The organism is Saccharibacillus sp. CPCC 101409 (assembly GCF_030518235.1).
Lineage (GTDB): Bacteria > Bacillota > Bacilli > Paenibacillales > Paenibacillaceae > Saccharibacillus.
Genome location: NZ_JAULSA010000001.1, coordinates 749,729 through 807,399 on the forward strand (window position 1 = coordinate 749,729; position 57,671 = coordinate 807,399).

Annotated in this window: 46 protein-coding genes, 1 pseudogene and 1 riboswitch (2 of these 48 running past the window's edge); of the genes and pseudogenes, 37 read left to right on the forward strand and 10 right to left on the reverse strand. The window is 58.6% G+C overall.

All coding sequences use genetic code 11. The features are described 5' to 3' along the window. From abc-f to QWJ34_RS03260, 18 genes are all read left to right on the forward strand, one after another. Positions 1-461: the end of a ribosomal protection-like ABC-F family protein gene (abc-f, locus tag QWJ34_RS03175; RefSeq protein ID WP_302725588.1), read on the forward strand. It extends 1,435 nt beyond the left edge of the window; the window shows 461 of its 1,896 coding nt (coding positions 1,436-1,896); the start codon falls outside the window, past its left edge; it ends in the stop codon at positions 459-461. A gap of 512 nt (positions 462-973) precedes the next feature. Next, entirely contained in the window at positions 974-1,990 is a 1,017-nt protein-coding gene (gene pheS, locus QWJ34_RS03180) for a phenylalanine--tRNA ligase subunit alpha (RefSeq protein ID WP_302725589.1), read from the forward strand. A gap of 70 nt (positions 1,991-2,060) precedes the next feature. After that, on the forward strand, positions 2,061-4,490 hold the full coding sequence (gene pheT, locus QWJ34_RS03185; protein ID WP_302725590.1) for a phenylalanine--tRNA ligase subunit beta: 2,430 nt from the start codon (positions 2,061-2,063) through the stop codon (positions 4,488-4,490). Positions 4,491-4,805: 315 nt separating this feature from the next. After that, positions 4,806-9,047 (forward strand): cell division protein ZapA, encoded by a 4,242-nt coding sequence (zapA, locus tag QWJ34_RS03190; protein ID WP_302725591.1) that lies wholly within the window; start codon positions 4,806-4,808, stop codon positions 9,045-9,047. A 285-nt stretch (positions 9,048-9,332) separates the two neighbouring features. Further along, complete coding sequence (locus QWJ34_RS03195) at positions 9,333-11,696, forward strand: endonuclease MutS2 (RefSeq protein WP_302725592.1); 2,364 nt, start codon at positions 9,333-9,335, stop codon at positions 11,694-11,696. Between the two features lie 39 nt (positions 11,697-11,735). Then, a complete protein-coding gene (locus QWJ34_RS03200) occupies positions 11,736-12,155 on the forward strand; it encodes a DUF350 domain-containing protein (protein WP_302725593.1) in 420 nt (139 codons plus the stop codon). Between the two features lie 275 nt (positions 12,156-12,430). Next, positions 12,431-12,946 (forward strand): Lrp/AsnC family transcriptional regulator, encoded by a 516-nt coding sequence (locus QWJ34_RS03205; protein WP_483314235.1) that lies wholly within the window; start codon positions 12,431-12,433, stop codon positions 12,944-12,946. A gap of 13 nt (positions 12,947-12,959) precedes the next feature. Further along, positions 12,960-14,201 (forward strand): aminotransferase class I/II-fold pyridoxal phosphate-dependent enzyme, encoded by a 1,242-nt coding sequence (locus tag QWJ34_RS03210; protein ID WP_483314236.1) that lies wholly within the window; start codon positions 12,960-12,962, stop codon positions 14,199-14,201. Positions 14,202-14,381: 180 nt separating this feature from the next. Beyond that, positions 14,382-14,579: a Spo0E family sporulation regulatory protein-aspartic acid phosphatase gene (locus QWJ34_RS03215; protein WP_483314240.1), complete on the forward strand. Its 198-nt coding sequence runs from the start codon at positions 14,382-14,384 to the stop codon at positions 14,577-14,579. Between the two features lie 371 nt (positions 14,580-14,950). Beyond that, positions 14,951-15,496, forward strand: coding sequence for a type 2 periplasmic-binding domain-containing protein (locus QWJ34_RS03220; RefSeq protein WP_302725596.1), 546 nt, complete (start codon positions 14,951-14,953; stop codon positions 15,494-15,496). Between the two features lie 75 nt (positions 15,497-15,571). Further along, on the forward strand, positions 15,572-16,171 hold the full coding sequence (locus QWJ34_RS03225) for a cob(I)yrinic acid a,c-diamide adenosyltransferase (protein ID WP_302725597.1): 600 nt from the start codon (positions 15,572-15,574) through the stop codon (positions 16,169-16,171). 56 nt (positions 16,172-16,227) lie between these two features. After that, a complete protein-coding gene (locus tag QWJ34_RS03230) occupies positions 16,228-17,178 on the forward strand; it encodes an RluA family pseudouridine synthase (protein WP_302725598.1) in 951 nt (316 codons plus the stop codon). Positions 17,179-17,187: 9 nt separating this feature from the next. Then, positions 17,188-17,565, forward strand: coding sequence for an arsenate reductase family protein (locus tag QWJ34_RS03235; protein WP_302725599.1), 378 nt, complete (start codon positions 17,188-17,190; stop codon positions 17,563-17,565). A 65-nt stretch (positions 17,566-17,630) separates the two neighbouring features. After that, positions 17,631-18,494, forward strand: coding sequence for a 5'-3' exonuclease (locus QWJ34_RS03240; protein ID WP_483314241.1), 864 nt, complete (start codon positions 17,631-17,633; stop codon positions 18,492-18,494). A 431-nt stretch (positions 18,495-18,925) separates the two neighbouring features. Then, positions 18,926-20,230 carry a Gfo/Idh/MocA family protein gene (locus QWJ34_RS03245; RefSeq protein WP_302725601.1) on the forward strand — a complete coding sequence of 435 codons (1,305 nt, stop codon included), beginning with the start codon at positions 18,926-18,928 and terminating at the stop codon, positions 20,228-20,230. Positions 20,231-20,416: 186 nt separating this feature from the next. Further along, positions 20,417-21,526 carry a phosphodiester glycosidase family protein gene (locus tag QWJ34_RS03250; RefSeq protein ID WP_302725602.1) on the forward strand — a complete coding sequence of 370 codons (1,110 nt, stop codon included), beginning with the start codon at positions 20,417-20,419 and terminating at the stop codon, positions 21,524-21,526. A 120-nt stretch (positions 21,527-21,646) separates the two neighbouring features. Then, positions 21,647-22,297: an MOSC domain-containing protein gene (locus QWJ34_RS03255; RefSeq protein WP_302725603.1), complete on the forward strand. Its 651-nt coding sequence runs from the start codon at positions 21,647-21,649 to the stop codon at positions 22,295-22,297. Positions 22,298-22,466: 169 nt separating this feature from the next. Beyond that, a complete protein-coding gene (locus QWJ34_RS03260; RefSeq protein ID WP_302725604.1) occupies positions 22,467-23,561 on the forward strand; it encodes an HRDC domain-containing protein in 1,095 nt (364 codons plus the stop codon). Positions 23,562-23,563: 2 nt separating this feature from the next. On the opposite strand, the gene corA is transcribed toward QWJ34_RS03260, so the two are convergent. After that, positions 23,564-24,499, reverse strand: coding sequence for a magnesium/cobalt transporter CorA (gene corA / locus QWJ34_RS03265; protein WP_302725605.1), 936 nt, complete (start codon positions 24,497-24,499; stop codon positions 23,564-23,566). A gap of 124 nt (positions 24,500-24,623) precedes the next feature. Beyond that, positions 24,624-24,788: a hypothetical protein gene (locus tag QWJ34_RS03270; RefSeq protein ID WP_302725606.1), complete on the reverse strand. Its 165-nt coding sequence runs from the start codon at positions 24,786-24,788 to the stop codon at positions 24,624-24,626. A 374-nt stretch (positions 24,789-25,162) separates the two neighbouring features. Further along, positions 25,163-25,268, forward strand: a riboswitch (SAM riboswitch). A gap of 377 nt (positions 25,269-25,645) precedes the next feature. Here QWJ34_RS03270 and metA point away from each other — a divergent pair. The 5 genes from metA (at position 25,646) to mqnC (ending at position 31,101) form a co-directional block, all read left to right on the forward strand. Further along, positions 25,646-26,590, forward strand: a complete 945-nt coding sequence (gene metA / locus QWJ34_RS03275; RefSeq protein WP_302725607.1) for a homoserine O-acetyltransferase MetA — start codon at positions 25,646-25,648, stop codon at positions 26,588-26,590. 153 nt (positions 26,591-26,743) lie between these two features. Then, entirely contained in the window at positions 26,744-27,928 is a 1,185-nt protein-coding gene (locus QWJ34_RS03280; protein WP_302725608.1) for a PLP-dependent transferase, read from the forward strand. 1 nt (position 27,929) lies between these two features. Next, positions 27,930-29,207: a trans-sulfuration enzyme family protein gene (locus tag QWJ34_RS03285; RefSeq protein WP_302725609.1), complete on the forward strand. Its 1,278-nt coding sequence runs from the start codon at positions 27,930-27,932 to the stop codon at positions 29,205-29,207. Between the two features lie 134 nt (positions 29,208-29,341). Continuing rightward, positions 29,342-29,704: a DUF1304 domain-containing protein gene (locus tag QWJ34_RS03290; RefSeq protein WP_302725610.1), complete on the forward strand. Its 363-nt coding sequence runs from the start codon at positions 29,342-29,344 to the stop codon at positions 29,702-29,704. A gap of 260 nt (positions 29,705-29,964) precedes the next feature. Next, positions 29,965-31,101: a cyclic dehypoxanthinyl futalosine synthase gene (mqnC, locus tag QWJ34_RS03295; protein ID WP_302725611.1), complete on the forward strand. Its 1,137-nt coding sequence runs from the start codon at positions 29,965-29,967 to the stop codon at positions 31,099-31,101. A gap of 138 nt (positions 31,102-31,239) precedes the next feature. Here the strand turns inward: mqnC and QWJ34_RS03300 are convergent, their stop codons facing one another. The 4 genes from QWJ34_RS03300 to QWJ34_RS03315 form a co-directional block, all read right to left on the reverse strand. Beyond that, complete coding sequence (locus QWJ34_RS03300; RefSeq protein ID WP_302725612.1) at positions 31,240-32,265, reverse strand: FecCD family ABC transporter permease; 1,026 nt, start codon at positions 32,263-32,265, stop codon at positions 31,240-31,242. After that, a complete protein-coding gene (locus QWJ34_RS03305; RefSeq protein WP_302725613.1) occupies positions 32,262-33,281 on the reverse strand; it encodes a FecCD family ABC transporter permease in 1,020 nt (339 codons plus the stop codon). The genes QWJ34_RS03300 and QWJ34_RS03305 overlap by 4 nt, the downstream gene beginning before the upstream one ends. A gap of 9 nt (positions 33,282-33,290) precedes the next feature. Then, entirely contained in the window at positions 33,291-34,268 is a 978-nt protein-coding gene (locus tag QWJ34_RS03310; RefSeq protein ID WP_302725614.1) for an iron-hydroxamate ABC transporter substrate-binding protein, read from the reverse strand. 246 nt (positions 34,269-34,514) lie between these two features. Then, the gene (locus QWJ34_RS03315; RefSeq protein ID WP_302725615.1) at positions 34,515-36,332 is read right to left on the reverse strand and encodes a S9 family peptidase; all 1,818 of its coding nucleotides are present in this window, start codon (positions 36,330-36,332) and stop codon (positions 34,515-34,517) included. A 226-nt stretch (positions 36,333-36,558) separates the two neighbouring features. Here QWJ34_RS03315 and QWJ34_RS03320 point away from each other — a divergent pair, with 226 nt between their 5' ends. After that, the gene (locus QWJ34_RS03320) at positions 36,559-37,230 is read left to right on the forward strand and encodes an HAD family hydrolase (protein WP_302725616.1); all 672 of its coding nucleotides are present in this window, start codon (positions 36,559-36,561) and stop codon (positions 37,228-37,230) included. A 522-nt stretch (positions 37,231-37,752) separates the two neighbouring features. Next, the gene (gene thrS / locus QWJ34_RS03325; protein ID WP_302725617.1) at positions 37,753-39,690 is read left to right on the forward strand and encodes a threonine--tRNA ligase; all 1,938 of its coding nucleotides are present in this window, start codon (positions 37,753-37,755) and stop codon (positions 39,688-39,690) included. A 442-nt stretch (positions 39,691-40,132) separates the two neighbouring features. Here thrS and QWJ34_RS03330 read toward each other — a convergent pair whose 3' ends face one another. Then, a complete protein-coding gene (locus QWJ34_RS03330; RefSeq protein WP_302725618.1) occupies positions 40,133-40,615 on the reverse strand; it encodes an HTH domain-containing protein in 483 nt (160 codons plus the stop codon). Between the two features lie 699 nt (positions 40,616-41,314). On the opposite strand from QWJ34_RS03330, the gene liaF reads away from it, so the two are divergent. The 9 genes from liaF to QWJ34_RS03375 all read left to right on the forward strand — a co-directional run bounded on the left by liaF (position 41,315) and on the right by QWJ34_RS03375 (position 51,855). Beyond that, the gene (gene liaF / locus QWJ34_RS03335; protein ID WP_302725619.1) at positions 41,315-42,622 is read left to right on the forward strand and encodes a cell wall-active antibiotics response protein LiaF; all 1,308 of its coding nucleotides are present in this window, start codon (positions 41,315-41,317) and stop codon (positions 42,620-42,622) included. Between the two features lie 38 nt (positions 42,623-42,660). Next, the gene (locus QWJ34_RS03340) at positions 42,661-43,785 is read left to right on the forward strand and encodes a sensor histidine kinase (RefSeq protein ID WP_302725620.1); all 1,125 of its coding nucleotides are present in this window, start codon (positions 42,661-42,663) and stop codon (positions 43,783-43,785) included. Continuing rightward, on the forward strand, positions 43,697-44,356 hold the full coding sequence (locus tag QWJ34_RS03345; RefSeq protein ID WP_302725621.1) for a response regulator: 660 nt from the start codon (positions 43,697-43,699) through the stop codon (positions 44,354-44,356). Before QWJ34_RS03340 ends, QWJ34_RS03345 begins: the two co-directional genes overlap by 89 nt. Further along, on the forward strand, positions 44,353-45,084 hold the full coding sequence (locus QWJ34_RS03350) for a class I SAM-dependent methyltransferase (protein ID WP_302725622.1): 732 nt from the start codon (positions 44,353-44,355) through the stop codon (positions 45,082-45,084). Before QWJ34_RS03345 ends, QWJ34_RS03350 begins: the two co-directional genes overlap by 4 nt. A gap of 116 nt (positions 45,085-45,200) precedes the next feature. Beyond that, positions 45,201-46,361 (forward strand): stalk domain-containing protein, encoded by a 1,161-nt coding sequence (locus tag QWJ34_RS03355; protein WP_302725623.1) that lies wholly within the window; start codon positions 45,201-45,203, stop codon positions 46,359-46,361. 203 nt (positions 46,362-46,564) lie between these two features. After that, positions 46,565-48,208, forward strand: a complete 1,644-nt coding sequence (locus QWJ34_RS03360) for a S1C family serine protease (protein WP_302725624.1) — start codon at positions 46,565-46,567, stop codon at positions 48,206-48,208. A 277-nt stretch (positions 48,209-48,485) separates the two neighbouring features. Beyond that, positions 48,486-49,178, forward strand: coding sequence for a response regulator transcription factor (locus QWJ34_RS03365; protein WP_302725625.1), 693 nt, complete (start codon positions 48,486-48,488; stop codon positions 49,176-49,178). A 33-nt stretch (positions 49,179-49,211) separates the two neighbouring features. Continuing rightward, complete coding sequence (locus QWJ34_RS03370; protein ID WP_302725626.1) at positions 49,212-50,783, forward strand: sensor histidine kinase; 1,572 nt, start codon at positions 49,212-49,214, stop codon at positions 50,781-50,783. Positions 50,784-50,898: 115 nt separating this feature from the next. Continuing rightward, positions 50,899-51,855: a 4-hydroxy-3-methylbut-2-enyl diphosphate reductase gene (locus tag QWJ34_RS03375; RefSeq protein ID WP_302725627.1), complete on the forward strand. Its 957-nt coding sequence runs from the start codon at positions 50,899-50,901 to the stop codon at positions 51,853-51,855. 192 nt (positions 51,856-52,047) lie between these two features. Here the strand turns inward: QWJ34_RS03375 and QWJ34_RS03380 are convergent, their stop codons facing one another. From QWJ34_RS03380 to QWJ34_RS03390, 3 genes and pseudogenes are all read right to left on the reverse strand, one after another. Next, positions 52,048-52,776 (reverse strand): LutC/YkgG family protein, encoded by a 729-nt coding sequence (locus QWJ34_RS03380; RefSeq protein ID WP_302725628.1) that lies wholly within the window; start codon positions 52,774-52,776, stop codon positions 52,048-52,050. A 71-nt stretch (positions 52,777-52,847) separates the two neighbouring features. Then, positions 52,848-54,272 (reverse strand): annotated as a pseudogene (locus tag QWJ34_RS03385) (LutB/LldF family L-lactate oxidation iron-sulfur protein); the annotation flags it as partial. Further along, positions 54,269-55,015 carry a (Fe-S)-binding protein gene (locus tag QWJ34_RS03390; protein WP_302725629.1) on the reverse strand — a complete coding sequence of 249 codons (747 nt, stop codon included), beginning with the start codon at positions 55,013-55,015 and terminating at the stop codon, positions 54,269-54,271. The gene QWJ34_RS03390 and the pseudogene QWJ34_RS03385, both read right to left, overlap by 4 nt. 201 nt (positions 55,016-55,216) lie before the next feature. Between QWJ34_RS03390 and aldA the strand changes: the two genes are divergently transcribed. The 3 genes from aldA to QWJ34_RS03405 all read left to right on the forward strand — a co-directional run. Continuing rightward, a complete protein-coding gene (gene aldA, locus QWJ34_RS03395; protein ID WP_302725841.1) occupies positions 55,217-56,647 on the forward strand; it encodes an aldehyde dehydrogenase in 1,431 nt (476 codons plus the stop codon). A 267-nt stretch (positions 56,648-56,914) separates the two neighbouring features. Then, positions 56,915-57,241, forward strand: coding sequence for a PadR family transcriptional regulator (locus tag QWJ34_RS03400; protein WP_302725630.1), 327 nt, complete (start codon positions 56,915-56,917; stop codon positions 57,239-57,241). Positions 57,242-57,246: 5 nt separating this feature from the next. Next, positions 57,247-57,671 carry the 5' portion of a permease prefix domain 1-containing protein gene (locus QWJ34_RS03405; RefSeq protein ID WP_302725631.1) on the forward strand. Its footprint extends 550 nt past the window's final position, so 425 of the gene's 975 nt are visible here — the first part of the coding sequence; the start codon lies at positions 57,247-57,249; its stop codon lies off the right edge, out of view.

Consider the following 57,671-nt stretch of genomic DNA (forward strand, 5'->3'; position numbering starts at 1 on the left):
GGGCGGCGTTTCTGCGGCTGTACTTCGGCGGCTCGAATCTGCTGGTGCTCGACGAGCCGAACAACTACCTCGATATCGACACGCGCGAAGCGATGGAAGACGTGCTGATGCGCTACGAAGGCGCGCTGCTGCTCGTGTCCCACGACCGGATGCTGGTGCGCAAAGCGGCGAACCGGATCGCCGACCTGGACGGGGCTGGCGGTTTCGAGCTGTTCGAAGGCGGCCTGGCCGAGCAGGAAGAGAACCGGAAGCTGCGCGAGCTCGCTCCCGGCGGACGCGAGGAGAACGAGCGGCGGCTGAGGCTGGAGCTGAAGCTGGCCCGGCTGCTGCGCGGCGAAGGCGAAGACGGCGTTTCGCGCGCCGCGGCGGACGAAGCGTCGGGCGACGCCGCTTCCGCGGAACTGCTGGCGGAGATCCGCGCGGTCAAACAGGAATTGGCAGAGCTCGGACAAGGCCGGTGAACGCCGCAAAACGCCGTCCGGAATTTTCGATTGACGGCGTTTAGCGTTTTTTAGTAGAATGGAACATATATTTTTGCCGCGATGATGGAGAAGAGTAGGCGCGCCGCCGTACAGGGAGAAAATGCCGTGGATTGAGAGCATTTTTACGACAACGACGCCGCCGAAGTTCGCTCCGGAGCCGCTTTCTGAACCGGTCCGCCGCTTTTCGAAGTCTCGAAACGCGACGCCCGCATTAGGAAAGCCGGATTGACGACCCGATATCCGCCGTTTCCGAGAGAAGCCCGTTTCGCATATGCCGAGGCGGCGAACCCTGTCCTTCCGTACTGCCTGCCCGGCAGTCCAGCGGATCGGCGCGGCGCTTCTGAATTAGGGTGGTAACGCGATCTTTTCGCCCCTTGGGGCGGGAAGATCTTTTTGTTTTCGGAGAGGGTTTTGAACCTTTTGGCAAAAGTGGAAAAAACGAAAGTTAAACTTATTCAATGCTTCCCGTGCGGGAAAGGAGTCTGCGGACGATGAGAGAACGTTTGGAACAACTGAAAGCCGAAGCGCTCGAACAGCTGCAAAACGTAGCGGACGCGAAACAGCTCGACGAGCTGCGTATCAAGTATCAGGGTAAAAAAGGCAAACTGACCGAGATTCTGCGCGGCATGGGCGGACTGTCGGCCGAAGAACGTCCGGTCATCGGACAGCTGGCGAACGAGGTGCGCGACGCGATCGACGCGGCGATCGGCGGTCATCAGGAGCGTTTTGAACAGGAAGAAACGGAGCGCCGCCTGGCCTCGGAAACGATCGACGTGACGCTGCCCGGACGCAAGCCGAAACAAGGCGCCGTACATCCGCTGACCCGGGTCGTCGAAGAGATCGAAGAAATCTTTATCGGCATGGGCTACCGCGTCGCGGAAGGACCGGAAGTCGAAACCGATTACCACAACTTCGAAGCGCTCAACCTGCCGAAAGACCATCCGGCGCGCGATATGCAGGATTCTTTCTACATCACGGAAGATCTGCTGATGCGCACGCAGACGTCGCCGGTGCAGGTGCGGACGATGGAAGCCATGAGCGGCGAAGTGCCGGTCAAGATCATCTGCCCGGGCAAAGTGTACCGCCGCGACGACGACGACGCGACCCACTCGTTCCAGTTCCAGCAGATCGAAGGACTGGTCATCGGCAAAAATATCCGCATGAGCGACCTCAAAGGCACACTGCTCCAGTTCATGCGCGAGCTGTTCGGCAGCGACACCGAAATCCGCATGCGTCCGAGCTTCTTCCCGTTCACCGAACCGAGCGCCGAAGTGGACGTCACGTACCGCAAAAAAGGCGCCTCGGAACCGGGCTGGCTGGAAGTACTGGGCTGCGGCATGGTGCACCCGCGCGTGCTGGAGATGAGCGGTTACGATCCGGAGCAGTACAGCGGCTTCGCGTTCGGCATCGGCGTGGAACGGATCGCCATGCTGAAATACGGCATCGACGATATCCGGCATTTCTACAATAACGACGAGCGGTTCCTGGAACAGTTCGCGCGCCGGTAGAACCTGATTTTTTACCGATGAAAATGTACCGATAAAGAAACGCAATATACGATAAGGAAGTGAGCAGGCAGTGAAAGTATCCACACAATGGTTATCCGAATACGTCAGCCTGGACGGCGTCTCGCCCGAGGAACTGGCGGAGAAAATCACGCGCTCGGGTATCGAGATCGACGGGATTGAACGACGCAACCAGGGCGTGCAGGGCGTAGTCGTCGGCTATGTCAAGCACAAGGAGAAGCATCCCGACGCCGACAAGCTGAACGTTTGTACGGTCGATGCCGGAACCGGCGAAGACCTGCAAATCGTCTGCGGCGCGAAGAACGTCGACGCCGGACAGAAAGTTCCGGTTGCCGTCGTGGGCGCGGTGCTGCCGGGCGACTTCAAGATCAAGAACGCCAAGCTGCGCGGGGTCGCGTCGCAGGGCATGATCTGCTCGGCCGGCGAGCTGGGCATGAACGACAAGCTGCTGCCCAAAGACCAGCAGGAAGGCATTCTCGTGCTGCCGGAGAATACGGAAATCGGCCTGCCGATCACGCAGGTGCTCGGTCTCGACGACGCGGTGCTGGATTTCGATCTGACGCCGAACCGTTCCGACTGCCTGAGCATGATCGGTGCCGCTTACGAGACGGCCGCGATTCTCGGCCGCGACGTGAAGCTGCCTTCGATCGACCTGATCGAAGCGGGCGGCAGCGCGTCCGACTCCGCAACCGTCTCGATCGACAACAAAGACCTCTGCTCGCATTACGCGATCCGCTATATTTCCGGCGTGAAGATCGGCCCTTCGCCGCAGTGGATGCAGAACCGCCTGATCGCGGCCGGCGTGCGTCCCACGAACAACGTGGTCGATATTACGAACTACGTCATGCTGGAATGCGGACAGCCGCTGCACGCGTTCGACGCGGACAAGCTGGGACGTTCGATCGGCGTGCGTTCGGCCCGCGAAGGCGAAGTGCTGACGACGCTGGACGGACAAGAGCGCAAGCTCGATCCGTCGATGCTGTTGATTACCGGCGAAGACCGTCCGGCCGCGCTCGCGGGCGTGATGGGCGGCCTGGAAACGGAAGTGACGGATTCGACGGTCAATATCGCGCTGGAATCCGCCAAGTTCGCCGGTTCGTCCGTGCGCAAGACGTCGAGAAAGCTCGGCCTGCGCTCGGAAGCCAGCCTGCGTTTTGAAAAAGAAGTCGATCCGTCCGCGGTGATCGCGGCGCTGGACCGCGCCGCTCTGCTGCTGGCGCGCCACGCGAACGGTTCGATCGCGCACGGCATCGTGCAGAGCAAAAGCGGTTCGTCCGAAGAAAAAACGATCTCGCTGTCGCTGCCGAAGCTGAACGCCTACCTGGGCACGGAAATCTCCATGCTCGAAGTCAAAGCGATCTTCGGACGCCTCAACTTCAAATCCGCCGACGGCGGGCCGGGCATGATTAACGTTCAGGTGCCGACGCGCCGCGGCGATATTACGCGCGACGTCGACCTGATCGAAGAAGCGGCCCGCATCCACGGCTACGACAATATCCCGACGACGGTGATCGAAGGACCGACGACGCCGGGGGCTTATACCAAGCCGCAGGCGGTACGCCGCGCGGTACGCCGCACGCTGACGCACGGAGGCTTCCACGAAGCGATTACCTATTCGTTTACGCGTCCGGAGAATACGCAGCGCTTCACGGCGTTCTCGGCGGGCGGGCATGCGGTGCCGCTTGCGATGCCGATGAGCGAAGACCGCAGCGTGCTGCGCACCAGCCTTCTGCCGCAGCTGCTGGAAGCCGTCCAGTACAACGGCAACCGCAAGAACGCGGATCTGGCGCTGCTGGAGATCGGCAAGGTGTTCCATGCAAGCGAACAAAAAGTTACGGCGCAGCCGGTCGAGCCGACGATGCTCGGCCTGGTGCTGACCGGCAGCCTGACCGATTCGTCGGTCGGCGCTTCGGCGCGCAAAGTCGATTTCTTCGATCTCAAAGGCGCGGTGGAAAGCGTGCTGGACGAACTGGGTCTCGAAGCGGAATTCCGCGCGGATTCGCCGGACGGCTTCCATCCGGGCCGTTCCGCGTCGCTGTACCTGACATCCGCTCCGGATAAACGGGTCGGCGTGCTCGGACAGCTGCATCCGCAGCTTCAGCGCGAATTCGACGTGAACGACACCTATGCGGCCGAGATCTGCCTGGACGAGCTGTACGACACAGCGGCGCCGGAGATCGAATACGCCGAGCTGCCGCGTTATCCGTCCGCGCAGCGCGATATCGCGGTCGTGGTCGACCGCGGCGTGGAGGCGGGCGCGCTGATCGGCGCGGTGCGGGAGTCCGCCGGCGAGCTGCTGCGGGACGTGCGGGTATTCGACGTTTATACCGGCGAGCGCGTCGCTTCGGACAAGAAAAGCGTCGCGCTCGCGCTGACGTACCGCAACCCGGAGCGTACGCTGACCGACGAAGAAGTAGCCGGATTCCAGCAGAACGTGATTGCGTTCCTGGAACAAACTTTTGCGGCGGAATTGAGAAAGTAAGCTTTTCCGGCAGGAGATGATTAAAACCGCATCGAATTCTTTAGGAATCCCGTTTCGGCGCACGCGGAAACGGGATTCCCGAAGAGGGATGCGGTTTTTTGACGGTCGGGCAGAGGTTTTTTCGATCGTTGGCAGAGCAACTTTCGGTCTTCGGGCGCGTCAAAAAACGCAGAGGCTTTATATGGAGCCGGGAAACGAAGCGGCGCAGCGAAGAATTGACGCCGGTTCGTACACTTACAATATAATGAAGCTTTTTAATAATCGAATTTATGGGGTTTCCCAACATTCATTTACACGGGAGAGGAGCGGGCAGACATGGCTGAACGCAAAATCATCAGCGTAGAGATTTACGGAACGGCTTACAAAATTGTCGGAAGCAGCCAGGAGTATGTCAAGCAGGTGGCCCGGCTGGTCGACGAACGGATGCTGTATATCGCGACTGAGCATCCCCGGCTGGACACGGTCAGAATCGCGGTGCTCGCCGCGGTCAACATGGCCGAGACCAATGTGGTCAATCAGGATTTGCAGCAAAGATTGGACGAGGAAGCCGGGCGTTCCCAGCGGCTGACGGCCGAACTGGAAGCCCTGCGCGAGCAGAGCGCGGCTCAAGCCGAAGCGGCGGAAGCGCTGCGCGCGGAAAACGCGCGGCTGATCGAAACGGAGCGCGAACTGGTCGAGCGGCGGGGAGAAGTCCTGCGCCTGACGGCCGAGCTGGAGCAGTCCGGCGCGGCGCGCAAAGAATCGGAAGACAAGCTGTCGGAAGCGCTGACGGCAGGCCGCCAGACCCGGGAAGCGTTGAAAGCGTCGGAGAGCAAGCTTGCGCGGGAAAGCGCGGAAAAAGGCAAACTGAGCGGCGAGCTGGAAACGGTCCGGCGCGGCCTCAAGCAGAGCGAAGCGGCGCTGGCCGAAAGCCGCAAAGCCGGCGAGCGGATCGGAGCGCAAAGCGAAGAGCTGCGCGGGAAGCTGGGCGAGAGCGAACGGCTGCGCGAAGAACTCCAGCTTGAGCTCGGGCTGCTGCGCGAGGAAGAAGAGCGCTTGAACGGCGTGCGCGGCGAGCTGGAAAGCAAAGTCTCCGCGCTGGAAAGCGAATCGGAACAGAACGCGGCGCAGAGCCGGCGTCTCGGCGAAGAGCTGGCGGAACTTCAATCGAGCGAAGCGCAGCTGCGGTCGCAGCTGGAGCGGGCGACGCTTCAGGTCGCGGAGCTGGAAGACAGCAGCCGCAGTTTGGCCGCCGACAACCTGAAGCTCGAAGCGAGAATCGCCGAACTTCAGGAAAGCGAAGGCATCTGGAGCGAAGAAAGCGCGAGACTGGAATCGGAACTGAGCGAGACCCGGACGCGCGAGCACGAACTGTCCGAGCGCTACGAAGAAGCGCGGGCCCGTCTGGAAGAACTGCGAAGCAAAGAAAGCGAGCAGGAAGAGCTGCGGGCCGAGCTCGAAGCGGAACTCGCCGATCTGCGCGAAACGGAGCGGGATCTGTACGAAGAGCGGACTCGGCTGCGTTTGGAAGTGGAAGAGCAGCGCGGCGAGCGGGAAAGTCTGGAACTCCGGGCTTCGGAACTTGAAAAACGCACGATCGAGCTGGAAAGCGCGGAAGCGGTCCGGGCGGCGGAGAACGAAGGACTCGTTCAGCGTCTGGCGGACTGGGAAGAGCGCGAGCGCGGCTGGCAGAACGAAAAAGGCACGTTCGAATCGCTGATCGAAGAAGCCGAATCGGCCCGCGGACAGATCGGACGCCAGCTGTCCGAGCGCGAAGCCGAATTGGACGATCTGCGCGGCCGTTTGGACGCGGTATCCCAGGGCAAAGAGCGGCTTGAAGCGCAGCTTGCCGAACTGAACGGGCGCATCGCCGAAGCCGATGCCGAGCGCGGCGAACTGCGCGGCCGGATCGAAAGCTACGAGCAGGCGGAGTCGCAGTGGAACGAACTGCGGCTGGAGCTGGAAAGCGGAGCCGAACAATCTTCGGCGCGCATCGCGGAGCTGCAAAGCGAGATCGCCGGATTGGAAGCCGAGCGCTCGCGGCTCGGCGAACGGGCGGCCGAGCTGTCCGAAAGCGAGGAGTTCTTGACGGGCGAAGCATCGCGGCTCGAGCGCGAGCTGTCCGAACTGGGCGAGCGCGAACAAGCGCTGACAGCGGAAGCGCAGGAGCGCGGCGCGGCCGCGGCGCAGCTGGAGCAGCGCATTCAGGCGCTGTCCGGCGAGCGCGATACGCTGCTGGAAGAGCTGCGCGGCGAACGCGAAGCGGGCTCGGCTCTGGGCGAAGCGAAAGCATCGCTGGAGCTTCGCGCGGCGGAACTCGCCGAGCGTGTCGAGGCGCTGGAAGCGGAAAAGGCGGAGCTGGGCAGCGTGAAGTCTTCGCTGGAGCGGGAACTGCGCGCGGCGCAGGAGCGAGGCGAAGTCTTGCAGGCGGAGAAAGTCTCGCTCGAATCGGAACTGGAATCGGCGTGGGCTAACGGCGAGGGTCTGGAAGCCGACAAGCGTACGCTGTCGGAAGAATTGGAATCGCTCCGCGTCCGGTCGCGGGAGCTGGAAGCCGAGAAGACAGCGCTGGAAAGCGGCAGGTCTTCGCTGGAGCAGGAACTTCGTTCGCTGCAAGAGCGCGGCGAAGCTTTGCAGGCGGAGAAAGTCTCGCTCGAATCGGAACTGGAATCGGCGTGGGCAAACGGCGAGAGTCTGGAAGCCGACAAGCGTACGCTATCGGAAGAGCTGGAATCGCTCCGCGAGCGGTCGCGGGAGCTGGAAGCCGAGAAGACAGCGCTGGAAAGCGGCAGGTCTTCGCTGGAAGAAGAACTGCGTGCGGTGCAGGAGCGCAGCGAAGCTTTGCAGGCGGAGAAAGTCTCGCTCGAATCGGAACTGGAATCGGCGTGGGCAAACGGCGAGAGTCTGGAAGCCGACAAGCGTACGCTATCGGAAGAGCTGGAATCGCTCCGCGAGCGGTCGCGGGAGCTGGAAGCCGAGAAGACAGCGCTGGAAAGCGGCAGGTCTTCGCTGGAAGAAGAACTGCGTGCGGTGCAGGAGCGCAGCGAAGCTTTGCAGGCGGAGAAAGTCTCGCTCGAATCGGAACTGGAATCGGCGTGGGCAAACGGCGAGGGTCTAGAAGCCGACAAGCGTACGCTATCGGAAGAGCTGGAATCGCTCCGTGAGCGGTCGCGGGAGCTGGAAGCCGAGAAGACAGCGCTGGAAAGCGGCAGGTCTTCGCTGGAGCAGGAACTTCGTTCGCTGCAAGAGCGCGGCGAAGCCTTGCAGGCGGAGAAGGCGTCGCTGGAAAGCGACAAGTCTTCGCTGGAAGAAGAGCTGCGTCTGGTGCAGGAGCGAGGCGAAGCGCTGCGGGCCGAGAAAAGCTCGCTTGAATCCGAACTGGAATCGGCGTGGACGAACGGCGAGAATCTGACCGGGCGGATCGAAGCCGCCGAATCGCGCGGGCGCGAACTGGAGCAGCGCAGCGATCAGGCGGAAGCGGAGCTCGACCGGCTGCACGGGCAGCGGCGGGAACTGGAGGGCCGCCTGGCGGAATTATCGGCCGCGCTGGACGATTACCGGCAGCGCGAACAGGATTGGAACGGCGAGCGCGAAATCCGGGACGCCCGGACGTCGGAGCTGGAACAATCGGTGCGCAGCTTGAGCGCGCAGAAAGAAGAGCTGGAGCGCGGGCTGGACGAACTGGCGCAAAGCGAGATCGAACGGTCGCAGGAATATGCGCGGCTTGAGAACGAACTGCATTCTGCCGCAGAGCGCGGAGACGTGCTGGACCGGCTGTCCGCGGACCTGCGGTCCCAGCTTGAACAATCGCATCGGACGGCGGAGGAACTGGACGCGCGGGCGGTCGGGCTTCAAGCGGAAGCCGACGGCTTGAACGGCGAACTGGAGCAGTCCCGCCTGCTGTACGAGCAGGCCGGGCAGTCGCTACGCGCCGCCGAAGAAGAGCGGGCGCGGCTGCTGGAGCGCGAAGCGGAATGGAACGCGGAGCGCGAGCAGATGTTTTCCCGAATGGCCGAATTTGGCGGACGCGAAGCGTCGTGGCGGATCGAAACCGCGCGCCGGCGCCGGGAGATCGAAGAAAGCGCGGAACGCGAACGTCTGCTGAACAAGCAGAAAGCCTCCGCGGAGCGCAAGCTTGAAGAAGCCGCGGCGCGAGAAGCGCAGGCGCAGGAGCGCGCCGAGCGCCTCCAGGAAGAGCTGCGAAGCACGCTGGACCAGGGCCGGGAAATGGAAAACGCGGCGCGCCGGTTGAACGCCGAGCTTGAATCGCTGCAGGAGCAGCGCCGCGCCTGGGCAGCCGACAAGGCTTCGCTGGAAGAGCGTTTGGAGACCGCCGAGAGCCGCAGCGCGCAGACGGACGACGAGTCGGCGAGAAAGCTGCAGCGCGAATTGGACGAGGTCACGCAGCAGTACGAAGTCCTTTCCCATCGGCTTCGCATGCTGCATGTAGAGCGGGAAATGGAGAAGGAAAAGGTCGCGGACGCCGAACGCGAGCATGCAAAGCTGCAGGAGGAGCATGCGGCTCTGCAAAAGGAATACAACGAATGGATGGAAATGCTGGAACAAGAACAGCGGTAAGGCAAAAAGACGGGCGGCGTTCGCCGGCGTCCGGTCCGGACGGAGCGGCGGCTTGTCCGGAAGACGCGGGGAACGGTCCCGCTTGTTCCCGCACGGATCGTCAAGCAAAGCCTTCCCGGAAGCGCCGGCCGTTTGCGCCGGTCGGGGAAGGCTTTTTGTCCGCGGATGCCCGAATCGCTCCCGCAGCCGGGCCGTACATGGCGGCGCTGCGCGGAATCCGCTATAATCAAAGGGATGGACGCCCGGATAGTCGGCGTCCAAAACCGATAAGGAGTTGTCACGTTCTTGAACGATAAAATATTCGAAATTTTACAATATGCGAGTATCACGAATGCGCTGGCCGAACAGGCGCAGACGTCGCTCGGCAAAGAAGCGGCTAGAGCGCTGAAGCCAGGCAGCGATCTGGAGTCGGTCCAAAGGCTGCTTCAAGCGACGCAGGAAGCGTTCGACGTCGACCGGCTGAAAGGCTCGCCGCCGTTTGGCGGCATCGTCGATATTCGGCCGGCCGTGCAGCGTGCGCGTATCGGCGGCATGCTGAATCCGCACGAGCTGCTGGGCATCGCGACTACGCTGTACGGCGCGCGGCGTCTGCGCCGCTTTATCCAGACGATGCACGAAGACCATCCGGTCGAGCTGCTGGACGGTCTTGCCGAACAGATCTCCGAGCAGCGCGATTTGGAGAAGCTGATTAATTCGTGCATCGGCGATTCCGCCGAAGTGTTGGATTCCGCCAGCCCGACGCTTGCGGCCGTACGCCGCGAACTGCGCGGCGGGGAATCGCGCATCCGCGAGAAGCTGGAATCGATGATCCGCTCGTCGAGCGTATCCAAGATGCTTCAGGACCAGCTGATTACGATTCGCGGCGACCGCTTCGTCATTCCGGTCAAATCGGAATACCGTTCGCATTTCGGCGGCATCGTGCACGACCAGTCGAGCTCCGGCGCAACCATGTTTATCGAGCCGGAAGCGATCGTTACGATGAATAACAAGCTGCGCGAAACCAAGCTGCGCGAGACGCGCGAAGTCGAGATCATTCTGCAAAAGCTGACGGCCGCCGTCGGCGAGCAGGCGGAATTGATCGCCTACGATGTAAGCGTGCTGGCGCAGCTCGACTTTATTTTTGCAAAAGGCCGTCTTGCGCACCGCATGAAAGCCTCGCAGCCGGCAATGAACGACCGCGGCTATCTGAAGCTTCGCAAAGGCCGTCATCCGCTGATCGACGAGAAAATCGTCGTCCCGCTCGATGTCGAACTCGGCGGCGAATTCTCCAGCATTATCGTAACCGGGCCGAATACGGGCGGTAAAACGGTCACGCTGAAAACGATCGGCCTGCTCAGCCTGATGGCGATGTCCGGTTTGTTCGTTCCGGCGGAAGACGGCTGCGAATTGTGCGTGTTCGACGGCATCTACGCCGATATCGGCGACGAGCAAAGCATCGAACAAAGCCTGAGTACTTTTTCCAGCCATATGACGAACATTATCCGCATTCTCAAAGACATGACGCCGAAAAGTCTTGTGCTGCTCGACGAAGTGGGCGCGGGCACGGACCCGGCGGAAGGTTCCGCGCTGGCAATCGCGATCCTGGAGTACATTCACAAATTCGACTGCCGGATGGTCGCCACCACCCACTACAGCGAACTCAAAGCGTATGCGTACGAGCGCGAAGGCGTCATCAACGCCAGCATGGAATTCGACGTGGCGACGCTCAGCCCGACGTACCGGCTGCTTGTCGGCGTGCCGGGCCGAAGCAACGCGTTTGCGATCGCCGAACGGCTCGGGCTGCCGGGCAGCATCCTCAGCTTTGCGCGCGGCGAAGTCAAGGAAGAAGACCTGCGCGTCGAGAATATGATCAGCGCGCTCGAAGAAAACCGCCTCGGCGCGGAAGCCGAACGCGAAGAAGCCGAGCGGCTGCGCCGCGAGATGGAAGAACTGCGGTCGCGGCACGAGCGCGAGCTCGACAAGCTGGAAGCCCAGCGCGACGCGAGACTTGAGAAAGCCGAGAACGAAGCGCGCGATATTATCGCCAAAGCGCGCAAAGAAGCGGACGAAGTCGTATCCGAACTGCGCCGCCTGGCGATGGAAGAAGGCGCTTCGGTCAAAGAGCACAAGCTGATCGCCGCCCGCCGCCAGCTCGACCAGGCGGAACCGGAGACCCGCCTCAAGAAAACCAAGAAGCCGGCCGCGGCCAAATCGGCGCAGCAGATCGGCCCGGGCGACGAAGTCGTCCTGACCAATCTCGGGCAGCGCGGGCACGTCATCGAGCTGGACGGCAAAGAAGCGCTGGTGCAGGTCGGCATCATGAAAATGAAAGTCGCAAAAGACTCGCTGGAACGCGTGCAGACCGCTCCGGTCACGGCGCCCAAGCAGAAACCGGTCACCTCGGTCAAACGCACCAAAGACGACAGCACCCGCTCCGAATTGGATCTGCGCGGCGCGAATCTCGAAGAAGCACTGATGGACACCGACCGCTTTATCGACGAAGCTTTCCTGGCCAATCTCGGCCAGATCTATATCATTCACGGCAAAGGAACCGGGATTCTGCGCACCGGCATCCAGGAACATCTGCGCCGCCACAAGCTGATTAAATCTTACCGGCTCGGCAACTACGGCGAAGGCGGAAACGGCGTAACCGTAGCCGAACTCAAGTAAGCGAATGAACGCGACGAAAAGGAGCGGAGTGCGGAACATATGCGTACGATAATCGATCCCCTGCTGGAAACCCCGATCGGGGCGGCGCTCGCCTATTTCTCGGTGGCCGTGCTCGAACTGGTCGTTTTCCTGTCGATCTTCGAAGTCGTCACCCGCTACAAGTGCTGGGACGAGATTCGAAAAGGCAATCTGGCGGTCGCGATGGCGACCGGCGGCAAGATCTTCGGCATCTGCAACATCCTGCGTTTTTGCATCGAATCCGGCTCCACCATCTACGAAAGCATGCTGTGGTCGCTGATCGGCTTCGTGCTGCTGATGGTCGCCTATTTCCTGTTCGAATTCCTGACCCCGGCGTTCAAGATCGACGACGAGATCGGCAAAGACAACCGCGCCGTCGGTTTGATCGCCATGGTCGTCTCGATCGGATTGTCCTACGTCATCGGCGTATCGGTGCTTTAATTTCTTGAACTCAACCCCATCCATCCACAAGATGGACGCAATAATACCGCTTCCTCCCGGAAGCGGTTTTTTTGTGTCCTTCCAGCCGCAAACCAAGTTTTTTAAAGCCCCGGCGGTATGCTCCGATTGCCGCCGCCCGGTTGGCAGAGGCATGCCTTTTCGGGTAAGATTTAAATACGATAACGGCAAGGCGCAACCCCAACGAATGTCACAGTACGAAATGAATCCAAAATGCGGCGAAAACGAAACGGCCGATCCGCATAAACGAACGAAAGATGGAGGACTGCGAAGTGAAAGAAACCAACAAGCTCAAACTGGATATTCTCGAACTGCTGGAAGAAGACGCGCGGCGCACGCCGGAGCTGCTGTCGACGCTGCTCGACGTGCCGGAAGAAGAAGTCCGCGAAGCCGTAAACGAGCTGGAGCAGGATCACGTCATCGTCAAATACGCGACCGTCGTAAACGAAAGCAAAGTGAACGACGAGAAAGTGACCGCGCTGATCGAAGTGCAGATTACGCCGGAGCGCGGCCGGGGATTCGAAGGCATCGCCGAGCGCATTTATCTGTATCCGCAGGTGAAATCGGTGTTTCTGATGTCGGGCGCTTACGACCTGCTGGTCGAAGTGGAAGGCGTCAGCCTCAAAGACGTGGCGAGCTTCGTTTCCGACAAGCTGTCGCCGATCGAGTCGGTCCTGTCGACCAAGACGCATTTTATTCTCAAAAAATACAAACAGAACGGCATTATTTTCGAAGAACACGAAGAAGACCGCCGTCTGCTGATCTCGCCGTAAAGGATGCGAAACGATGATAACTAACCGTGAAGTCAACGAAAACAGTACCCTGCAGCCCTCGGACTCCGAACACGGCTCGATGGAGCGTTATTTGTCGCCGCTGGTGCGCGATATCCGCCCTTCGGGCATCCGCAAATTTTTCGACCTGGTCAGCGCAAGCAAAGACATTATCACGCTCGGCGTGGGCGAACCCGATTTCGTCACGCCGTGGCATGTTCGCGAAGCGTGCGTATATTCGCTGGAGCGCGGCTATACCCGCTATACGTCGAATGCCGGCATGCCGGAGCTGCGCGAAGCGATCTCGACTTACCTGAGCGGTTCGTTCGGCACAACGTACGATGCGGAAAAAGAAATCCTCGTCACCGTCGGCGGCAGCGAAGCGATCGACCTGGCTCTGCGCGCGCTGGTGCAGCCGGGCGACGAAGTGCTCGTGCCGGAGCCGTGCTACATCTCGTACTCGCCGATCACTTCGATCGGAGGCGGGGTGCCGGTCGGAATCGAGACGTTTGCCAAAGACGGATTCAAACTGACCGCCGAAGCGCTCGAAGCCAGCATTACGCCGAAGTCCAAAGTGCTGATCCTCTGCTATCCGAGCAACCCGACGGGCGCGACGATGACGGCCGAAGACTGGCTGCCGATCGCCAAAGTGGTCGAAAAGCACGACCTGATCGTCATTTCCGACGAAATCTATGCCGAACTCAGCTACGGGCAAAGCAAGCACGCCAGCTTCGCCGCCGTTCCGGGCATGAAAGACCGTACGATCCTGGTCAGCGGCTTCTCCAAAGCGTTCGCGATGACCGGCTGGCGGATGGGCTACGCCTGCGGGCATCCGCAGCTGATCTCGGCCATGCTGAAGATCCACCAGTACACCGTGATGTGCGCGCCGGTCATGGGCCAGGTGGCGGCGCTCGAAGCGCTGACCAACGGCCTGGGCGAAAAAGACAAAATGGTCGAGTCCTACAATCGCCGCCGCCGGCTGGTGGTACAGGGACTGCGCGACGCCGGACTGGAGTGCCACGAACCGGAAGGCGCGTTCTACGCGTTCCCGAGCGTCCAGTCCACCGGACTGCCTTCGGAAGAGTTTGCGCAGCGTCTGCTCGTCGAAGGTAAAGTCGCCGCCGTGCCGGGCAATGTGTTCGGACTCGGCGGCGAAGGCTTCCTCCGCTGCTCGTACGCCACTTCCGTGGCGCAGCTCAAAGAAGCGCTGGACCGGATCGGCGATTTCGTCTATAAAGTGAAGCGGGAAGGCGCGTAAAACCGTCTTCTTAAACATTCAAAAAAACGATTAAATATCCTTTCTTGCGAAGTTGCTTTTATGGGGCGTTTTCTATATAATGGGGAATCGAAACCAGGTAAATTTTTCAAGGAGGGATGTTTTTTGTCTGCCGCTTCGTTCCGGGTATCGCTGCACGGGCCGGGCTCCGCGAATTCGCGGATCGGATCGCAGCATACCGCCGGCGCTCCGTCGTCCGCGGCCGAACGCGAACTTTTCCTGCAGGAGGAGATTCGGATTCTGCGCCGCCAAATGGAAGAAACGTTCAGCCGGGAACAGTCGTTCACCTCCGAGACGGTTATTGAAATCAGCATTCTTCTCGACATTAAAATCAACGAATACATGCAGTTAGTGCGTTGACCCATCCAATCCGAGGCTTACGTTCGCTTGAAATGCACACGCTTTAGGTGCAATTCAGGGGAGCGTAACCTTCTCTATCCGGGTCAACGCACAGGTGGGTCTACCCAATGCAATCAAAGGTCTACGTTCCAATCCGGATCGGATTTGCAGGCCGCCGAAAGAGGAAGAAGCTTCGGGTTCGAAGCTCTTCCTCTTTTTGCCGCGCCGTTATGGGACAATCGTGAGAATGCCCGGCGGGGCGGAGTTGTGCTATATTATTTAGGAAGGCGCTTCAAACTGCGCGGAAATACGTGCGGGAAGCGGCAATCCAGCGACTTGTCTCCATGCAATGAGGCAAGCCGCTATGCAAGGAAATTGGGGAGGAATCATTGGTGAAGTGGAAAAAAGCGGGGCTGCTTCTGCTCCTGGCTGGTCTGCTGGCGCTGCTCGCGGGCTGCGGTAAAGGCGACGACAAGGTACTGATCTTTATGTCCGACAAAGAGTCGTCCAGCCGCGAGGGAATCGACCAGATTCAGCAGAAGTTGGACGCGGAGTTTACGGACCCGAAAGCGGAGTTCAACTATTCGCCGCTGTTCGATCTGCAAAAAGTAATGGTGGAGTACGCGGCGGGCGGCAATTCGATCGTGATTCTGCCCAAAGACACCGTGCAGACGTACGGCAGGGACGGGGCGCATCTCGCGCTGGACGAGTATTTCGACAAAGAAAAGTATCCGGAAGGCGTATTCGAAAGCGGCGTGCTCAAAGACGGCGAAGACGATCCGGTAACGGAAGAGCATCTGTTCGGCATTCCGGTCGACCAGATGAAGATGTTCCAGGACGCCGGCTATGTGCCGAAAGACATGCTGGCCTGCGTCGTCGTCAACGCGCCGAACGCGGATGCCGCGATCAAGGTGCTTCAGAAGCTCACCGAAGGCTGAAACCGGTCGGGGAACACAGTGTAACAAGACGATAACGCGTATTGGGAATCGGAAACCGCGGAGGAGGCGAAGGCTGTGCGCATTTATACGAAAACGGGAGACGAAGGACAAACGTCGGTAATCGGGGGACGGGTGCGCAAAGACGACGTCCGTGTGGAGGCTTACGGCACGATCGACGAACTGAACAGCTTTGTCGGCCAGGCCGCCGCGCTGATGCAGGACGACCGCTTCAAGGACCTGCGCGAACAGCTGGCCGTCGTCGGCCAGGAACTGTTCGACTGCGGCTCCGATCTGGCTTACACGGAAGCGGCGCAGCAGCCTTACAAGACGCATACGGCGATGACGGAGCGAGTCGAAGGCTGGATCGACCGGCTGGAGGCGGGCAATCCGCCGCTCGACCGGTTTATCCTGCCGGGCGGCAGTCCGCCGGCGGCTTCGCTGCATATCTGCCGCACGGTCTGCAGGCGGGCGGAACGCCGGGTCGTCGCGCTGACGGAAACGGCGGAAGTGAACCCGGAAGTGCTGCGCTATCTGAATCGGCTGTCCGATTACTTTTTCAGCGCCGCAAGAGCCGCCAATTTGAAAATGCGCGTGGACGATGTGGAATACGTGCGAGGCGCGAACGTATTTTCCACGGGCGCGGACTATGAAAATCGACAGGAGCAGGGTGAATAACGATCGAACCGACAGATAAACAGGAAACGCGGAAGCTTGGCTATTACGATCCGATCGTGTACACGGTTACGCCGCGCGAGCAGGACTGGACGCTCAAAACGCTGCTGCAAAGCCGGCTCGGCGTATCGCGCAAGCTGCTTTCCCGCATTAAATTGACCGAACGCGGCATTATGCTGAACGGGCAAAGGGTGTATATCAGCGTGCGCGTTTCGGCCGGCGATGTGGTCGAGGTGCGGATGGAGCGGGAGTCTTCGGACGATATTTTGCCGGAACCGATGGACCTGGATATTTTGCACGAAGACAGCCATCTGCTGATCGTCAACAAAGCAGCGGGCGTGATCGTGCATCCCACCCACGGGCATTATACCGGCACGCTGGCGAACGGCGTGGTGCACCGCTGGCTGGAACGCGGCGAGCAGGTGCGTTTCCGGCCGGTGCATCGACTCGACCGCGAGACGTCCGGCGTGCTGGCGATCGCCAAAAATCCTTACGTGCACCAGCATATCTCCGAGCAAATGATCGCCGGAACGGTGGACAAAGTGTATCGGGCGTTCGTGCACGGACGTCCGCTGCCGGAAACCGGGCGTATCGAAGGTCCGATCGACCGCGATCCGGACAATCCGCATGTGCGCATCGTGACAGAGGCCGGCTATCCGGCCGCGACCCGCTACCGCACGCTGGAGACGTATCCGGCGGCCGGCGCTTCGCTGGTCGAGCTGGAGCTCGAAAGCGGGCGCACGCATCAGATCCGGGTGCATATGACGCATATCGGCTGTCCGCTGATCGGCGATGCGATGTATAAATATACGGAAGAATCGGCGATTTCGGCGGACGAACGCGCTGGCGCGGAAGCGCTGGACGCTTCGCTCGGCCGCCAGGCGCTGCACGCGTTCCGGCTGGCGTTCGTCCATCCCGGAACCGGAGAGCGCGTAACGTTCGAAGCGCCGTATCCGTCCGATCTGAGCCGACTGCAAACCGACCTACAGCCGCATAAGAAAGAGATGTGAGAAACAGCGATGACCCGACTTAAAGTGTACCATTACGCCAAATGCGGCACCTGCCGCAGCGCGATCAAATGGCTGGAAAACGCAGGACACGAGCTGGACCTGATCCCGATCGTGGACAGCCCGCCGTCGAAACAAGAAATACTGGACCTGATCGCCAAAAGCGGCCTGGAGTCGAAAAAGTTTTTTAACGTCAGCGGGGAAGTGTACAAAGAGCTGGGGCTCAAAGACAAGCTGGCGCAGCTGGACGACAACGAACGCGCGGAACTGCTGGCCGCCAACGGCAAGCTGATCAAACGGCCGGTCGTAACCGACGGAGAAACCGTGACGCTCGGCTTCAAGCCGGACGCGTACGAACAATCCTGGGGAACGAAGGAGGCGGGGAAATGAGCGAAAACGGCGGCAACGGCATTGAAGGACTGCCGGAAAACGTCCTGGCGCGCAAACCGACCTTGATGCTGGTGGACGGCATGGCGCTGCTGTTCCGGGCCTACTACGCGACGGCGCTGAAAGGCTATATCCGGCGCACCGACGCGGGCATTCCGACCAACGGCATCTACGGCTTCGTCCGCTATATGTGGGACGCGATCCGGCAGTTCGATCCGACGCATGTGGCGTGCTGCTGGGATATGGGCGGACGCACGTTCCGCACCGAGCAGTTCGAATCGTACAAAGGCAACCGCTCGGCGGCGCCGGACGATCTGGTTCCGCAGTTCGATCTGGTCAAAGAAGTGGTCGCGGCGATGGATATTCCGAATATCGGCATGCCGGGCTATGAAGCGGACGATTGTATCGGCACGATCGCCAAGCGCTGCGCGGCGGAGATGGACGTGCAGGTGCTGTCCGGCGACAACGATCTGCTCCAGCTGGTGGACGAGCGGGTCAAAGTCATCATTATGAAAAAAGGCTACGGCAACTATCAGGTCTATACGCCGGAGTTTCTGATGGAGGAAAAAGGGCTCACTCCTCCGCAGATCGTCGACATGAAAGGCCTGATGGGCGACAGCAGCGACAACTATCCGGGCGTCAAAGGCATCGGCGAAAAAACGGCGGTCAAGCTCGTGCAGGAATTCGGCAGCATCGACGGCGTTCTGGCAAATCTGGATAAAGTTACGAAGTCGGTGCGGACCAAGATCGAAAACGATCTGGACATGCTGCATTTGTCCCGCTCGCTGGCCGAGATCCACTGCCGGGTGCCGGTGGACTGCCCGCTGGATCTCTGCGAGTTCCGGATCGACGACGCGAAGGTGTCGGCGAAGTTTACGGAGCTGGAGATGAATAGTCTGGGGACGATGATGGGCGTGGGTGTGTTTGATTGAAGGAGATGCCGCTAAAATGGCGGAAATCCTTTTAAGAAAGTTCGATAAACTGAAAAAGCAAAGAAGGGCGCCGAGGCTTTTCGTTTCGGTCGCTTGTTGAAACCAGGAAGACTGATTAGATTTTAGTGGTATCTTCCCGGTTTCAAAGGCGAACGCCAGGTCTCCTACACGAAAATCCTCTCTGCCCAAATCGCTTTTTCTAAAACCAAACTTCCTTAAAATTCAGGTGCCGCTAAATTAGCGGCATCTTTTTTTGTGGGGAGAGAGAGGACAGAAAGCAAAGAGCAAGATCAAGAGCAAAAAAAGCGGGGTTTAGACGAAGTAAGCGTTATAAACAGAGAGATCGTGATTTTGTTGTGCTAACCTGAATCCGTAGAGCAGAAGCAGAAAAAGGCATATGCGGAGTTTACAGAACGGGAGGAGCATAAACAATGGGCGAACGGCAGGCGGGAAGCAAGAAAAGATACGTGCAGGTGGGCATCGGGGGGAGAGCGCAGTTTTTTTACGAAGCGGTAGCGGGAACTTACGGGGAGACTTCGGAGCTGGCGGGATTCTGCGATACGAACCAGGTCCGGATGGATTACGCGAATAAAAGGCTGGAAGAGAAGTTCGGGCACGCGCCGGTTCCGACGTACAAATCGGAGCGTTTCGACGAGATGATCGCCGAGCAGAAGCCGGACGTGGTCATCGTGACCAGTATAGACCGTACGCATCACCGGTATATCGTGCGGGCGCTGGAACTGGGCTGCGACGTCATTACGGAGAAGCCGATGACGGTGGATACGGAGAAGTGCCGGGAGATCTACGACGCGGTGAAGCGGACAGGGCGCAAAGTACGGGTCACGTTCAATTACCGCTACGCGCCGCATCATACCAAAGCGCGGGAGCTGATCGCGTCGGGCGTGATCGGCGATGTGCATTCGATCCACTTCGAATGGCTGCTCAACACGCAGCACGGCGCGGATTATTTCCGGCGCTGGCACCGCGACAAGCGCAACAGCGGCGGCCTGCTCGTGCACAAATCGACGCACCACTTCGATCTGGTCAATTTCTGGATCGGATCGGAACCGGAGACCGTGTTTGCGTTCGGCGACCTGATGTTCTACGGCAAAGAAAATGCGGAGAAGCGCGGGGAAACGAACTTTTACCAGCGCGCGACCGGCAGCCCGGCGGCGGAAGGCGATCCTTTCGCGCTGCGGCTGGACGATAACGACAATCTCAAAGCGATGTATCTGGACGCGGAACGCGAAGACGGCTACCAGCGCGACCAGAGCGTGTTCGGCGACGGCATCAGCATTGAAGACACAATGGGCGTGATCGTCCGCTACCGCAGCAAAGCGATCCTCACCTACTCGCTGAACGCGTATATGCCGTGGGAAGGCTACCGGATCGCGTTCAACGGCTCCAAAGGACGGATCGAAATGAGCATCGTCGAGCAGTCCTATGTCAACGCGGGCGGCGACCGGGCCAAAGAAGGCGCGCTTCAAGGCAAAAAGATCGTCGTGTACCCGATGTTCGGCGAGCCGTACGAAGCGGAAGTGGTCGAAGGCGAAGGCGGACACGGCGGCGGCGATCCGGTGCTGCTGAACGATCTGTTCGGCGAGCCGGCGGAAGATATTTACCATCGCGCCGCCGACCATCGCGACGGGGCGCGTTCGATCCTGACCGGCATCGCCGCGAATCAGGCGATCCGCACCGGCCTGCCGGTCCGGATCAAAGACCTGCTGCCGGAATGAATGGCCGGAATCCGTTCAGCACAACCGTCTTTTCCGCGCAAGCGGAAAGGGCGGTTTTTCGTTTACCGGAATTGCAGTTTTCTGATAGAATACAGGGAACGCAGTCAGTTAGCTTCCATTTTTGTTTACGGCATAACGGATACGCTGTACAGGCTGACAATTCAGAGCAAGGGAGAAGGTCCGAAAGTGAAAAAAGTAAAATGGGGAACGCTGCTGCTGGCGGGGGTGCTGGCGGTATCGGGCGTGTTCGGCCTGTCGGGGGAACGCCGGGCGGACGCGGCAGCGGGGATCAAGGCGTCGGTGCGCAAAGTATCGGTGTCGGGCAGAACGTTTACGGTACAGACCGTGGCGGTTCCGAAAGGAACCAAAGCGGCGCTGGGGCTGGCCCAGGGGCGGGTCGGACAAACGCAGGATTTCAAAACGATCGTCAAAAACAGCAGGGCGACGGCGGCGATCAACGGGGCGTTCTTCAATTCGTACGGCGGCCCGGCCGATCCTTACGGCACGCTGATCTCCAAAGGGCAGATCGTGCACACCGGATATTACGGCACAAGCATCGGCTTCAAAAAAGACGGCACCGTGCTGATGGACCGGCTGATGGCGCGGATCTCCGGCACGGTAACGGGCAAAGCGGGCAAGAGCGGCAAAGCGGCCGCGCTCGGCTGGTACGCGACGTTCGTCAACCGTACGCCCGACGCCGGGCAAAACGTAGTCCTGCTGTATAACTCCGCGCGCGGCAGCAATGTCGGCTTCAGCGGCGGAACAGCGGTGACGGTGCGCAAAGGCAAAGTCGTCAAAAAAGCGGCCAACGCCAACGCGACGATTCCAAGCGACGGTTATGTGCTGGTGTATCACGGTTCGGAACAGGCCGCTTCGTCCAGATTCGAAGTCGGCTCGACGGTCGAGATGAAGATCGCCTACGAAAATGCGGCCGGCAAACCGATTCCGTGGGACGATGTCGCCACTTCCGTCGGAGCGGGGCCGCGTCTGGTCAAAGACGGCAAAGTCTCGCTGGACGCCGCCGGCGAAGGATTCAACGATCCGAAGATCCTGAGCGCTTCGGGCGCGCGCAGCGGGATCGCTATTATGGCCGACGGTTCGGTCGTGCTGGCGACCGTCGGCGGCGCGACGATGAGCCAGTGGGCGCAGGTCATGCAGAAACTGGGCGCCAGGCAGGCGATGAATCTCGACGGCGGCGCGTCGTCCGCCCTGTACGCGAACGGCAGCGTGCTGACAAGCGCGGGGCGGGCGCTGAGCAATACGCTGGTGTTCGGCGACGGCGTATCGATGCAGTAGCAGACGGCATGAAAACCGGAACGCGCCAATCGGAGCAGGATGCGTTAAAATAAAAGCGGACGCCGCAAACCGCATCCGGCGAAGAAGCTTCGCGGCGCGCGTACAAAGGAGGAAGATCCCATGAAGGAAACGCTTATCGCTTCGGTCAATGTCGGCATGCCGAAGACCGTGCCGAACGGCCGCAAAGAAGTCGAAACCGGCATTTTCAAGTCTCCCGTCGAAGAAGGCGCTTATCTGGGCAAACTCGGCTTCGAAGGCGACGAGCAGGCCGATCTCAAAAACCACGGCGGATCGGACAAAGCGGCCTGCGTGTATTCGGTCGACCGGTTTCCGTTCTGGGAAAACGGGATTCTGCCCAAGCTGGGCCCGGGCGCGTTCGGCGAAAATCTGTCGATCGAAAACGGCGCCGAAGAAGATTTCTGCATCGGCGACACATTCGCGATCGGCGAAGCGGTCGTGCAGCTCAGCCAGCCGCGCCAGCCCTGCTTCAAGCTGTCGGTGCGCTACGGCGTGCCGGAACTTCCGGCAAAGGTGCAGGAGACGGGTTACAGCGGTTTTTATTTTCGCGTGCTGCAGGAAGGCCTGGTCCGCGAAGGCGACCGGCTGGAACTTGTGCAGCGGCATGAAGCGGGAATCAGCGTAATGCGAGCCAACGAGATCATGTATCATCGCAAAGAAGACGCGGAAGCGATCCGCAGCCTGCTGGCGGTCGAAGAACTGTCGGCGAGCTGGAGAAATTCGCTGGAGAAAAGACTGGCGGGACTGGAATAAAAGCCGGAATCGTGGCGCGAAAACCGGCTTGACGGACTGCTTGTTTAAGCGTTATGATAGGAGCAACAGTATGCAAGCGCGGAGGAAGCACCTCTCTTACATGTCCAATGTAGGAGGGGTGCTTTTTTGCGTTGCGGCTGAAATCTGCGGAAGAAAGCGGGAGATGGGGATGACGATCGTATTTTTGAACCGGATGGAGCAGGAAGGGGAACGGGAGGTTCGCGCCGCCCAGGTATGGATCGAGGAAGAAGGCGGGCTGTGGATCAGCGGCTGGAACGAAGACGGGGCGCCGGAATCCGCCGCGCGTGAAATCTGGTACGAAGGAAGCGCCTGGAACGAAATGCTGGCGGTCTACCGGCATATGCTGGCGGCCAAGCTGGCGGAAGGGTACCGACCGATTATCCGGGACACGTTCCAGGAATTTCTCGAATCCGGCCAGCGCGGACGTTTTACCCAGAAGTTGGTCTGCTACAGCGAACTGAACGCCAACGAAGAGCTGTACAAAAAGCTGGCGGCATGGAGACGCGTCCGGGCGACGGAAGAGCACCGCGCGCCGTATCTGATTGCGACCAACCGCGCGCTGCGGCTGATCAGCACTTTCCTGCCGCAGACGCTGGAGGAACTGCGCGATCTGCCGGGCATCGGCGAGAATACGGTGCAGCGCTACGGCGAACTGCTGCTGGAGCAGATCGCGGGCGCCGAACGCGCGCATGCTTTCCCGCTCGATTGGGTGGAACGCCGGCTGGACGAAGAGGAATTTACAGCCTGGACGTACAAAAGCAAAGAACGCAAATTCAAGCGCGAAGCGGAACGGGTGCGGGCGATGCGGCTGCTGCTGGAAGCGTCCAAGTCGGGCGGCTCGCTGTCGCAGATCGGCCAGGAGAGCGGGTTGGAGCGGCGCGATCTGGTCGAGATGATGGAATCGCTGGAGAAAGACGGCTACGACCTGGAACCGGTCATTGCGCACGAACTTCAGCTGATGCCGGAGCGCGATCGCGAAGCGGTGCTGTCGGCTTATGCGGAAATGGGCGATTCGTTCCTGAAGCCCGTGCTCAAAAAAGTATACGGAGAAGAACCGCCGAGCGAGCCGGGCCTTGATATTCTGTACGAACAGCTCAGAATGCTGCGCATCCTGCACCGCCGTACGCAGAACGCCGCGCAGCGGGAAGCCCAACCGGAAGCATCGGCGGGAGCACCGGAAATCGTTGTTTCTCCCCAAACAAAAAAAGACGCGCAGGCGCGTCGGGAAGTCAATGCGGGCTGATTTTACAGCCATTCTTTTTTGCGGAACAGGGTATACATCGTCACGCCCAGCGTGACCATCAACCCGATAACCAACGGGTATCCGTGTATCCAGTGCAGTTCGGGCATATGGTCGAAGTTCATGCCGTAAATGCCGGTGATGACGGTCAGCGGCATGAAGATCGTCGTGATCGCCGTAAACACCCGCATGATATCGTTGGCGCGGTTGGCGATACTCGACTGGTACGCTTCTCGTAAGTTGCCCATCAGGTCGCGGTACGTATCGAACGTTTCGGAGATCTTCACGGCGTTTTCGTAAATATCGCTGAAGTATTTTTGCAGCTGGTCGTCGATCAGGCGCAGGTCTTTTTTGTTCAGCGTATTGATGACTTCCTTCTGCGGACCCAGATTCTTTTTCAGCCACAGAATTTCGCTTCGCAGCCCGATGATTTCGTTCAGATGCGTGCGTTTGGTGTGCATCAGGATATCTTCTTCCAGCATTTCGATCCGGTCTTCGATCCGGTCGCCGACAAGGAAGTAGTTATCGACCACAAGGTCGACGAGCAGATACAGGAATTTGTCCGGCGTGCTGACTTCCTGTTCCCACATCACCGGTTTGACGGCGCGCAGTTCGTGAATCTTCTGCCGCGTAACCGTGATGATAAAGTGCCGTCCCAGAAACACGTTCAGGGCGCGCATAAAAATTTCTTCGTTATCGAAGCGGATACTGTTGACGACGATAAAGTAGTGATTCTCGTAAATTTCGATCTTCGGGCGCTGTTCTTCTTCGCTCAGGCAGTCTTCGACCGCCAGATCGTGCATGCCGAACATCGGCTGGAGCACGACCAGGTCGTCCAGATCCGCGTCGATCCAGTAAAAGCCTTCTTCGGGAGCCAGCAGAGCCGTCTTGATGTTGTCGATCGGCGTAAATACGCCTTGGTTGACCAGTCTGATTTTCATGCGGTTCACTCCTTCGAAATCGGACGAGTCTCTCGTCCTTGGGTAGTCTCGAATTTGCGGGAGAACGCAGGAAAAAACAGGCCGTCGCCGGAACGGGCGTCGCCTTAACAGGTTGAACCGAAGTTCAGCCTTTAAGGCGGCGGCCGGTCAGTGAACTTCCGTACATGGAGGCATTGACGCCGGTCGGCCGTTTTTTTCTTTTGTCGAATAAACGCTGCATTCTCGCTCGCTTGGGCCTCGGGTCGCCGTCCATCTGAAATTCACCCCTTGTTTTCAACATTGTTTTCATAAAACCCTCGTTAAGTATACCCCGCGTCCCTAGGCCTTTCAAGGCTTTGTTTGTGACGCTTTACGGATATCATATCGGCTGAAAAGAAAGGAAAGTGTACAGCGGCTCGAAGAGAAGCGAAGACGGTTCCATAATATAGAAAAAGACGGGGCCGAGACCGCCTCCCGGCGCAGAACTATCGACTTTACGTTCGATGCCCCGCGCCCCGCATACCGGTCCGGATGAACCGTTCGTTCGAAGAAGGGTTCGAAGTCCACCGTTGTCTTTTAATAAGATATGTGTATAATTAATTTCAAGTTATCCCGACCAAAAACGGAAGGGAACCCGACAATTGAATACTTCGGCCCCGCGCGCAGGCGCAGCCGAAAAGTGGAATCTTATCAAGAGCAGGTGGAGGGACTAGCCCGATGAAACCCGGCAACCGGCGACATAGTCGTACGGTGCTAATTCTTGTAGTTACCATGCGATCGAAGACGAGGCACGAGTCGTTAAGTGTTTAGTCGTCATGGCCCAATGTTTATCCCCGTGCAATCCGAGGCAAGCGCCCAGCGCGCCGACAGCCTCTATTGTCACGGAAACGTTGCAGTCCATAGCGGCTTCACATCCAACGCTCTAGGACCTACGCGAGCCAGACGGGACTTTAAGTCCGTCGCTGCGAGCCTCCTCTGCTCCTTTCGCATCTACATGGTAACTAACAGATGAGAGAGGCGCTATCTATCTATAGACCTTTCTCGGCTTGCCCGGAAAAGGTCTTTTTTGTACCCTGAAAAGCCCAAAAAACCTTCCCGGCTGCCGAACGCTCGATATCCCGCTTTATCCGCAGTTTCTTATCCCATCCAAAGGAGTGAAACGAAGAAATGCCGATTAAAGTGCCCGACAATCTGCCGGCCAAAGAAGTGCTGCTGAAGGAAAATATTTTCGTCATGGACGAGAGCCGGGCGTACAGCCAGGATATCCGTCCGCTGCGCATCGCCATTTTGAACCTGATGCCGACCAAGGAGACGACCGAAACGCAGCTGCTGCGTTTGATCGGCAACACGCCGCTGCAGGTGGATATCGCGCTGCTTTATCCAAGCTCGCATACGTCCAAGAACACATCGGAAGAGTATCTGAACACCTTTTACAAAACGTTCGACGAAGTCAAGCATCTGCGCTTCGACGGCATGATTATTACCGGCGCGCCGGTGGAGCAGCTCGATTTCGAACAGGTCAGCTATTGGGACGAGATCCGCAAGATCTTCGAATGGTCCAAACACAACGTGACTTCGACCATGCATATCTGTTGGGCCTCGCAGGCGGGTCTGTACCATCACTTCGGCGTCAGTAAAGTTCCGCTGCCGGAGAAATGTTTCGGCGTATTCCCGCATACGCTCAATAAAACGAACGTGCAGCTGCTGCGCGGCTTCGACGAATGCTTCTTTGTCCCGCATTCCCGGCATACGGACGTGCGGCGCGAAGACATTCTGCGCAATCCGGAGCTGGAGATCCTGGCCGAATCCGACGAAGCGGGCGTGTATCTCGTCGCGACGAAAGACGGCAAGCAGATCTTCGCCACCGGACATTCCGAATACGATCCGCTGTCGCTCAAATGGGAGTACGACCGAGATATCGCCAAAGGCATGGACATCGAAGTGCCGAAAAATTATTTCCCGGGTGATGATCCGACCCAAAAGCCGCTGTCTTCCTGGAGAGCGCACGCCAATCTGCTGTTCTCCAACTGGCTGAACTACTATGTGTACCAGGAAACGCCGTTCGACCAGGTCGAGCAGGAAGTATTCAGCGATTACGGCGCGGGCATCTGACCGGCGCCGCCGCTGCGCATGCCGTTTCGATTTCCGCCGAGTTTGCGTATACGCCCCAATATCCGGTCCATCCGCCGCTTTGCCGCCTAGCTGTTCAACGAGTTCGCGCGGCGGCGGCGTTTTACTCTATTTGATTGCAGGAGGAATGTGAACATGAAAGACGACAGACAGCTCAAAATCGAAAGCGCGCTGGCGCAGATCGGCTCCCTTGAGGACCCTGCGACAGGCGCGGTCAATTTCCCGATCTACCATTCGACGGCGTACCGTCACCCGGGTCTCGGACAAAGCACCGGTTTCGATTATACGCGGACCAAGAATCCGACCCGCACGGTGCTGGAAGAAGCGTCCGCCAGACTCGAATCCGGCGATGCCGGCTTTGCGTGCAGCTCCGGCATGTCGGCGCTCCAGACGATCTTCGCGCTGTTCGGACAGGGCGACCATCTGATCGTTTCGCTCGATCTGTACGGCGGCACCTATCGGCTGCTGGAACGCATTCTGTCGAAGTTCGGCGTGACGGCGTCCTACGTCGATACGAACGATCTCGACGCGATCGAGAAGCTGCGCACGCCGAATACCAAAGCCGTCTTTATCGAAACGCCGACCAATCCGCTGATGATGGTGACGGATATCGCGGCGGTGGCGGAGTGGGCGAAGCCGCACGGGATTCTGACCATCGTGGACAATACGCTGCTGACGCCGTTCTTCCAGCGCCCGATCGAACTCGGGGCGGATATCGTCGTGCACAGCGCGACCAAATATCTGGGCGGCCACAACGACGTGCTCGCCGGGCTGATCGTCACCAAGGGCAAAGAGCTGTCCGAAGAAATGTTTTTCCTGCACAATTCGATCGGCGCCGTGTTGAGCCCGACCGATTCGTATCAATTAATGAGGGGCATGAAAACGCTGGCGCTGCGCATGGAGCGGCACGAGCAGAACTCGCTGGCGATCGCGCGCTTCCTGCAGGAACATCCGCAGATCGAAACCGTGTATCATCCGGGCCTGCCGGAGCATCCGGGTTATGACGTGCAGAATCGGCAGTCGAGCGGCAACACCGGCATTTTCTCGTTCAAAGTCAAAGACGCGCGCTGGATCGAGCCTATTCTGAAAAATATCCGGTTGATCGCGTTTGCCGAAAGTCTGGGCGGAGTCGAGTCGCTGATGACCTATCCGACCGTGCAGACGCATGCGGATATTCCGTTGGAGATCCGCGAAGCGGTCGGCGTCGACGAACGGCTGCTGCGCTTCTCGGTCGGGATCGAGCATATCGACGACCTGATCGCGGATCTGGACGGGGCGCTGCAAGCGGCGCTGCGCGAAACGGAAGGAGCGGGGAACTGATATGACGGACGAACGCAATCCCGAAGAACTGAAAACGGGCACCGAGAAGCCGGCGCAGCCGCAGGGCCGCGCAGGCGATGCCGCGCCGAACAATCCCGGGCAGCTTCAAACGCCGCATGAAGCGGCGGAAGCGCTCAAGGACCGGCACTTCGATACGAAGCTGATCCATTTCGGCGCGGAGATCGATCCGGCGACCGGCGCGTCCAGCGTGCCGATCTACCAGGCGTCGACGTTCCACCATTTCGATATCTATAACCCGCCGCAGTACGATTACAGCCGCTCCGGCAGCCCGACCCGTCAGGCGCTCGAAGATTATATCTCGCTGCTCGAAGGCGGGGCGGGCGGCTACGCCTTCGCGTCCGGCATGGCGGCGATTTCTTCGGCGCTGATGATCTTCTCCGCAGGCGATCACCTGATCGTCACGGAGGATGTGTACGGCGGTACATACCGGCTGCTGACGACGATCCTGAGCCGGATGCAGATCGAGACGACGTTTGTCGATATGACCGATCTGCAGCAGATCAAAGCGGCGCTGCGTCCGAATACCAAAGGCGTATATATGGAGACTCCGTCCAACCCGACGCTGAAAATCACCGATATGGGCGCGATCGTCGAATGGGCGCGGGAACACGACCTGCTGACGCTGGTCGACAATACGTTTATGACGCCGTACTATCAGCGGCCGATCGAACAGGGCGTCGATATCGTGCTGCACAGCGCGACCAAGTTCCTGGGCGGGCACAGCGACGTGCTGGCGGGTCTTGCGGTGGCGCGGACGCCGGAACTGGCGGCCCGGCTCAAGCGGCTGCAGAACGGTCTGGGCACGGTACTCGGCCCGCAGGACAGCTGGCTGCTGATCCGCGGCATGAAAACGCTGGGCGCGCGCATGGAGCGCGGCGAAGAAAGTTCGCGCAAGCTGGCGAAGTGGCTGTCGGAGCGCGGCGATATTCCCGCGGTGTATTATCCGGGCCTGCCGGATCATCCGGGCCGGGAGATCCAGGAGAAGCAGTCCACGGGCTACGGCTCGGTCGTTTCGTTCGACGTCGGCTCCGAAGAACGCGCGAAGCGGCTGCTGAGCAAGGTCAAGCTGCCGCTCGTGGCGGTGAGCCTGGGCGCGGTCGAAAGCATCCTGTCGTATCCGCCGATGATGTCGCACGCGGCGATGCCGCGCGAGGTGCGGCTGGAACGCGGCATCGCCGACGGCCTGCTGCGCTTCTCGGTGGGGCTTGAGAACGTGGACGACCTGATCGCCGATCTGGAGCAGGCGCTGGCCGATTAAAGATCGGGGAAACGGCGCAGCCGGAGCCATGCAATAAATGTATGGCAGTCTTCAGTTTGCTAAAGGGCGGCCGCCGATTTTTCTGTTACAATTGGGACGGATTTGAACTTGAAGCGGAAAGAGAGGAACCCCCCATGCAACTGGCGGCAAATATTCTGGTCGCGCTGATCGCGGTGCTGCACGTGTATATCCTGATTCTGGAGATGTTTATGTGGAACAAGCCGCGCGGGCTGAAAGCGTTTGGGCTGGATCAAAGACTCGCCGACGAAACTGTATCGCTCGCGGCCAACCAGGGCCTGTATAACGGCTTTCTGGCGGCGGGACTCGTGTTCGGGCTTGTGTATCCGCATGCGCCGGCAAACGCGCATATTCAGATCTTTTTCCTGGTCTGCGTCATGGTCGCCGGTATTTACGGAGCGGCCACGGCCAAGAAGCAGATCCTGTTTATCCAGACCGTGCCGGCGCTGATCGCGCTGATTGCCGTTCTGCTGGCTTGATGTTGGCCGGAAGCATTCTAAGGGATTCGCCTCCTTGCGGCGACCGGAAGCCGGACCGTTTCGACGGTTCCGGCTTTTTTTATTTTGCCCGAAATGCAGGGATTCCGAATATTTTATTCTGGGGGCAAGTGTGGTAGGATTAAATGTATTGCAGGTTCTTTTCGAATTTTAAATTTTCAAAATAGAGATTTGTATCGCAGATCGAAACAGCCCGGACCCACCATCATTTGAACTTATTTTCACAAAGGAGGCTGCATGAAATGAGTGCGGTTGACACAATACTGGATAAAGCTTTAAACGGGGGACGCCTCGATGTGGAGGATACCATCGCCCTGTACGAATCGGACGAAGTCGAGAAGCTGGGGCATGCCGCCAACCAGCTGATGCTGCGCAAAAATCCCGATCCGATTACGACATTCGTGATTGGACGCAATGTAAACTATACGAATATATGCGATGTATTCTGCCGCTTCTGCGCGTTCTACCGCCGTCCGGGCTCGCCCGAAGGCTATGTGCTGCCGGACGAGGTGATTCTGCAAAAGATCCAGGAAACCGAAGACGTCGGCGGTACGGAAATCCTGATGCAGGGCGGGGTCAATCCGGACCTGCCGTTCGAATATTATCTGAATATTCTGCGCAAGATCAAGCAGCATTTCCCGAATGTTACGATGCACTCGTTCTCCCCGGCGGAGATTATGAAGATGCAGAAATTGTCCGGGATGTCGATGGAAGATACAATCCGCGCGATTCACGAAGCCGGCCTCGATTCGCTGCCGGGCGGCGGAGGCGAGATTCTCGACGACCGTACCCGCCGCAAGATCAGCCGTCTCAAAGGCTCGTGGCGCGATTGGATGGACGTCATGCAGACGGCGCATAAAGTCGGCATGAACACGACGGCGACGATGGTCATCGGCTTCGGCGAATCGTTCGAGGAACGCGCCCTGCACCTGCTGAGAGTACGCGAAGCGCAGGACGAGTGTATACAAAACGGCTACAATTCCGAAGGTTTCCTGGCTTTTATCTCCTGGACGTTCCAGCCGGACAACACCAATATGAAAGTGGACAAGCAGACGCCGGAGCAGTATCTCAAGAACGTGGCGATCAGCCGCATCGTGCTCGACAATATCAAGCACTTCCAGTCGTCGTGGGTCACGATGGGGCCGGAAGTCGGCAAGATGTCGCTGCAGTACGGCTGCGACGACTTCGGCAGCACGATGATGGAGGAGAACGTGGTCTCCGCCGCCGGCACGACGCACAAAGTCAATATCGAGCAGACGCTGGATATTATCCGCGCGGCAGGCAAGACGCCGGCCCAGCGCGATACCAAATACAATATCCTCAAAGTATTCGACGACGAAAGCTACAAGATCCAACGCGACTTTATTATGCAAAATTAGTAGAAGTTTCGCGGACAAAGTTTCGATAATCTATCAAAAACGCCCCTGCGCGAACATCGCGGCAGAGGCGTTTTTTTGTGTTTCGAGCACAGGGGAATCGGACGGGGCCGTTTTATCCGAATTCGTTCCGTATTCCGTTCAGCCCGGCTTTTTGAGCAGCAGAAACAAAAAGTACGGAGCGCCGATAAAAGCGACCACGATGCCGGCCGCCAGTCCGTCCGCGCCGCCGACGTTCCGGCCGATCGTATCGGCCAGCAGCAGCAGCCAGCCTCCGGACAGCACGGATACCGGCACGAACCGCTGATGCGCCGGTCCGACCAGAGCGCGGGCGATATGCGGCGCCATCAGCCCGATAAACGCGATGCCGCCCGTCACCGATACGGCGGAGGCGGCCAGCGCGACGGCGGCCAGCAGCAGCAGGATGCGGTCGCGCTGCACGTGCACGCCCGCGCCGACCGCGGACGATTCGCCCAGCGACAGCAGATTGAGCGCTCTGGACTTGATCAGCGCATACGGGACCAGAACGATCAGCCAGGGCAGCAGGGCCAGTACGAACGGCCAGTCGGTGCCCCAGATATTGCCGGCCAGCCAGCGGGAGATAAAGTCGACTTTGACCCGGTCGACCGACGAGATCAGCACGATCATGACGCCGGACAGCGCCGTGGAGAAGCCGACCCCGGTCAGGATCAGCTTGATCGGCTGGACGCCCTCGCCGGGCTTGTAAGCGAACAGGTAGATCAGGGTCGCCGTCAGCAGCGCGCTGGCGAACGCGACCGCCGGCAGCAGGTAGACGAACGTTCCGACATCGATCGGCGCAAACAGGAAAAAGATCGCGACGCCGACTCCGGCGCCGGAATTGATGCCGACGATGCCGGGATCGGCCAGTTCGTTGCGGGTGATCCCCTGCAGGATGGAGCCCGACAGAGCCAGCGCCATCCCGGCCAGCAGCGTAACCGCGATGCGCGGCAGACGGATCGAGAACAGTACGAATTCGTCTTTGAACGTGCCGTGCCCGAGCAGCGTCGGCAGAATCCGGTCGTAAGACACGGTGGACGCTCCCAGCCCCAGGCTGACGAAGAACGTGACCAGAATCAGCGCGGCCAGCGCGATAACGGCCAGCTGCGGTCTTTGCGGAAGCCGCATTCGGCTTGACAGAGTCTTCATGACAGGGACTGCCCTCCTTTGCGCACGATAAACAGGAAGAAAGGCAGACCCAGCACCGCCACGATCGCGGCGACCGGCGTTTCCAGCGGAGCGTTGAGCATCCGTCCCAGCGTGTCGGCCAGCACCATGAAGGTGCCGCCGAATATGGCGGACAGCGGCAGGACGGTCCGGTAATCGGTGCCGGCGAATATCCGGACCAGATGCGGAATCATCAGGCCGACGAAAGCCAGATTGCCGACAAGCGACACGGCCGCGCCGGCCAGCAGCGTAATGACGATATACAGCGCCAGCTTGATCCAGCCCGTATTCAGGCCGAGGCCGACGGCCGTCGATTCGTTCAGGCTCAGAATCGTCAGCTGACGCGACAGCAGAACGGCAGCGGCCAGACCAGCCAGAATAATCGGCGAGACCGCCTGAAGCTGGCTCCAGGTGGTGCCGATCAGCCCGCCCGAGGTCCACATGGAGACGCTTTTGGAGATTTTGAACTCCAGGCTGATCGCTTCCGCGGCCGCCGACAGCAGCGCGGACACCGCCGCGCCGGCCAGCACCATGCGAATCGGCGCCAGCGTCTTGCCGCGCAGCGCGAGCAGTCCGAATACGAACAGCACGCCGACCGCCGCGCCGATAAAGCAGGCGGTCATCACGCCGAAGTAGCCGGCCGCGGGCGCAAAAGCGAAGACGACGGCCAGCGCCGCGTTGGCTCCGGCGGTAACGCCGAGCAATCCGGGATCGGCCAGCGGATTGCGGGTCAATCCCTGCATGATGGCGCCGGAAACGCCGAGCGCCGAACCGACCAGCAGTCCGCCCAATTCGCGCGGCAGGCGCAGCTCGCGGATAATCGTAACGTCGCTGTTTGCGGCGCCCGAGCCGGTCAAAGCGCTCCAGATGTCCGCAAGCGAGACGCTTTTGGCGCCGACCAGGATCGCGCCGATAAATACGAGAACCATCAACGCGAAACCCAGCAGCAGTTTAAACGGAAACGAACGCGGCAGATAGGACGATACGGACTTTTTCATACGAAAAAGTTACTCGCCCAGGAACGATTTTTTGATGAAATCGAGCTGGTAATCCAGCGACAGCGCGTCGTTGAAATAGAAGCCCGTCGCGTCGACTTCGTACACATGGCCGGCTTTGACCGCAGGAATGTTCTTGTACGTATCGGTGTCCTGGAACGAGTTGTCGCCGGTCAGCGTTTTGCTGAAGATCACGTAATCGCCGAGATACTCGGGCAGCACTTCCAGCGACAGATCGTAGTAACCGTCCTTGGACGTCATTTCTTTGACTTTGTCCGGCATTTTCAGGCCCATCGCCTGATACAGCACTTCGGTGCCGCGGCCCCAGGCGTCGCCGAAGATGTACAGCTGTTTGGCGTCGCCTTCCATAACCGTAACCGTTTTGTCTTCGCCGATCTTCGCTTTGATTTCCTTGCCGGCTGCTTCGGCGCGCGTTTTGAAGTCCTCTACCCACGCGGCGCCTTCGTCGCCTTTGTTCACGGCTTTGGATACTTCTTCGATCTGCGTCAGATAGTCGACCTTATTGTATGTATAGGTGACCAGCGGCGCGATCTGCTTGAGTTTGTCGGCATTCTTGACATCGCTCGAAGCCAGGATCAGGTCCGGCTGCAGTTCGATGATCTTCTCGATATCGTCGGCGGACACTTCGGTCGCGTTCGCGAGCTGGTCCTGGAAGTTCGGGTTGGCTTTGGTCCATTGATCGACGCCGACGACCGGAACGCCGAGCTTGAGCAGGGTGCCGGTGTAGCTGGACAGATCGACGACGCGCTGCGGATTGGCCGGTATTTCGACCGGACCCGTCTCCGACTGGTACGTCACCGTGCCCGTTTCGCTGCCGGCCGCGGCCTGGTCTTCTTTATCGGTCGCCGACGCCGTGCCCGCAGCTGCGGTCTTGCTGCCGTCCGTTTGGCCGGCGGTTTCGTTCTTGCCGCCGCACGCGCTCAGGACGAGGAGCAGAATGAGGACGAGCGGGAAAAGATATTTTTTCATGATGTGTAGACTCCCTTTTTGGTTTGATCTCAATCGACAACGATAATCGTTATCAATTGGTGCAATATCCAAACCTTAAAGCCGTGCGGTTCGTTTGTCAATACTTGAAAATGGGAGCAGCCAAAACGTTTCGCCGCCGCCCGCCAAACCGAAAGCCCGCTTCCGGCGCCCGAAGGCGGTTCGAAAGCGGGCTTCTATTCGTTAAAAAGGTTATGCGTTTTCTCGTGCGAATCCGGAACCTCCTGTTCAAGTGCCGGCGTTCGCCGTTTGTTCCTTGACCGCTTTTTCAAAAAATTCAAGCACCGCGCGGTAAACCTTCATCTCGTTTTCTTTTTTGGAGAATCCGTGTCCTTCGTCATCGAGCACGATGTATTCGACGTTCGCGCCTTTATCGTTCAGCGCTTTGACGATCTGGTCCGATTCCGCTTTGACGACGCGGGGATCGTTGGCGCCCTGGATCACCAGCATCGGCCGCTTCATGCCGTCCAGGTAAGTGATCGGCGAGTAGGCCGTCAGTTTTTCTTTGTCTTTGACCGGATCGCCGACCCACTGGTTCATCAGCGGCTTCCAATGGTCCGGCACGGAGTCGATAAACGAGAACAGATCGCTCGGCCCGAAAATATCCACGACGGCTTTGAAATAATCGGCATGGCGTCCGTGCAGCAGCAAAGCCATGTAGCCGCCGAAGCTTCCGCCCATCAGCAGCAGCTTGTCGCGATCGGCGTAGCCTTTTTCCGTGATCCAGTCGAGGCCCGCGATGTTATCGAGTCTCGGACCGTCGCCCCAGTCGCCTTCGACTTTTTTGCAGAAGTCCAGGCCGTAGCCGGTGGAACCCCTGAAGTTCGGCGCGAAGATATGGAAGCCCCGGCTGACCAGGAACTGGAACAGCGAACGGAACGCGAGCCGCTCCGCCGCCTGCGGTCCGCCGTGCGGCCACAGGATCGTATGCCCGTTGGAGGAGTCTTCCGGCGCCCGGAAGAACAACGCTTCGATCTCCAAGCCGTCGAACGACGGATACGTCAGCACTTCCGGACGCACCAGTTCTTCTTGCGGGATACCCGGCACGCCGTAATTCGTCAAAGGCGTCCAGTCGTCCGAGAAGCGCTCTTTTTTGAAAATATTGGTCGGACTGACGGAACTGCGCCCCAGCACATACAGATTGCCGCTTTCGGTTACTTTCAGCGAACCGATCGTGTCGACCGGAAGCGGAACGCCCGCCAGGGTACCGTCTTCGAGCGTGTAAGCGTAGAGATAATCCGATACGCCTTTGCTCGCCGTCAGGTACAGCAGGCCGTGTTCTTTGTCGCAGCTGACCGAAGTAAAGTCCACGCCTTCCAGCTCCAGCACTTTGGTCTTGGTCTCGGACGCGGCGTCGAATCGGGCCAGATACGTGAAATCCCCGCCCGCGTTGGTCAGGAAATAAAGTTCGCTGTCGCTCGTAAACGCGCTGTCCGTTACCGTGTATTCGCCTTCGGCGTCCGGATCGAGCGAAACGTGCTTGTCCCCGTAGCAGACAAAGCCCGGCGCATAAGTATTGGCAAAATGTTTGACGTAAACGAGGTATTCTTCTTTGGGACTGACATCGGTCAGGAATACCGGCGCGTCGCCGGAACCCTGCAGAACCGACACTTCCTGCCCGTTGCTCAGGTCGCAGCAGAGCGCGCTGAGGTAGGTCGGGTCTTCCTTGGTCGACGTGTAATACAGGCGCTTGCCGTCTTCGGACAGGATCGGCGTCATATGCCGGTGTCCTTCCTTGACGCACAGCGGAAGCAGCTCGCCGCCTCTCGGATGCAGCGCGTAAAGCTGGGAATTCTCGTCGCCGTCCCGGTCGAAACCGACCACGAGGAACCGCCCTCTTTTGTCGTATTTGATGGCATGGCAGCTCTGTCCGTTAAAAGTAAGCGGATACGGGAAAACGTTCGGAAGATCCATCGCCCACAGATCAAACTTGCCGCTGAGGTTGGTGCTGAACACAAGCTGGTCCTCGTCCGGAGCAACCGCAAAATCTTCGATCGCGAATGTACGGAAGAACTGCTCGACATCCGGTTTTTTAAACGTTAGCATGGAATCCTCCTTAGTGTCGGCCTGTCGCCGTTTATTGGATGCTGCAAGCTTACCCTGTACTCAATTCGCCGCCCGAGCCCCGAATCCTGCCGAAGCTCGGCGAAAAACGACCACTGGACAAATGAACGACCGCGGCGGAATTGGGTATAAGAAAGAAGAGACATAGCCGGGAACCGAATGTCGGGAAGCCGGCGGCGAAAGAATCAAACGGCGGGAGGACGAGAAAGTGGCGGAACAAACAGAAGCAATCCAAGGGGCACAGGTGCTGGCGTTCGATTTGGACGGGACGCTGATCGATACGTCGGACGCGATGCTGGAAGTGTATCATCAGGTGTTCGAGGAAGCGATCGAAAGCGGCGACGCGCAGGAACAGCCGTCCAAAGAAGAGATTTACGCCAGCTTCGGCATGATCGGCAAAGAAGCGTGGCGAAAAGTCGCTCCCGACATGTCGGAAGAGCAGCACCGCAAATACAAACAAAGACACGACGATCTGCTGGACGAGAAAATGAGCAGGGATTCTTTTGCGCTGCCCGGCGTGCCGGAGCTGCTGAAGGAGCTGTCCCGGCATTACGAGATCGCCACGGCCAGCAACTGCGGCGAAGGTTATCTGAACAATGTGCTGCGCAGCGACGATCTGGGCGAATACGTGACGTACAAACTGTGCGCCGGGGTCGTCGAAGCTTCGGAGAAAAGCGAAGTGCTCGAAGAGCTGAAGCGCCGAGCCGAAGGGAAAAAGATCGTGATGGTCGGCGACCGGAAATCGGATATCGACGCCGCCAGGAAAGCCGGCGTGCCGGTAATCGGCGTGGAATCGGAATTTGCCGAACCCGGCGAGCTGGACGAAGCGGACGCGGTGATCGGCAGGATCACCGATCTGCCCAAGCTGCTGAAAGGTTGAATCCGCTGCCGGCGCCGGGGCGCCCGTTCGCGCTTATGGAGCGTCGCAAGCGGACATGTCTTGACGCTCGCCGCGCTACGGCTTATAATGAACAGCAGCAAAAGCGACGACGAAGACATGAATGACGGGCGATCGGCACCGCGGCAGAGAGAGGGAACACGGCTGAAATTTCCTCCGGACCGGCCTGCATTTACCCCTTTCGAGCTGTGCTTTCGAACCTTTGCAACGGGAATTTGCCGTAAAGGGAAGTAGAGAGCGCCGGAACCGCACTTCCGTTATTGATGTGCTCAATGAGGGCTCCGAAGCCCGGCATCCCGCTTAGTGCGCGCCGCCGGACGATTAGAGCCGAATCAGGGTGGAACCACGGGTATAACGCTCGTCCCTTCGCGGGACGGGCGTTTTTTGACGTTCGCTTCCGCATATCGACCAGGCGCGAACCCGGCGGAAGCGTCCGCCGGGACGGATCGGCGAGTATCGATCCGGATGCGCTTCACTTACATTTTCAGAGGAGGAATTGGAATCATGGCACTCTCTATCAGTCTTCCGGACGGCTCCGTCCGGGAATACGCGGACGGCAGCACGATCGAAGACGTCGCCGCGTCCATCAGCAGCAGCCTGCGCAAAAACGCGCTCGCGGGCAAACAAAACGGAATCGTGGTGGACCTGGGCACCAAGCTCGAAAACGGCGCGAATATCGAAATCGTCATGCCGGGTTCGCCGGAAGGTCTCGAAGTGGTCCGCCACAGCACGGCCCACCTGACCGCGCAGGCGGTACGCCGCCTGTTCGGCACGAAAGAAGTGCATCTGGGCGTAGGTCCTGTGATCGAAGAAGGCTATTACTACGATATGGATCTCGAGCACGGCCTGAACCCGGAAGATCTCCAGAAGATCGAGAAAGAAATGGAACGCATCGTCGGCGAGAACCTGCCGATTACCCGCCGCGAAGTGAGCCGAGGCGAAGCGCTGAAAATCTTCGGCGAACTGGGCGATCCTTACAAGATCGAGCTGGTCGAAGCGCTGCCGGAAGACTCGATCATCACGATCTACGACCAGGGCGAATTCTTCGATCTGTGCCGCGGACCGCACGTGCCGTCGACCGGCAAGCTCAAAATCTTTAAGCTGCTCAGCGTAGCCGGCGCTTACTGGCGCGGCGACAGCAAAAACAAGATGCTCCAGCGTATTTACGGCACGGCCTTTTTCAAAAAGGCGGAGCTGGACGAGCATCTGCACTTCCTGGAAGAAGCGAAAAAGCGCGACCACCGCAAACTGGGCAAAGACCTGAAAATGTTTACGTTCAGCAATCTGGTCGGACAGGGCCTGCCGATCTGGCTGCCGAACGGCGCCAAGCTGCGCCGCACGCTGGAGCGTTATATCGTCGACCTGGAAGAAAGCCTCGGCTACCAGCACGTGTACACGCCGGTGATGGGCAACGTGGAATTGTACAAAACGTCCGGTCACTGGGAACACTATCAGGAAGACATGTTCCCGCCGATGGAGCTGGACAACGAATCGCTGGTGCTGCGCCCGATGAACTGTCCGCACCATATGATGGTGTACAAAAGCGATATGCACAGCTACCGCGAACTGCCGATCCGCATCGCGGAACTTGGCCTGATGCACCGCTACGAAATGTCGGGCGCGCTGACCGGCTTCCACCGCGTTCGCGCCATGACGCTGAACGACGCGCATATTTTCTGCCGTCCCGACCAGATCAAGGAAGAATTCGGCCGCGTCGTGAAACTGATCGCCAAAGTCTACGAAGACTTCGGCATCGACAGCTACCGCTTCCGCTTGTCGTACCGCGATCCCCAGGATACGGAGAAGTACTTCCAGAACGACGAGATGTGGGAAATGTCCCAGCGCATGCTGCGCGAAGTCGTGGAAGAGCTTGAACTGCCGTTCTACGAAGCGGAAGGCGAAGCGGCGTTCTACGGACCGAAGCTCGACGTGCAGATCAAAACGGCGCTGGGCAAAGAAGAAACGCTCTCGACCGCGCAGCTCGACTTCCTGCTGCCGGAGCGCTTCGAGCTGGAATACGTCGGCGACGACGGTCAGAAGCACCGTCCGGTGGTTATCCACCGCGGCATCATCAGCACGATGGAACGCTTCACGGCGTTCCTGCTGGAGAACTTCGCGGGCAATCTGCCGCTGTGGCTCTCGCCGATGCAGGCGAAGATCATCCCGGTATCGGGCAACTACAGCGAGTACGCCGAGCTGGTGGCGGATCGCCTGAGAGAAGCCGGCATCCGCGTCGAGACCGACGTGCGCAACGAAAAGCTGGGCTACAAGATCCGCGAAGCGCAGCTTGAGAAGTCGCCGTACATGTTCGTCGTCGGCGAGAACGAGAAAGAAGCCGGCGCGGTATCCGTGCGCAAGCGCGGCGAAGGCGACCTCGGCGCGAAGCCGCTGGACGAAGTCATTGCGCTGCTCCAGGAAGAGATCAGAACGCGCAAGATCTAAGCGGGGTTTGGAAATAGGAATGGCAACGTAAAAGCGAATGACGAAAGCCGCTCCGTAACGGAGCGGCTTTCAGATTGTCGAGAAACGATTGGATGTTAACCTAAATAGGTAGATTACATTGGAATGAAAGATCGGGGAAAGGGCTGGAGAATTAAAGCGATTGGCAAGGCGAATCTAAAATAGATGCGTATATACCCTTATTCCGGCTTAATCTTGCGTTTTCGAGAAAATAACTGCGCTCATACACTTATTTCGTGCTTTTCCGCTTCGATTCGGCTTTTGGCTCCCGAATAGCTGCACCTGCGTCGCTATTTGAAGAAATCGAAGAGTTTCGCACCAAATAAGTGTACCTGTGCCACTATTTTCCGTTTGGTACCCTACCCGGCTTTCTCGATGCCCTGGAAGCCGCTCCGTAACGGAGCGGCTTTTTTACGCGGTCTTTTCACTCTTTTGCGAAGATCAAATGCTGCATGGAAAGCACGTTGACGGCCAGTTTGAATCTGTGCTCGGGATCGATCGGTTCTTGATTCAAAAATTTCCGGATCTCCGATGTTTCGATGCGGCTGTAGACGGAGAACGTATCCAGACTCAGATCGAAGCGATCCATCAGACCCGTAATAATCGCTCTTGTGCGGTCTTCCGGATCGATTAACGGATGATCGACAGCCAAGGCCAGATTCATGACGATGACTCTCGCCCGGTCATCGAATCGTTCGGTGATCGAATCGAAATCTCCGGAAAACCCGGCGGGTTTCGAAAACGGTTCTGCCCGCAGCGCTTCCACAACGAGCTGTTCGCCTGCGCCGGTCAGCCGGCTTAAAGAACCGATCGAGAACCGGTATTTCTTATGCAGCAGCCGTAAACAATCCCGAAAATCTACGCGGTTGGATTCAATTTCTTTTTCGTCAAACTCCTTATCGCTCATCTTGCTCCCCCTTACACAAAGTTTCTTCCATATAAGTAAGTATACCCTCTATTCTCCGCCTTTGGACTGATGCCGGCGTCCTTCTTCGGAAACGCTTCGTCTCCGCTTCGGGACCGCCGGAATGTTCGCGCTGCGGGCCGAAAGGAAGATCGGGCGCGCGCCGCTTACGGGCGGTGCGTTCTTCGCGCATACTGGATAAAAAAGCGAAGGGATGCGAAAAAAATGAAAAGAACGCGGGCAGGAAAGTGGTTTCGGAACGTTTTACGGAGATTGCGCTTCGGGAACGAACCGGTTCGGACGGAGCGCAGCGGGGAAAGCCGGATCTTCGGAATACGGGAAGGCAGCGAAGAAGCGCCGGAACGCGTCGGGCTGCCCCGCCGCAGAAACGGTTCGGCTGCCCCGCCGCAGAAACGGTTCGGCTGCTCCGGGCAGCGCTTTTCTCCGGGATTGGCAGCAGGAGCTGGAGCTGGACCGGATGCGGACGCGCGCGCTGTAAGACGGACGCCGCCCGCAGTTTCGCCCGCACGGCCGCCTCGGTCTTGAGACCGAGGCGGGTTTCATTCCCGCGCCGCTTTCGCCCCCCGGTCCTTTTTTTGTACACTTGGGATATCCAAGAAACTTCCGCGGGCTGGACGCAGGCTGCCGGCTTCCGCTTTATCCAAGCAGTTTACAGGCATATTTTATAAGGAGGAACTCATCATGAAAAAGAGCGGAGCGTTGTGGCTGATTGCGATCGGCGGTATATTTCTGGCTCAACAGCTCGGATATTTCCATTTCAGCATCGGCGGGGTCATCCGTACGTTCTGGCCGATGATCCTGATCGTCATCGGACTCCAGCAGGTCATGAACAAGAAAAAGCACGGATCGAGCCTGGTCGGGAATCTGGCCATGGTGGCGATCGGCGGATACTTCCAAGCGCGCAATCTGGGTTTGACCACATTGAGTTCCGGCGAGTTTTTTAAATTCTTTATCCCCGCCGCGCTGATCGCAACCGGCATTTACGTGCTGGTCAGACCGAGCCGGACGCCGTCGCATATGCCGGGCCGCCCCGAAGCTCCGCAGGAGTTTTACGGGGACGTGCCGCCTCAGGCGCCGCCCGGCTATCGTCCGCCTCCGGTTCCCCCGGCTCCGATCGAACCGCTGGAGTCGCCGCTCGACCGGATGTTCGTGAACCTGGACAAGCCGGACCCGCAGGAAGAAGAGCGGGAGCGCCGCGAAAAGTCCGGTCGCTACGGCGCATGGAACGAAGACGGCGAAGACGATAACGGCGGCAGCGCCAAGCGCGCGCACGGCGGAGCCGAATTCCAGAAGATCGGCGAGATGGCCCGCGATATCGGCCGTCAGACCGGTGAGCAGATCCGCAAAATCGATTTTTCCGGCCTGGCCGACGAGGTGCGCACGGAAGTAAACAGCGCGATGGACGATCTCAAAAAGTCGATGGGCAAAGAACATAAAAAGAACGGCAAACACGGATCGGCGGGCATTTCGCTGGAAAAAGAGCCTTTTTCGGAAAGTTTCGACGAGGACGGCAGGTTTTACGAAGGCTGCCGCGAAGACAACAGAAGAGCGTTTTACGACCGCGAAGAAATGAAGAAAGCGCGCGAAAAAGCGGACAAAGGCAAAAAGCAAAAAACCGTCAGCGAATCGAACTTTATCGGCGATTATTATATCGGCAAAGAGTATTTCCGGCTCAAACCGCTGAATATCTCCCACTTTATCGGGGACACGGTGATCGACCTGACCAAAGCGCAGATTCCTTACGGGACGACCAGAATCAATATCTCTTCCTTTATCGGCGATGTGATCGTCTACGTGCCGAACGATCCCGAACTTGGACTCCGCGCGAACAGCAGCTCGTTTATCGGCGACCACGACGTGCTGGGTCATACCCGTTCGGGCATGGTCAGCGGAGTAAACGAAACGCAGAATTACGAGGAATGCGCGAAGCGGATCAAGCTCTCGGCCAGTTCGTTTATCGGGGATGTGCACGTAACGGTGGTCGGTTAATACAATCACGGGAATACAAAGGCGGGCGGTTATCGGTTATGGGAAACGTACTGAAAAACACCAAGTGGGAGCTGATCTTCTATTTTATACTCAGCGGCGGGATTCTCGCCGCTTTGCTGTTTTGGTTCAGTTTGTACGGGTACGTCGAGATCGCTTCGGGCCGGATCTGGCTGTTCTATCTGCTGGCGACGGTGCTGGCGGCGATCGTGACGGGCTATGTGGCCGGCCAGCGCATCCAGCGGCGGATCGACGTGCTCCACTACAGCATGCTCCAGATCTCGCAGGGCAATCTGTCGCTGCGTCTGGGCGAGTCGGACGATCAGTCGTTCGCGCGCGTGTACCGCGAGTTCAACGCGATGATGGATACGATCGAGAACAAGACCAAGCTGCTGCAGCGCCTGGGCGAGAGCGAAGCGCTCGGCAAAGAACAGCTGCTGGAAAGCGCGGTGCGCGAAGAGCGGCGCCGGATGGCGCGAGATCTGCACGACTCCGTCAGCCAGCAGCTGTTCGCGATCCATATGTCGGCCGCTTCGCTGCCCAAAGTGCTGGAACGCAATCCCGAAGCGGCCGAAACGGTGATGCGCCAGCTGATCCAGATGTCCAATCTGGCGCAGAAGCAGATGCGCGCGCTGATCGCCCAGCTGCGTCCGGTCGAGCTGGAAGGAATGGCGCTGCCCGCGGCGCTGGATCGCTGGTTCCCCGATTACTGTATCCAGAACGGCCTCAAGGGCGTAAAAGACGTCGAGCTGTGCGACGAACTGTCCGAAGGCATCGAACGTCAGCTGTTCCTGATCGTGCAGGAAGCGATGGCGAATATCGTCAAGCACGCGCAGGCGAGCATGGTCAGTCTGTCGCTGCGCGAAAGCGAGCGCCAGGTGCAGCTGTCGATCAGCGACGACGGCCGCGGTTTCTCCGGCGGAGCGGCGCAGAAGCAGGGCTCTTACGGACTTTCGACGATGCGCGAGCGCGCGGAGAAGCTGGGCGGCCGGGCGGAGATCTTGACAAAACCGGGCGCCGGTACGACGATACGGGTACATATTCCCAAATTTTCAGAAGGAAAGGCAGTGGAAGAAGATGGACAAGATCAAGATCCTGCTGGCGGACGATCACGACATGGTGAGGATGGGACTGAAAACGTACCTGATGCTCGAACCGGGATTTGAGGTGATCGGCGAAGCCGCGAACGGCCGCGAGGTGCTTGAGCGCATGCGCGACTTCGCCGCCGACGGCGTCGAGCTGCCGGATCTGATCCTGATGGACCTGATGATGCCGGAGATGAACGGGACCGAAGCGACGCGGGCGGTGCTGGCCGAGTTTCCGCAGATCCGCGTCGTCATGCTGACCAGTTTCCTCGAAGACAAGCTGGTTATGGAAGCGATCGAAGCCGGGGCGGTCAGCTATGTGCTCAAAACGGTGACGGCCGAAGAACTGATCTATGCGCTCAAAGGCGCGTACCGCGGCATGCCGGTCATGACCGGCGACGTCTCGCAGGCGCTGACGCGCGGCATCCGGCAGCGGACGGTCCAGTCCGATTCTTCGCCGCTGACCGAACGCGAGAAAGAAGTGCTGCTGCTGATCGCCGAAGGCATGGGCAACAAAGAAATCGGGGAAGAACTGCATATCAGCATCAAAACGGTCAAAACGCACGTCAGCAACCTGCTGATGAAATGCGAGCTGGAAGACCGTACGCAGCTGGCGATTTACGCGCACCGGCAGGGTTTGGTGAAATCGTGAGCGTCCGTACGGAACAAACGTCCGGGATTCGCAGCTTGATCGCAAACGGTGAAGAAACCGGGAACAACGAGAAATACCGCCGGATGTACGATCGGATTGCACCTTTCTATAATTTGTCGAACAAAGCCTATTTCCGTTTGAAATTCGGGGGCGAAGCGGCTTACCGGATGCAGTTTCTGAGCGAGCTGGAAATTCCGGACGGCGGCCGGGTCCTCGAAGTATCGTGCGGCACCGGCGACAACTTTCCTTATCTGCCGCGAAATATCGATCTGCACGGTCTCGATTTGTCGCTCGGCATGCTGAAGGTCTGCCGCAGACATCTTCGCAAATGGAAACGCTCGGCTTCGCTGTACCACGCTTCCGCCGAATGTCTGCCGTTTGAGGACGAAATGTTCGATACGGTTTTCCATGTGGGCGGCATCAATTTTTTTAACGATGGTGCCAAAGCCGTACAAGAAATGATTCGGGTAGCGAAGTCAGATACGAAGATCGTTATCGTCGATGAAACGGAGAAGCTGGCTTCCGGCACCTATGAGAAGATTCCTTTTGTAGGCAGCCGGTTCAAAGATCGCGGTTCGGAAGTTCGGATTCCGGTCCACCTGGTGCCCGAAGGGATGGAGAATATCGAGGCGAAAGAGATCTGCGGCGGGCTGATGTATGTATTGAGCTTCCGGGTGCCGAAGAACGAGGGAGGCGCGGGTACGGAAACGAAGACGGTTTACAAGTAAGAAGCGGTCGGCGCAGCCGGCCGCTTCTTTTTGTCGTGAATATTAATTTTTTTCGCAACATTTCGTTCTCGCTGCGCGTTTATAAAGATACAGTAAAAAAATGGGAGGAATAATGAATGCTAAAGAAACTGATATTGTCTGTATGCGCGGCGGCGGGAATCGGTTTGTCCGGCAGCGCCTTTATATCTGTAGGTCATGCGGAAAGCGTGGTGCGGATCGACAAATCGATCGTTGATCCGGGAGAAGGAAATGCGACGGCGTTTCTTGAAAAACCGGTCTATATCGTGGACGGGCGTATCATGCTGCCGATCCGCGAATTGGGGCGGTATGCGGGAATCCGGACTTTTTGGGATGCGAAAACGAAAACGGCTTCTTTGCGCGAAATCAGCCGGGTAATCAATCTGAAGATCGGCAGCAAAACGGCTTCGGTAGACGGGCGTGAAACGGCGCTCGACGTGCCCGCCCGACTTATTAACGGAGATACGTATATTCCTTTGAAATTCGTGGCGAAAGCCTTGAATTTGACCGTTACCTGGGATTCGGCATCCCGCACCGTGAATCTGCCTGCCGAACGCGTTATCGGAAGCGAGGGAGACGTTTCCTTTTTGATGAGCCGCGATTTGCCGAGAATATTTAAAGCGGTCGGTCAGAAAAGGGCGATCCTGATCGGGAAAACCAAGATGGATTATTTTCACGGATTTGATCTCCAGGTAAAGAAGCTGTCCGATACTTCCGAATACCTTACAATTTCCGATGTCACCGGCCCTTCCAATCGGGTTCGCCAAACGGAAAGAATGCTGGTTACGGAATATAAAATCGTGAAAGACACCCTGCTTTCGCTGAACGGGGACTACCCGGATACGAGTCTCGACAAAAGCGGCGATCGATGGCTGTTCACGGACGGGAAAAAGACCGAATTCGTGGACCGTGAAGGCCGGGCGACAGCTTCGTACGATTTTGCCAGGATCATGAATCAAACGGACAAAAATTATCTGGTCGAATACGCGAACCCCAAATTCCTGATCGTGCGCGAATATGAAAGCCAGCATTTGATTCTGTATAACCTGAACACGAAACAGCCGGTGTATCTGCACGAAGTCCTGAATCTGCCGCAGGCGGAGAAAGATTATTTGATTCGCGCAGGCGAGGATCGGTACAACGAAGCAGGCAAAGATACGATTATCAAATTTGTGAAAAGCGACAACGATACGGCGAGTTTCCGCTACACATTTTCCTCCGACGGCAAGATTCATACCTATACGTACAAATTGAACTGACGGAATCGTTCGAATTTCCCGTTTTCTTATCTATCTTTATATCTCTTTTAATGTGCAATTAAGGTTACTGGGCGAAAATGACTACAGAAGCAAACGACACACGAAACGCACATACACGACGCTCACATCGCCCAGGTCGACTTAAAAGCATAAACCACATTACGTTATTCGGCATCAGCCCGAAGACGAGGAGGAAAATAGAGATGGACGAAAAGAAATACGGGAATTCTTTTGACGAGAACAATGCAGCAGGCCGCAGCGACAACGAACGCCGTACAGCGGACTTCTCCGAGTCGGCGGGCGGCCGGGACGACAGCTCTTCCTACTACTACTCGTACGGACCGTTCCAATCGGTGAATTCCGAAGGCGAGAACGGCGGACGTCCGCAGCAGGTGGAAGTGACGCCGCCGAGCCAGGTGCGCAGTTACAATTCGTTCAATTCCCCGAATCCGCAAAGCGGCGACGCGCCGAACGGCAAATCGGGCGGCAACTGGAATTACAACCAAAAACCGAAGTCTTCGCTCAGAAATGCGGTAACTTCGTTCGCGGCCGGCGCGCTCGGCGCGGTCGTTATCACCGGTTCGGTCTTCACCGCCGGTCATGCCGGCTGGTTCTCCTCGAGCGATTCGACGAGCGCAGCGGCGGCGACGCAAACGGCGAGCACGGCAAACGCTTCGGCCAATTCGACCGGCACGGCGCAAACGGCGGCTTACACGCTCGCTTCTTCGAAAGACATCTCGGAAGTCGTATCGCAGGCGGGACCTTCGGTCGTCAAGATCGAAACGCTGTCCAAAGGCGGATCTTCGGGCAACCGCAGCAGTTCGAGCTACAGCGATCCGTTCTTCCAGTACTTCTATGGCGGTTCCCAGGGAGACGGCGGAAGCGGCAGCAGAGGCAACAGCGGTTCTGGCTCTTCTTCGGATCAGCTGACGCCGCTGGGCCTGGGCACGGGATTCATTTTCGATAAAGAAGGCTACATCCTGACCAACAACCACGTGGTCGAAGGCGGAGACGTGATTCAGGTAACGGTGGACGGTACGACCAAGCCGTACGAAGCGAAACTGCTCGGCTCCAGCGCCGATCTCGATCTGGCCGTACTGAAGATTACCAGCACGGACGGCAAAGACTTCCCGGCGATCTCGCTCGGCAATTCCGACAATACGGCAATCGGCAACTGGGTCGTCGCGATCGGCAACCCGGAAGGCTTCGAACACACCGTGACGGCCGGCGTACTGAGCGCCAAAGAACGCGAAATCTCCATCGCCGACGAAACGACGGGCCAGAACGTCGATTACAAGCACCTGCTGCAAACCGACGCTTCGATCAACCCGGGGAACTCCGGCGGCCCGCTGCTGAACCTGCAGGGCGAAGTCATCGGCATGAACACGGCGGTCAGCACCGACGCGCAGGGCATCGGCTTTGCGATCTCGTCCAACACGATCAAAGAAGTCGTCGACAAGCTGAAAAACAACGAAGAAATCCCGAAAGAAGCGGTTCCGTTTATCGGCGCCAGCCTGACCACCATGTCCGACAGCATCGCGCAGCAAATGGGCGTGGATACCAAAGAAGGTTCCCTGGTGAGCGAAGTGCTGTACGGATCGCCGGCTTATAAAGCCGATCTGCGCAGCTACGACATCATCGGCGGCGTCAACGGAACCCCGTATGCGACCAGCTCCGAGCTGATCGAAGCGATCCAAACGTTCAAAGTCGGCGATACGATCACGTTGAACGTAATCCGCAACAACCAGAAAGTCGATCTGAAAGTCACGATCGCGGACCGCAACGAGTATGAAAAATCGGCCGCCGCTCAGCAAAACAACAGCGAGAACAGCCAGAACAACAACTAGAACGATCAAAACGACAGCGGTCAGTTCAACCCGTTCGGCGGTCAATAAGCCCTCGAATCCGCGGCGAACGTCCGATGAACAAACAGGCGGGAGGGGATACCCTTTCCGCCTGTTTGGCTGCCGCGGCGAAAGTCTTTCTTTTTCCATAAAACAGGGTGCGCGGAGACAGGAAGGTTGCTACAATAAAGAAGCGAAAAAAGGAAAACGACAGCGTGCGAAAATCAGGCAAGCGATAAACCGAACATAAAAAAAGAACGTAGAGGGGAAAGAAAAGAAGATGCGATCGAACATACTGGTTGTCGACGACGACGAGAAGATTATTTCCATGCTGCGCCGGGGCCTGGCTTTCGAAGGCTACGAAGTCCATACGGCGCCCAACGGGGCGGAAGGGCTGAAGCTGATGCGTTCCACCGATCCCGATCTGCTTGTGCTCGATGTGATGATGCCGGAGCTGGACGGCTTCGAGGTGGTGCGCAGGCTGCGGGAAGCGGGGAGCGGAGTGCCGGTGCTGATGCTGACGGCCAAGGACGAGCTGGAGAACCGGGTCAAAGGACTCGATCTGGGCGCGGACGATTATCTGGTCAAGCCGTTCGCGCTGGAAGAGCTGCTTGCACGCGTGCGGGCGCTGCTGCGCCGTAAGACCGACTCGGTGCGCGGGGACGACGGGGAGCGCCTGGCGTTCGAAGACCTGATCATGAACGTCGATTCGCGGGAAGTGACCCGGGGAGACAAACGCATCGAGCTGACGGCGAAGGAATTCGAACTGCTGCATCTGTTTATGCTCAATCCGAGACGCGTGCTGTCGCGCGACCTGATTATGGACAAGATCTGGGGCTACGATTACAGCGGCGAGTCCAACGTGCTCGAAGTGTACGTCGCCATGCTGCGCCAGAAGACCGAAGATCCCGGCCGCAAACGCCTGATCCAGACCATCCGCGGCGCCGGTTACATCCTGAGAAGCGATTCCTAAGAAGCGATTTCCGGAAGGGGGCTGCCCTCGTTCATGTCTATCCGTTTACGCCTGACCGCCTGGTATTCGGGCATTCTTGCGGTTACGCTGCTGCTGTTCAGCGCGATCATTTATGTTTTCGTCTATTACAACACCTATGAGAATACGTATGAAACCTGGAAAAGCCGGATCAGCGACCAGATTAACAAAAGTATTACGGCCGCCAACGTCAGCGCCGACGGCACGGTGAACCCGACGATCGACGTCAATAATATCCTGCAAACGGTCGACCGGCGGCTGTATGTGCAGATTTACTATTACGATACCCAAAAACTCCAGCAGTCCGACAATATGACGTTCGGCGACAACGCGATCAAGTTCGACGTGCCCGATCCCAAAAATGTCAAACAAGAGTTCAGCCGCATTCGTTCGGATGGCCGGCCGTATCTGATCTATCAGCGGGTAATGGTCGTGACGAACCGGAACTCGCCGGTACTGCTGCAGATTGCGGCCAGCACGGAGGAAGCGGAAAATATGCTGTCGGACCTGCGTTTTATTCTGGGTCTGGGTTCCGTTTCCACGCTGATTCTTGCGTTTACGCTCGGTCTGTTTCTGGCGCGCAAATCGATGGCGCCGATCGGCAAAGTGATCGAAGCGGCCAACGCCGTGCAGACAAGCAGCGATCTGAGCATGCGCATCGATTATACCGGGCCGGAGGACGAGATCGGCCGGCTGATCAGCACCGTCAACCGGATGATGGCGCGGACGGAGCTTTTTTACAAAGATCTCGAAGAATCGTACCGCACGCAGCGGCGTTTCGTCTCGGACGCTTCGCACGAGCTGCGCACGCCGCTGACGACGATCCGGGGCAATATCGATCTGCTCAAAAAGGTCTGGTCGCCCGACGGAAGCCGCTCCGCGCTCAGCGAAGAAGATCTGCGCGAGATGTCGATCGAAGCGGTGGGCGATATCGCGGACGAAGCGGAGCGCATGAGCCGCCTGGTCGCGGATATGCTGTCGCTCGCACGTGCCGACGCCGGCCAAACGATGCAGAAAGAACTGCTCCAGATCAAGCCGCTGGTCGAAGAAGTCGTGCGCCGCTCGCAGTTCCTGCCGCACCGCGCCGAATGGGCCCCGGGCGATCTGGATGCGCTGGACGGCATCGCGGTCGTCGGCAGCAAAGACTACTTGCAGCAGATGCTGTTTATTTTTATCGAAAACGCCTTTAAATACACGATGGAAGGCCAGGTTACGCTCGATGTGGTCGTCTACCGCCAGCAGGTGGGCATCCGCGTCAGCGATACCGGTATCGGGATGGACAAAGACGAGGTGCCGCATATCTTCGAGCGCTTCTACCGGGCGGACGAATCGCGCGGCAAAACGCCGGGCACGGGACTGGGGCTGTCGATCGCCAAATGGATTATCGACGAGCACCAGGGGTCGGTGGAAGTGGTGACGGTCAAAGGAGAAGGCACGACGTTTATTATCTGGCTGCCTGCCCTGTTCCCGGAAATATCGGCCGAAGGCGCCCGGGAAGTGTTCGAAGTCTTCGAAGCGGAAGAGCCGGCGGAGCGGTCCGAGCCGCCGGAAACGACGGAAGAATCGGATGGGGATAAGCGCGATTGAATCCGGACGGGCGGCCCTGCGGCCGTCCGCCTTTCTTCAAGCTGCCGAATGCGTTATAATCGGGATATGCGCGTATCCGCGCTCAAGCCATGAATCCGAAAGCAGGTGCTGATAGATGGAAGTTCTACGTATCGCCCCGCGCGGCTACTGTTACGGCGTAGTCGACGCGATGGTACTCGCCAGACAAGCGGCCAAAAACCTCGATCTGCCCCGGCCTATTTATATACTCGGGATGATCGTGCACAACGCGCACGTCACCCAATCGTTCGAGGACGAAGGCATTATCACGCTCGACGGGCCGAACCGGCTCGAAATTCTGGAACAGGTCGATAAAGGCACGGTGATCTTTACCGCGCACGGCGTGTCGCCGGAAGTGCGCAAACGCGCGCGCGAACGCGGCTTGACGACCGTGGACGCGACCTGCCCGGACGTGACCAAGACGCACGACCTGATTCGCGAGAAAGCGGCGGAAGATTATACGATTATCTATATCGGCAAAAAAAATCATCCCGAGCCGGAAGGCGCGATCGGCATCGCCCCGGACAAGGTGCATCTGATCGAAAAAGAAGAAGAGATCGAAGCGCTTAACATCCCGGCCGGCAAGATCGTGATTACGAACCAGACCACGATGAGCCAGTGGGATATCAAGAATATTATGAAAATGCTGCTGGAGCGTTACCCGGGAGCGGAAGTGCACAACGAAATCTGCCTGGCGACCCAGGTGCGCCAGGAAGCGGTCGCGGAGCAGGCCGGACAAGCGGATCTGGTCATCGTCGTCGGCGATCCGCGCAGCAACAACTCCAACCGCCTGGCGCAGGTGTCCGAAGAGATCGCAGGCACGACCGCTTACCGGGTCGCCGACGTCAGCGAGATCAAGCAGGAATGGCTGATGGGCATTTCCAAAGTGGCCGTTACGGCAGGCGCTTCGACGCCGACGCCGATCACCAAGGAAGTGATCGTTTACCTGGAGCAGTTCGAGGAAAGCGATCCGTCGACCTGGGAGATCAAGCGGACGGTCGATATGAAGAAGCTGCTGCCGCCGGTGCGGGAGAAGACCAAAGCGAAAAGCTGACGGGCGTTGAACTCGTCCGGGTTGTAAGCAGAGGATGCAGGATGAACATTTTGAAGAAAAGTTCGAATTTAAATAAAAGGTTCTCATCGAAGAAGCCGGAAAGCGCGAAGGAATCGCGTTTTCCGGCTTTTTCGGTTTGCGGTATGGTCGTGTTATTGCGCGGGAGACTGCGCCCGTGTAAAATAATCCGCTCTATACCAGGACGTACGTCGCCCGCAGCGGGCCGTGCACGCCGACGACGAGCTGCATCTCGATATCGGCCGAGTTGGACGGCCCGGAGATCATATTCAGGCAGGAGCCGAGATTCTCGCCGGCTTCGACGCGGCGGTTGAGATCGGCCATCGCCTGCGTCGAGCGGGGCACGATCCGTTCCCGCTCGATCACGGCGATATAATGCGCCGGCAGGAAATGCAGCGCCCGGCCCTGGTCCGGCCGGCTTGCCAGCACGACGGTGCCGGATTCGGCCAGCGCGTAGTCGGCGAATACGAGCGCGATATTCGCCGCTTCCGCGCGGCGCACATTCTCTTCGCGCCCCGCGTGCTCCGACCAGGCAAAGTCGCCCGGAAACGAAAGGCCGTATTCGGCGAAGCGCGGATCGCCGGAACGGACGACCGGACCTCCGCCGTAGCCCGCGATCAGGTCGCCCAGCGTCTGCTGAAGCAGTTCGGGCGTCGATTCGATCACCTGCGTGTGGATAAAAAAACACTGCTCTTTCAGTATCTCGACCAGCTGCTCCGGCGTCCGGTCCGAGAGGGTGTCCAGATGGACGGTATGCTTCCAATCCGGCCGTACTACGCTGTCCGTCCGGCGGGGACGTCCCAGGCTGCCCGCGACACGGTCCAGGAACGACTCGCGATTCGAGCCTTCGCGGATAGGACCGCCGTTCGACGGACTGCCGCTGTTTGAATGCAGCTTATTCATCGGCGATCGCCTCCTTTTTCTTCTATAGAAAAGGAGGCGGCGGAAGAAGAAGCGTCCGAACCGTTTCGGCCCGCTGCGCTTCCGCGTTCCCGCTGCTCGTACCAGGAGCGGAAGTTATCCCGCTTCTTCACCGGCTGGGGCAGATCGCGCGAACCGATCCAACCGGACAGAGGAGCCGGACCGCGCACAATCCGGCCGTGCTTGCTGAGCAGTTTGCTCATCGGATTCGCCAGGCGCAGCGTGCGGCTGAATAATCCCGGCGACGACAGCAGCTTGGCGGCGGCTTTCATCTGCATCCGGTCGGCCGATCCTGTCCGTCCCTGGGAGACGATGTTCTGCCGGTGCAGGATCAGCTGCTCGTGCAGCGGAATCTTGACCGGGCACACGTCGGTGCACGCTCCGCACAGACTGGAAGCGTAAGGCAGCTCTTTGTACTCGTCGTAACCGCCGAGCAGCGGCGTAATGACGGCCCCGATTGGGCCCGGATAGATCGAGCCGTAGGCGTGTCCGCCGATATGCCGGTACACCGGGCAGACGTTCAGACACGCGCCGCAGCGGATGCACTGGAGCGCTTCGCGGAATTCGCCGGCCAGGATATCCGAGCGGCCGTTGTCCACGATCACGAGATGGAACTCTTCGGGACCGTCGGATTCGCCGTCTTCGCCGGGTCCCATCACGGTAATGTAGCTGGTCAGCTTCTGCCCGACCGCGCTGCGGCAGAGCAGATTGTCCAGCACTTCCATTTCTTCGAGCGTCGGTACGATCCGCTCCATGCCCATCACGGCGATATGCGTCTTGGGCAGGGCGGCGGTCAGGTCGCCGTTGCCTTCGTTGGTGACCAGGTTGATCGCGCCCAGATTGGCGACGGCGAAGTTGCAGCCGGTAATGCCGACCTCGGCTTCGAGGAATTTCTGCCGCAGGATGCGCCGAGCGAAGCGCGCCAGGTGCTCCGGCGTTTCGTCGCCGTCGTAATCCAGCTTGGACGCGAATACGTCGCGGATCTGGCTGCGGTCTTTGTGCAGCGCAGGCGCGACGATATGCGAAGGCGGGTCCCAGTCGTCTTCCTGGAGGATGTATTCGCCGAGGTCGCTTTCGATCACTTCGCAGCCGGCTTCCATCAGCACGCGGTTCATCTCGATTTCCTCCGTGACCATCGATTTCGACTTGACCACTTTGCGCGCGTTCTTGCTCTGCACCACGTCGCGGATATATCCGCTCGCTTCTTCTTTGGTCCGCGCGAAGAAGACGCGGCCGCCGCGGCGCTCCACGTTATCGGCCATCTGCCCCAGATAATAGTCCAGGTTCTCCAGCGTATGCTGCCGGATCTGCTGGCCGAGTTCGCGCCAGCGCTCCCAGTCGCCCAGCGAAGTGGCGGCCGTCAGCCGCCGCGTTTTCAGGCTGTCCTGGGCCGAGCCGACCGCCCCGCGCATAAAAACGTCGCCGATTCCGTCCGCGGTACGTTCGCCGAATTCCCGTTTGTCCGTTTGCAGGCTCATAACAGACTTCCTCCTTTCACGGCGGACGGCCTCGTATTCAGCACCTCCGCGATATGCATGACTTTGATCTCTTTGCCGGTGCGCGACATGCGTCCGCCGATATTCATCAGGCAGCCCATATCCGCGCTGATGAGATATTCGGCGCCCGTGTCGGCGACGCAGGCGCTTTTCTCGTCCGCCATCTGCTGCGAGATCTCCGGCATCTTGACCGAGAACGTACCGCCGAAGCCGCAGCAGTTGTCCGCGTTCTTGAGCGGTTCGAGCTCCAGGCCGTTTACATTCTTCAGCAGCATAAAAGGCGTTTCCGCTTCGCCGAGCAGCCGCGTCATATGGCAGGAACGATGGTACGTCGCGCTGCCTTCGAGTCTTGCGCCCACGTCGGTCACGCCGAGCACGCGGACGACAAACTGGGTGAACTCGTACGATTTTTCTTTGAGCGCAATCGCTTTCATTTCCCACTGCGGATCGCCTTTGAAAATATGGGGGTATTCGTGGAACATGGCGACGCAGGAGCCCGACGGGCCGACGACGTAATCCGAGTGCTCGAAAGCGAGCATCATATTCTTCATGGCCTGCTTGGATTCTTCCAGATAACCGCTGTTGTAGGTCGGCTGCCCGCAGCAGACTTGAGATGCCGGCAAATCGGTCTCGCAGCCGAGCCGTTCGAGCACTTCGACCATCGCCCGGCCCACATTCGGGAACATAAGATCGACCAGGCAGGTCGAAAAGATGCTGACTTTCATGGGGATCCCTCCGTTTCATTCTCCATTCTACTCTTTGATGCGCAGCTTGGAAACAAAAAACAGCCAAAATAAAATATAAAACATCACAAAACAATAAAGAAAAAAGAATGAAATGTTGACAATAAAAATTGATAACGTTTACAATATAATAGAAGATACATTCCATAACTCGAGGAGGCAGAACCGGTGCAAAAACATCAAATGTATATCGACGGACAGTTTACGGATGCGGAAAACGGAGAATGGATGGATGTGACCAACCCGGCGACGGACGAAACGATCTCCCAGGTGCCCAAAGCGACCAAAGGCGATGTGGCGCGGGCGATCGACGCGGCCGAAGCGGCGCAGATTGCCTGGGAAGAAACGCCGGCCGTGGAACGCGGGAAATATCTGCACCGGATCGCCGACGGCATCCGCGAACAGGCGGACGAGCTGGCGCGCCTCGTGTCCGAAGAAGTAGGCAAGACGCTGGAGCTGTCGACGGTGGAAGTCAACTTCACGGCGGATTATATGGACTATATGGCGGAATGGGCGCGGCGTTACGAAGGCGAGATCGTGCAGAGCGACCGCGACAACGAGAACATTTTCGTATTCAAAAAAGCGATCGGCGTCACGACCGGCATCCTGCCGTGGAATTTCCCGTTCTTCCTGATCGCCCGCAAAATGGCTCCGGCTCTGATTACCGGCAACACCATCGTGATCAAGCCGAGCGCGGAGTCGCCGAACAACGCGGTGGCGTTTGCGAAGATCGTCGACAAAGTCGGCCTGCCCAATGGCGTGTTCAACCTGGTGACCGGACGCGGCGGCGAAGTGGGTAACGAACTGGCGAGCAATCCGAAAGTGGGTATGGTCAGCCTGACGGGCAGCGTGCCGGCCGGGCAGAAAGTCATGGAAGCGGCGGCCCAGAATATTATCAAAGTCAGTCTGGAGCTGGGCGGCAAAGCGCCGGCGATCGTACATAAAGACGCCGACCTCGACCTGACCGTCAAAGCGATCGTCGATTCCCGCGTCATCAATACGGGCCAGGTGTGCAACTGCGCGGAGCGCGTATACGTGCACGAAGAGATCAAGGAAGAATTTACGAACCGGCTCGTCGAAGCGATGAAAGCCGTCAAATACGGCGATCCGCTTCAATCGACCGATATCCAGATGGGCCCGCTGATCAACAAAGAAGCGCAGGACTCCGTACAATCCAAAGTCGACCGCGCGGTGGAGCAGGGAGCGAAGCTGCTGCTGGGCGGCAAAAAGGTCGAAGGCAAAGGCAGCTTCTACGAACCGACCGTCATCGGCGACGCGAGCAACGAGATGGAGATTATCCAGGAAGAAATCTTCGGTCCGGTTATCCCGATCGTGCCGTTCAAAGACCTGGACGAAGCGATCGAACTGGCCAACGACAGCGAATTCGGCCTGACATCGTCGCTGTATACGCAGAATCTGAACGTGGCGCTCAAAGTGGTCAAGCGTCTCAAATACGGCGAAACGTATATCAACCGAGAAAACTTCGAAGCGATGCAGGGGTTCCACGCGGGCTGGCGCAAATCCGGCATCGGCGGCGCGGACGGCAAGCACGGCTTGAACGAGTATTTGCAGACGCATGTGGTATATATCCAGTTCGACAAAGAGATCAAATAAGATCGGAGCGGCATCGTCGGGTTCGGCGCGCCCTCCAAGCGCACGACCGGAGAACGCCCCCGCGAGGGGAGCGTTTTCCGGTCTTTTTTTGCCGTTTTCCGGTCGGCGCTTATTTTTGAAATAAAAAGAGAAAACAAACAAAAACTCAAATCGAAGAATTACTTTACCTGTCGTAGTAATCGTGATACAGTAGCTATACAAACTACTACGACAGATGAAGTACGACAGATGCAGTAGAAAAATACTTGCGCGGGAAGGGGGAGGCCGTTGATCAGCAGCGACGTCATCCGGGGCTACAACGATACCATGATCCTGTATATGCTGCTAGACGGGGAATCGTACGGATACGAGATTTCGAAAAATATCCGCAGTCTCTCCGAAGAAAAATACGTGATGAAGGAAACGACGCTGTATTCGGCTTTTACGCGGCTGGAGAAAAACGGATATATTACGGCGTTCCACAAAGACGAAACGTTCGGCAAACGGCGCACCTATTACCGAATTACGCCGGAAGGGGTCGCGTATTACCGGGAGAAATGCAGGGAATGGCAGGTTACGCAGGAAGTTGTCGATAAATTCATAAAGGAGCCGTGATGAGGATGGAAACGCTGAACGCGTATCTGGACAGCATGTTTGCCGCCTGGCCGCGCACCGCGCAGGTAGCGGATCTGAAAAGGGACATGCTGGCCGCGATGGAGGACAAGTACGACGAACTGAAGCGGACAGGCAGATCGGAGCACGAAGTCATCGGAATCGTGATCTCGGAATTCGGCAGCGTCGACGAGCTGATGGGCGAGCTCGGAATCTCGCCCGCGGACGAACGGCAGGCGGCGCCGAAGCTGACGGAAGCGTCCGCGCTGGGGTACGAAGCTTTCGTGCGGCGTTCTTCGCTGCTCAAAGGAATCGGCTGGATGCTGGTTCTGCTCGGCGCCGCCGCGATGGTGCTGATCGCGGCGCTGAACGAGAACGGAGCGCTCGGCGCTCTGAGCGAAGACGCGGGTTATCTGCTGGCCGTGATCGCGCT

Excerpts from the sequence above, each read along its gene's own strand:
- corA (WP_302725605.1), bottom strand. The coding sequence starts at position 24,499 with ATGAAAATCAGACTGGTCAACCAAGGCGTATTTACGCCGATCGACAAC.
- QWJ34_RS03365 (WP_302725625.1), top strand. The coding sequence starts at position 48,486 with ATGCGATCGAACATACTGGTTGTCGACGACGACGAGAAGATTATTTCC.
- QWJ34_RS03330 (WP_302725618.1), bottom strand. The coding sequence starts at position 40,615 with ATGAGCGATAAGGAGTTTGACGAAAAAGAAATTGAATCCAACCGCGTA.
- QWJ34_RS03255 (WP_302725603.1), top strand. The coding sequence starts at position 21,647 with ATGAAGGAAACGCTTATCGCTTCGGTCAATGTCGGCATGCCGAAGACC.
- aldA (WP_302725841.1), top strand. The coding sequence starts at position 55,217 with ATGTATATCGACGGACAGTTTACGGATGCGGAAAACGGAGAATGGATG.
- QWJ34_RS03355 (WP_302725623.1), top strand. The coding sequence starts at position 45,201 with ATGCTAAAGAAACTGATATTGTCTGTATGCGCGGCGGCGGGAATCGGT.
- QWJ34_RS03260 (WP_302725604.1), top strand. The coding sequence starts at position 22,467 with ATGACGATCGTATTTTTGAACCGGATGGAGCAGGAAGGGGAACGGGAG.
- QWJ34_RS03390 (WP_302725629.1), bottom strand. The coding sequence starts at position 55,015 with ATGAAAGTCAGCATCTTTTCGACCTGCCTGGTCGATCTTATGTTCCCG.
- QWJ34_RS03205 (WP_483314235.1), top strand. The coding sequence starts at position 12,431 with ATGGAGGACTGCGAAGTGAAAGAAACCAACAAGCTCAAACTGGATATT.
- mqnC (WP_302725611.1), top strand. The coding sequence starts at position 29,965 with ATGAGTGCGGTTGACACAATACTGGATAAAGCTTTAAACGGGGGACGC.
- QWJ34_RS03305 (WP_302725613.1), bottom strand. The coding sequence starts at position 33,281 with ATGAAAAAGTCCGTATCGTCCTATCTGCCGCGTTCGTTTCCGTTTAAA.
- QWJ34_RS03375 (WP_302725627.1), top strand. The coding sequence starts at position 50,899 with ATGGAAGTTCTACGTATCGCCCCGCGCGGCTACTGTTACGGCGTAGTC.
- QWJ34_RS03290 (WP_302725610.1), top strand. The coding sequence starts at position 29,342 with ATGCAACTGGCGGCAAATATTCTGGTCGCGCTGATCGCGGTGCTGCAC.
- QWJ34_RS03280 (WP_302725608.1), top strand. The coding sequence starts at position 26,744 with ATGAAAGACGACAGACAGCTCAAAATCGAAAGCGCGCTGGCGCAGATC.
- zapA (WP_302725591.1), top strand. The coding sequence starts at position 4,806 with ATGGCTGAACGCAAAATCATCAGCGTAGAGATTTACGGAACGGCTTAC.
- thrS (WP_302725617.1), top strand. The coding sequence starts at position 37,753 with ATGGCACTCTCTATCAGTCTTCCGGACGGCTCCGTCCGGGAATACGCG.
- QWJ34_RS03200 (WP_302725593.1), top strand. The coding sequence starts at position 11,736 with ATGCGTACGATAATCGATCCCCTGCTGGAAACCCCGATCGGGGCGGCG.
- metA (WP_302725607.1), top strand. The coding sequence starts at position 25,646 with ATGCCGATTAAAGTGCCCGACAATCTGCCGGCCAAAGAAGTGCTGCTG.
- QWJ34_RS03345 (WP_302725621.1), top strand. The coding sequence starts at position 43,697 with ATGGACAAGATCAAGATCCTGCTGGCGGACGATCACGACATGGTGAGG.
- QWJ34_RS03300 (WP_302725612.1), bottom strand. The coding sequence starts at position 32,265 with ATGAAGACTCTGTCAAGCCGAATGCGGCTTCCGCAAAGACCGCAGCTG.
- QWJ34_RS03360 (WP_302725624.1), top strand. The coding sequence starts at position 46,565 with ATGGACGAAAAGAAATACGGGAATTCTTTTGACGAGAACAATGCAGCA.
- liaF (WP_302725619.1), top strand. The coding sequence starts at position 41,315 with ATGAAAAAGAGCGGAGCGTTGTGGCTGATTGCGATCGGCGGTATATTT.
- QWJ34_RS03310 (WP_302725614.1), bottom strand. The coding sequence starts at position 34,268 with ATGAAAAAATATCTTTTCCCGCTCGTCCTCATTCTGCTCCTCGTCCTG.
- QWJ34_RS03315 (WP_302725615.1), bottom strand. The coding sequence starts at position 36,332 with ATGCTAACGTTTAAAAAACCGGATGTCGAGCAGTTCTTCCGTACATTC.
- QWJ34_RS03340 (WP_302725620.1), top strand. The coding sequence starts at position 42,661 with ATGGGAAACGTACTGAAAAACACCAAGTGGGAGCTGATCTTCTATTTT.
- QWJ34_RS03245 (WP_302725601.1), top strand. The coding sequence starts at position 18,926 with ATGGGCGAACGGCAGGCGGGAAGCAAGAAAAGATACGTGCAGGTGGGC.
- pheS (WP_302725589.1), top strand. The coding sequence starts at position 974 with ATGAGAGAACGTTTGGAACAACTGAAAGCCGAAGCGCTCGAACAGCTG.
- QWJ34_RS03380 (WP_302725628.1), bottom strand. The coding sequence starts at position 52,776 with ATGAATAAGCTGCATTCAAACAGCGGCAGTCCGTCGAACGGCGGTCCT.
- QWJ34_RS03240 (WP_483314241.1), top strand. The coding sequence starts at position 17,631 with ATGCTGGTGGACGGCATGGCGCTGCTGTTCCGGGCCTACTACGCGACG.
- QWJ34_RS03235 (WP_302725599.1), top strand. The coding sequence starts at position 17,188 with ATGACCCGACTTAAAGTGTACCATTACGCCAAATGCGGCACCTGCCGC.
- QWJ34_RS03210 (WP_483314236.1), top strand. The coding sequence starts at position 12,960 with ATGATAACTAACCGTGAAGTCAACGAAAACAGTACCCTGCAGCCCTCG.
- QWJ34_RS03270 (WP_302725606.1), bottom strand. The coding sequence starts at position 24,788 with ATGAAAACAATGTTGAAAACAAGGGGTGAATTTCAGATGGACGGCGAC.
- QWJ34_RS03285 (WP_302725609.1), top strand. The coding sequence starts at position 27,930 with ATGACGGACGAACGCAATCCCGAAGAACTGAAAACGGGCACCGAGAAG.
- QWJ34_RS03370 (WP_302725626.1), top strand. The coding sequence starts at position 49,212 with ATGTCTATCCGTTTACGCCTGACCGCCTGGTATTCGGGCATTCTTGCG.